The sequence below is a fragment of the Enterobacter sp. 03-F-07-AD-ECC genome (assembly GCF_047530935.1).
Lineage (GTDB): Bacteria > Pseudomonadota > Gammaproteobacteria > Enterobacterales > Enterobacteriaceae > Enterobacter > Enterobacter cloacae.
In genome coordinates, this window is record NZ_JBLKBZ010000027.1 from 1 (window position 1) to 44844 (window position 44844).

General features: G+C 55.3%; 44 protein-coding genes. 24 read left to right on the forward strand and 20 right to left on the reverse strand.

Going from position 1 to position 44844, the window contains the following annotated elements:
• Window positions 1-96: 96 nt before the first annotated feature.
• From ACMWKA_RS22825 to ACMWKA_RS22835, 3 genes are all read right to left on the reverse strand, one after another.
• On the reverse strand, window positions 97-3177 hold the full coding sequence (locus ACMWKA_RS22825; protein ID WP_414760628.1) for an efflux RND transporter permease subunit: 3081 nt from the start codon (window positions 3175-3177) through the stop codon (window positions 97-99).
• On the reverse strand, window positions 3177-4298 hold the full coding sequence (locus tag ACMWKA_RS22830; RefSeq protein WP_414760629.1) for an efflux RND transporter periplasmic adaptor subunit: 1122 nt from the start codon (window positions 4296-4298) through the stop codon (window positions 3177-3179). Before ACMWKA_RS22830 ends, ACMWKA_RS22825 begins: the two co-directional genes overlap by 1 nt.
• Window positions 4299-4446: 148 nt before the next feature.
• Window positions 4447-5016, reverse strand: coding sequence for a TetR/AcrR family transcriptional regulator (locus ACMWKA_RS22835; RefSeq protein ID WP_013094828.1), 570 nt, complete (start codon window positions 5014-5016; stop codon window positions 4447-4449).
• Between the two features lie 187 nt (window positions 5017-5203).
• Here ACMWKA_RS22835 and ACMWKA_RS22840 point away from each other — a divergent pair, with 187 nt between their 5' ends.
• The 4 genes from ACMWKA_RS22840 (at window position 5204) to nlpA (ending at window position 7354) form a co-directional block, all read left to right on the forward strand.
• On the forward strand, window positions 5204-5623 hold the full coding sequence (locus tag ACMWKA_RS22840) for a GNAT family N-acetyltransferase (RefSeq protein ID WP_020686446.1): 420 nt from the start codon (window positions 5204-5206) through the stop codon (window positions 5621-5623).
• A gap of 127 nt (window positions 5624-5750) precedes the next feature.
• Window positions 5751-6011 (forward strand): antitoxin, encoded by a 261-nt coding sequence (locus tag ACMWKA_RS22845; RefSeq protein WP_020686447.1) that lies wholly within the window; start codon window positions 5751-5753, stop codon window positions 6009-6011.
• A gap of 3 nt (window positions 6012-6014) precedes the next feature.
• Complete coding sequence (locus ACMWKA_RS22850) at window positions 6015-6413, forward strand: type II toxin-antitoxin system VapC family toxin (RefSeq protein WP_020686448.1); 399 nt, start codon at window positions 6015-6017, stop codon at window positions 6411-6413.
• 140 nt (window positions 6414-6553) lie between these two features.
• Entirely contained in the window at window positions 6554-7354 is an 801-nt protein-coding gene (gene nlpA / locus ACMWKA_RS22855) for a lipoprotein NlpA (protein ID WP_029881865.1), read from the forward strand.
• A gap of 12 nt (window positions 7355-7366) precedes the next feature.
• On the opposite strand, the gene ACMWKA_RS22860 is transcribed toward nlpA, so the two are convergent.
• Together ACMWKA_RS22860 and ACMWKA_RS22865 are read right to left on the reverse strand one after the other, a co-directional pair.
• Window positions 7367-8047: an EAL domain-containing protein gene (locus tag ACMWKA_RS22860; protein WP_414760630.1), complete on the reverse strand. Its 681-nt coding sequence runs from the start codon at window positions 8045-8047 to the stop codon at window positions 7367-7369.
• A 69-nt stretch (window positions 8048-8116) separates the two neighbouring features.
• Window positions 8117-8728 (reverse strand): helix-turn-helix transcriptional regulator, encoded by a 612-nt coding sequence (locus ACMWKA_RS22865; protein ID WP_013094832.1) that lies wholly within the window; start codon window positions 8726-8728, stop codon window positions 8117-8119.
• Between the two features lie 447 nt (window positions 8729-9175).
• Between ACMWKA_RS22865 and ACMWKA_RS22870 the strand changes: the two genes are divergently transcribed.
• Window positions 9176-9841 carry a LuxR C-terminal-related transcriptional regulator gene (locus tag ACMWKA_RS22870; RefSeq protein WP_414760631.1) on the forward strand — a complete coding sequence of 222 codons (666 nt, stop codon included), beginning with the start codon at window positions 9176-9178 and terminating at the stop codon, window positions 9839-9841.
• Between the two features lie 41 nt (window positions 9842-9882).
• Here ACMWKA_RS22870 and ACMWKA_RS22875 read toward each other — a convergent pair whose 3' ends face one another.
• The 4 genes from ACMWKA_RS22875 to ACMWKA_RS22890 are packed head-to-tail and all read right to left on the reverse strand — an operon-like array spanning window position 9883 to window position 14800.
• The gene (locus ACMWKA_RS22875; protein WP_414760632.1) at window positions 9883-10947 is read right to left on the reverse strand and encodes a fimbrial protein; all 1065 of its coding nucleotides are present in this window, start codon (window positions 10945-10947) and stop codon (window positions 9883-9885) included.
• Between the two features lie 12 nt (window positions 10948-10959).
• Complete coding sequence (locus ACMWKA_RS22880) at window positions 10960-13455, reverse strand: fimbria/pilus outer membrane usher protein (protein ID WP_414760633.1); 2496 nt, start codon at window positions 13453-13455, stop codon at window positions 10960-10962.
• 15 nt (window positions 13456-13470) lie between these two features.
• Window positions 13471-14163 carry a molecular chaperone gene (locus tag ACMWKA_RS22885; protein WP_058681580.1) on the reverse strand — a complete coding sequence of 231 codons (693 nt, stop codon included), beginning with the start codon at window positions 14161-14163 and terminating at the stop codon, window positions 13471-13473.
• 52 nt (window positions 14164-14215) lie between these two features.
• A complete protein-coding gene (locus ACMWKA_RS22890; RefSeq protein WP_013094838.1) occupies window positions 14216-14800 on the reverse strand; it encodes a fimbrial protein in 585 nt (194 codons plus the stop codon).
• Window positions 14801-15174: 374 nt separating this feature from the next.
• Between ACMWKA_RS22890 and ACMWKA_RS22895 the strand changes: the two genes are divergently transcribed.
• From ACMWKA_RS22895 to ACMWKA_RS22960, 14 genes are all read left to right on the forward strand, one after another.
• Window positions 15175-15975, forward strand: a complete 801-nt coding sequence (locus ACMWKA_RS22895; protein ID WP_023620608.1) for a winged helix-turn-helix domain-containing protein — start codon at window positions 15175-15177, stop codon at window positions 15973-15975.
• A gap of 4 nt (window positions 15976-15979) precedes the next feature.
• Window positions 15980-16465 (forward strand): hypothetical protein, encoded by a 486-nt coding sequence (locus ACMWKA_RS22900; RefSeq protein ID WP_013094840.1) that lies wholly within the window; start codon window positions 15980-15982, stop codon window positions 16463-16465.
• Window positions 16466-16694: 229 nt separating this feature from the next.
• Window positions 16695-17318, forward strand: a complete 624-nt coding sequence (locus ACMWKA_RS22905) for a common pilus major fimbrillin subunit EcpA (RefSeq protein WP_013094841.1) — start codon at window positions 16695-16697, stop codon at window positions 17316-17318.
• A 45-nt stretch (window positions 17319-17363) separates the two neighbouring features.
• Window positions 17364-18041, forward strand: coding sequence for a fimbria/pilus periplasmic chaperone (locus tag ACMWKA_RS22910; protein WP_161657552.1), 678 nt, complete (start codon window positions 17364-17366; stop codon window positions 18039-18041).
• Window positions 18042-18047: 6 nt separating this feature from the next.
• Window positions 18048-20645: a CS1-pili formation C-terminal domain-containing protein gene (locus ACMWKA_RS22915; protein ID WP_414760634.1), complete on the forward strand. Its 2598-nt coding sequence runs from the start codon at window positions 18048-18050 to the stop codon at window positions 20643-20645.
• Window positions 20623-22221, forward strand: a complete 1599-nt coding sequence (locus ACMWKA_RS22920; RefSeq protein ID WP_414760635.1) for a receptor — start codon at window positions 20623-20625, stop codon at window positions 22219-22221. The genes ACMWKA_RS22915 and ACMWKA_RS22920 overlap by 23 nt, the downstream gene beginning before the upstream one ends.
• A 6-nt stretch (window positions 22222-22227) precedes the next feature.
• Window positions 22228-22881 carry a hypothetical protein gene (locus ACMWKA_RS22925; protein ID WP_013094845.1) on the forward strand — a complete coding sequence of 218 codons (654 nt, stop codon included), beginning with the start codon at window positions 22228-22230 and terminating at the stop codon, window positions 22879-22881.
• A 72-nt stretch (window positions 22882-22953) separates the two neighbouring features.
• On the forward strand, window positions 22954-23148 hold the full coding sequence (locus ACMWKA_RS22930) for a hypothetical protein (RefSeq protein WP_013094846.1): 195 nt from the start codon (window positions 22954-22956) through the stop codon (window positions 23146-23148).
• A gap of 22 nt (window positions 23149-23170) precedes the next feature.
• The gene (locus ACMWKA_RS22935; protein ID WP_013094847.1) at window positions 23171-23356 is read left to right on the forward strand and encodes a hypothetical protein; all 186 of its coding nucleotides are present in this window, start codon (window positions 23171-23173) and stop codon (window positions 23354-23356) included.
• Between the two features lie 64 nt (window positions 23357-23420).
• Entirely contained in the window at window positions 23421-25517 is a 2097-nt protein-coding gene (locus ACMWKA_RS22940) for a peptidase domain-containing ABC transporter (RefSeq protein ID WP_414760636.1), read from the forward strand.
• A complete protein-coding gene (locus ACMWKA_RS22945; RefSeq protein WP_414760637.1) occupies window positions 25514-26263 on the forward strand; it encodes a hypothetical protein in 750 nt (249 codons plus the stop codon). Before ACMWKA_RS22940 ends, ACMWKA_RS22945 begins: the two co-directional genes overlap by 4 nt.
• Before the next feature lie 6 nt (window positions 26264-26269).
• Complete coding sequence (locus ACMWKA_RS22950; protein WP_013094850.1) at window positions 26270-27520, forward strand: HlyD family secretion protein; 1251 nt, start codon at window positions 26270-26272, stop codon at window positions 27518-27520.
• Window positions 27521-27609: 89 nt separating this feature from the next.
• Window positions 27610-28389, forward strand: coding sequence for an MBL fold metallo-hydrolase (locus ACMWKA_RS22955; RefSeq protein ID WP_013094851.1), 780 nt, complete (start codon window positions 27610-27612; stop codon window positions 28387-28389).
• Window positions 28390-28414: 25 nt separating this feature from the next.
• Window positions 28415-29392 (forward strand): GlxA family transcriptional regulator, encoded by a 978-nt coding sequence (locus ACMWKA_RS22960; RefSeq protein ID WP_414760638.1) that lies wholly within the window; start codon window positions 28415-28417, stop codon window positions 29390-29392.
• Window positions 29393-29452: 60 nt separating this feature from the next.
• On the opposite strand, the gene ACMWKA_RS22965 is transcribed toward ACMWKA_RS22960, so the two are convergent.
• From ACMWKA_RS22965 to ACMWKA_RS22985, 5 genes are all read right to left on the reverse strand, one after another.
• On the reverse strand, window positions 29453-30184 hold the full coding sequence (locus ACMWKA_RS22965; RefSeq protein WP_262812586.1) for a carbonic anhydrase: 732 nt from the start codon (window positions 30182-30184) through the stop codon (window positions 29453-29455).
• 115 nt (window positions 30185-30299) lie between these two features.
• A complete protein-coding gene (locus tag ACMWKA_RS22970; RefSeq protein WP_062935128.1) occupies window positions 30300-31388 on the reverse strand; it encodes an AAA family ATPase in 1089 nt (362 codons plus the stop codon).
• A gap of 145 nt (window positions 31389-31533) precedes the next feature.
• Entirely contained in the window at window positions 31534-32493 is a 960-nt protein-coding gene (locus ACMWKA_RS22975; protein ID WP_029881877.1) for a YbgA family protein, read from the reverse strand.
• 102 nt (window positions 32494-32595) lie between these two features.
• A complete protein-coding gene (gene uraH, locus ACMWKA_RS22980) occupies window positions 32596-33006 on the reverse strand; it encodes a hydroxyisourate hydrolase (RefSeq protein ID WP_013094857.1) in 411 nt (136 codons plus the stop codon).
• Window positions 33007-33105: 99 nt separating this feature from the next.
• The gene (locus tag ACMWKA_RS22985; RefSeq protein ID WP_020686466.1) at window positions 33106-33831 is read right to left on the reverse strand and encodes a MerR family transcriptional regulator; all 726 of its coding nucleotides are present in this window, start codon (window positions 33829-33831) and stop codon (window positions 33106-33108) included.
• Between the two features lie 117 nt (window positions 33832-33948).
• Between ACMWKA_RS22985 and ACMWKA_RS22990 the strand changes: the two genes are divergently transcribed.
• Window positions 33949-34473: a lipocalin family protein gene (locus tag ACMWKA_RS22990; RefSeq protein ID WP_029881878.1), complete on the forward strand. Its 525-nt coding sequence runs from the start codon at window positions 33949-33951 to the stop codon at window positions 34471-34473.
• A gap of 3 nt (window positions 34474-34476) precedes the next feature.
• Here ACMWKA_RS22990 and ACMWKA_RS22995 read toward each other — a convergent pair whose 3' ends face one another.
• From ACMWKA_RS22995 to ACMWKA_RS23020, 6 genes are read right to left on the reverse strand one after another with little or no spacing between them, the layout of a single operon-like run.
• Window positions 34477-35487, reverse strand: a complete 1011-nt coding sequence (locus tag ACMWKA_RS22995) for a fimbrial protein (RefSeq protein WP_414760642.1) — start codon at window positions 35485-35487, stop codon at window positions 34477-34479.
• Window positions 35487-36002 (reverse strand): fimbrial protein, encoded by a 516-nt coding sequence (locus ACMWKA_RS23000; protein ID WP_023621018.1) that lies wholly within the window; start codon window positions 36000-36002, stop codon window positions 35487-35489. Before ACMWKA_RS23000 ends, ACMWKA_RS22995 begins: the two co-directional genes overlap by 1 nt.
• Complete coding sequence (locus ACMWKA_RS23005; RefSeq protein WP_414760639.1) at window positions 35993-38515, reverse strand: fimbria/pilus outer membrane usher protein; 2523 nt, start codon at window positions 38513-38515, stop codon at window positions 35993-35995. Before ACMWKA_RS23005 ends, ACMWKA_RS23000 begins: the two co-directional genes overlap by 10 nt.
• A gap of 23 nt (window positions 38516-38538) precedes the next feature.
• Entirely contained in the window at window positions 38539-39216 is a 678-nt protein-coding gene (locus tag ACMWKA_RS23010; RefSeq protein ID WP_023621016.1) for a molecular chaperone, read from the reverse strand.
• A 53-nt stretch (window positions 39217-39269) separates the two neighbouring features.
• Window positions 39270-39854 (reverse strand): fimbrial protein, encoded by a 585-nt coding sequence (locus ACMWKA_RS23015; RefSeq protein ID WP_013094864.1) that lies wholly within the window; start codon window positions 39852-39854, stop codon window positions 39270-39272.
• A 52-nt stretch (window positions 39855-39906) separates the two neighbouring features.
• Window positions 39907-40509 carry a LuxR C-terminal-related transcriptional regulator gene (locus ACMWKA_RS23020; RefSeq protein WP_013094865.1) on the reverse strand — a complete coding sequence of 201 codons (603 nt, stop codon included), beginning with the start codon at window positions 40507-40509 and terminating at the stop codon, window positions 39907-39909.
• Between the two features lie 710 nt (window positions 40510-41219).
• Between ACMWKA_RS23020 and ACMWKA_RS23025 the strand changes: the two genes are divergently transcribed.
• The 4 genes from ACMWKA_RS23025 to ACMWKA_RS23040 all read left to right on the forward strand — a co-directional run bounded on the left by ACMWKA_RS23025 (window position 41220) and on the right by ACMWKA_RS23040 (window position 44704).
• Window positions 41220-42011 carry a winged helix-turn-helix domain-containing protein gene (locus tag ACMWKA_RS23025; RefSeq protein ID WP_038418315.1) on the forward strand — a complete coding sequence of 264 codons (792 nt, stop codon included), beginning with the start codon at window positions 41220-41222 and terminating at the stop codon, window positions 42009-42011.
• Between the two features lies 1 nt (window position 42012).
• Window positions 42013-42495 (forward strand): hypothetical protein, encoded by a 483-nt coding sequence (locus tag ACMWKA_RS23030; protein ID WP_013094867.1) that lies wholly within the window; start codon window positions 42013-42015, stop codon window positions 42493-42495.
• A 238-nt stretch (window positions 42496-42733) separates the two neighbouring features.
• Window positions 42734-43621, forward strand: a complete 888-nt coding sequence (locus ACMWKA_RS23035) for a GlxA family transcriptional regulator (RefSeq protein ID WP_414760640.1) — start codon at window positions 42734-42736, stop codon at window positions 43619-43621.
• A gap of 84 nt (window positions 43622-43705) precedes the next feature.
• Complete coding sequence (locus ACMWKA_RS23040; RefSeq protein ID WP_414760641.1) at window positions 43706-44704, forward strand: class I SAM-dependent methyltransferase; 999 nt, start codon at window positions 43706-43708, stop codon at window positions 44702-44704.
• Window positions 44705-44844: the final 140 nt, after the last annotated feature.

Here is a 44844-nt window from a genome sequence, read left to right on the forward strand (position 1 = left end):
TCAATCATTCGGACTCCAACGACTAGTCTAAAAACTAGTATTAAGACTATCACTAACTTAAGTGATACCAACTGTCTGGAGATTCAGGGGGCCAGTCTACAGACGTTTCACCAGTACAAAGAATAACGGAACGAAGAAGATCGCCAGCAGCGTGGCGGCCAGCGTCCCACCAATAATGCCGGTACCGATCGCCACCCGGCTGTTGGCCCCTGCACCGGTGGCAATCGCCAGCGGCGTCACGCCTGCAATAAACGCCAGCGAGGTCATGATGATGGGGCGCAGACGCGTCTGGGCAGCACGCAGCGCCGCACGTGTCAGGGAGTAGCCTTCGGCGACTTTCGCCTCGGCAAATTCAACAATCAGAATGGCGTTCTTCGACGACAGGCCGATGGTGGTCAGCAGTGCCACCTGGAAGTAGACGTCATTGTTCAGGCCGCGCAGGGAGGCGGCAATCGCCGCGCCCAGCACCCCAAGCGGGATCACCAGGATGACGGAAATCGGTACTGACCAGCTCTCATACAGCGCCGCCAGACACAGGAACACCACCAGGATCGAGAGGGCATACAGGCTCATGGCCTGGCCGCTCGCCAGTTTTTCCTGTAAGGACAACCCGCTCCACGCCCAGGTGCTGCCGGACGGCAAATTATTTGCCAGCTGCTCCATTTTGCTCATCGCCGTACCGGAACTGGCACCACTGGCGTTCTCGCCCTGAATTTCATACGCCGCCGATCCGTTGTAGCGCACCAGGCTTTCCGGGCCATACTCCCAGCGGGTGGTGGCAAAGGCGGAGAACGGGGTCATGGTGCTGTCGCTACCGCGTACATACCATTTGTTGAGATCGGACGGCACGGCGCGATAGTCGCTGTCACCCTGGATATAGACCTTCTTCACGCGGCCGCGATCGATAAAATCATTCACGTAGGTGCCGCCCCATGCGCTGGAGAGGGTGTCGGTGACGTCGCTCAGGGAGAGCCCCAGCGACACGGCTTTATTGTTGTCGATATCCACCTGAAGCTGCGGCATCTGCGGCAGATCGTTGGCGCGCACCGCGTGCAGGGAGGCATCCTGATTCGCCTCGCCAATCAGCTGGTTACGCAGCTTGAGCAGCGTGTCGCGGTCGGTGCCGCCGCTCGCCATCAGCTCAAAGGTAAAGCCGTTGCTCTGGCCCAGGCCGTCCACCGCCGGTGGCGTCATGGCAAAGATGGTCGCATCGCGGATGGTGCTCAGCTCCTGCGTGGCGCGCAGGGCAATGGCCTGAGCGGTGTTTTCATCCCCCTTACGTTCGGACCAGTTTTTCAGGGAGACAAACGCCATCCCGGCGTTCTGGCCGCTGCCGCTAAAGCTGAAGCCCTCAATGGTGAAGATAACGTTGGTGTTGGCTTTCTCTTTGGTGAGGAACCACTCGCGCACCTGGCGGCTGACTTCGGCGGTACGTGTCGATGTTGCGCCGGCTGGCAGGGTGTACTGCACCATGATTTCGCCCTGGTCTTCCGTCGGCAGGAAGCTGCCCGGCAGTTTCAGCATCGCGAACCCCATCGCGCCGCAGAGCAGGACGTAGATGACCAGCATGCCGCCGGAGCGGCGCAGCGCGCGCAATACCTTGTTCTGGTAACCCTGCTCGGTCTTGCTGTAGAAGCGGTTAAACGCGCCGAAAAAGCCCTTCTTATGTGGGGCGGTGTGACTCAGAATCGAGCCGCACAGCGCAGGCGTCAGGGTTAATGCCACCACCACGGAAAGGAGCATCGCCGAGATAATGGTGACCGAGAACTGACGGTAAATCACCCCGGTGGACCCGCCAAAGAAGGCCATCGGCAGGAACACCGCAGAGAGCACCAGCGCAATGGCGATCAGCGCACCAGAGATTTCGCCCATCGATTTTTCCGTGGCTTCCCGGGCGGGCAGCCCTTCGTCACGCATAATACGTTCGACGTTTTCCACCACCACGATGGCATCATCCACCAGCAGCCCTATCGCCAGCACCATCGCAAACAGGGTCAGGGTGTTGATGGAGTAGCCGAACAGCGCCAGTACGCCAAAGGTGCCCAGCAGAACCACCGGAACGGCCAGCGCCGGGATCAGCGTGGCGCGGATGTTTTGCAGGAACAGGTACATCACCACAACCACGAGGATAATGGCTTCGAACAGAGTCTGAATGACATCCTCAACGGAGATTTTGATGAACTCGGTGCTGTCTTTCGGGTAGGCCACGTCGTAGCCTTCCGGCATCGACTTTTTGAACTCGGCGATTTTCTCTTTCACCGCCGTGGCGGTATCGAGCGCGTTAGCGCCCGGTGAAAGCATCACCGCCATCCCCGCGGCCGGGTGGCCGTTCAGCTTCGCGGTGGAGGTGTAATCTTCGCTGCCCATCTCCACGCGTGCAACATCGCTGATGTGTACCACCGCGCCGTTAGACTGGCTCTTGACGATGATATTTTTGAACTGATCCACCGTCTGCAGACGCGACTGGGCGCGCACGGTGGCGGTCAGCTGCTGGGCGTTCGACGAGGGCAGCGCGCCGATTTTACCGGCGGAAACCTGCACGTTCTGCGCTTCAATCGCGCTCTGTACATCTGAAGGCATCAGCGAGTAGGACGCCAGCTTCGCCGGGTCGAGCCAGATACGCATCGCGTATTCCGCACCAAACACCTGCAGACTCCCGACGCCATCCACACGCGCCAGCGGATCCTGCATATTACTGACCAGCCAGTCGGCGATATCCGAGCTGCTGGCGGTGTCGGTTTTGTCGTACACCCCCATGATCAGCAGGAAGTTGCTCTGCGATTTCTCGACGGTGATCCCGGACTGCTGTACTTCAGTCGGCAGGCGTGATTCCGCCTGCTGGACTTTGTTCTGCACCTGGACCTGCGCGGTGTCCGGGTCGGTCCCCTGTTCAAAGGTGACGGTAATGCTCACCGAGCCGTCCGAACTGCTGGTGGAGGTGAAGTAGAGCAGGTTATCCAGCCCGGTGAGCTGCTGCTCGATCACCTGCGTCACGCTGTTTTCCAGCGTCTGCGCGGAGGCACCGGTGTAGGTGGCGGAGATCTTGATCGACGGCGGGGCGACGTCCGGGTACTGCGCAACCGGCAGCGTGCGGATCGCCAGTATCCCGGCGAGCATAATAAGAATGGCGATCACCCAGGCAAAGACCGGGCGACGCACGAAGAAACGGGAAAACATCAGGCATTTCCTCCGCTGGATTTCATCTCTTCGGCCTTCACCTGTTGGTCGGCGGTGACTTTGTCGGTGCCTTCCACAATCAGCCTGTCACCCGCCTTCAGACCGCTCAGCACCAGCCATTTATCGCCGTAGGTGTCACCCGTTTCCAGCTGGCGTTGCTCCACCTTGTTGCTGGCGTTCACCACCAGCGCAGTGGCTTTGCCTTTGGCATCGCGGGTAATGCCCTGCTGAGGAGCCAGGATCGCGTCATCCATGATGCCCTCGTCCACTCTGGCGCGGACAAACATTCCCGGCAAAAGCTGATGCTGTGGGTTCGGGAAGACGGCGCGCAGGGTGACCGAGCCGGTCGATTCATCCACCGCCACTTCGGTCAGCGCCAGACGACCCTTTTCGCTGTAGGTGCTGCCGTCTTCTAGCTGCAACGTGACGCTCAGCGTATCGCTGTTCGAGGCGAGGGTTTGTTTGCGTAATCGCAGCAGATCGGCACTCGAACGCGTTAAGTCGACATACATGGTGTCCAGCCCGCGAATGGTGGCCAGCGCGGTGTCCTGCTGAGCGGTCACCAGCGCGCCGGGCGTGACGGAGGAGATGCCGATGCGTCCGGCAATCGGCGCGGTGACGGTAGTCCAGTTGAGGTTAATGCGTGCGCTCTCCTGCGCGGCTTTCTTTGACTCGACGCTGGCCTTGTCCTGCGCGCAGGTGGATTTCGCGTCTTCCGCGTCCTGGCGCGACACACCGTCGTCTTTCACCAGCTGCGCATAGCGCCGGGCTTTCTGGCAGTCGGCCTGCACCAGCGCTTGCGCCTGTTTCAGCGCCGCGGCGGCTTCATCAAACGCGGCGCGGTAGCTGGAGGGATCGATCTGATACAGCGCTTGTCCGGCTTTCACGGTATCGCCTTCGGTGAACAGCCGCTTCTGAATAATGCCGCCCACCTGTGGGCGAACCTCGGCGCTCATTGCGGCGGTGGTACGCCCGGTCAGTTCACTGACGACGGACACCGGCTGGCTCATGAGTGTGACAATCCCCACTTCCGGAAGAGGACGTTGGGGAGCAGATGTTTGCGCATTATCACACCCTGTCAGGAGGAGTAATGCGGCGATGGAGGTTGTTATCTTTTTCATCATCTTTTTCCAGGGTGAACGATGCCCGCCCTGTTAATGGCTTAACAAGGAGGAGGGCGTTTTAAAGGCACAGCGATACCGTATCTCTGGCAGAACCAGAAATGGTAAACCGGGAAATTACCTGTTCCCGTTAATTATTCACATGCGATTACTTCGCAGTGAAAAGCATATTTAAAATATTCTGATAAATCGGCTCTAATTGTTCTGACGGCACGTTTAAAGGCGTAAGCCGACGGTAAATTGTGCCTTCGATCATCACGGCGGTAATCTCCACGCAGCAGCGAATATGTTCATCACTTAAATGAGGAAACTGCTTTTTCAGGTGCGCACAGGCGTTGCTAAACATACGGGCCTCGGCTGCGGTTAACATGGCGGCCACCTGCGGATTACGCGTCGCCTCGGCGGACATTTCGAGCATCAGCGCATCGTCGTCTTCGTTAATCGTCTGACGCCAGGCGAGCGCCTGCGGCATGCCTTCCACCACCGTTTTGTCCTGCATTCCCTCGATACGGGAATCGATAATACGGCGGATCATCTCTTCAATAATCGCGTCTTTGTTACTGAAATAACGGTAAATTTGCCCGACGCTGAGTTTCGCCTCGCTGGCGATTTGCGACATACTGGCCGCATGAAATCCACTGGCGCGAAAGCAGCGGCGCGCGGCGGTGATGATCTCGTCCTGACGTTGTTTCTGCCGTTCTTCCAGTTTTGTGCTCATCGTCGATTACCGGGTAAAAAGTGAGAATGATCGTTCTCATTATACGTTTTGGGTGCGTATTGGAAAGGCTTTTTTTATTTACATATTGAATGAATATTTCAGGATTTAAAAAATGGAGGAAATAAGGAGTTTTTATGAAGGTTAACCTGTGAGATATTCAGATTGCGTGGAAAATAAGGAGAAAAATATGCACCTGAGCATAACAGAAAAAGTCACACCCGCAGAAAAAGAAGAGTTATTTGTGGGATTAAGAGCTTACAACGCCCAGTTTTTAGATATGACGAACTTTAGTGGTGATATTGGCGTTTACATGCGAGACGAAAAGGGCGTCATGCTGGGTGGATTAATCGGCGTACGAAAAGGTGAATGGCTGAATATTGATTATCTCTGGGTGAGCGATACCGTACGGGGAACAGGCGTGGGCAGCCAGCTTATCAAAACGGCGGAAGAAGAAGCCAGACGTAAAGGCTGTACACATGCCCTGGTCGACACGGTCAGCTTCCAGGCGCGTCCGTTTTATGAAAAACAGGGGTACCAGCTGCAGATGTCTTTGCAGGATTACCCGTACCCAGGCATGCAGCGTCATTATCTGACGAAAGCGCTTTAGGCCCGGTTCTGCATTAGTCATTCCGCTATTTATTGCGAGTCGCTTTCTGAAATTGACGAGTCTCGCTTGCCTCCCTTGAGGGCGATGGCACATGCTTCGGCCTGGTCATTCAACCAGGGAGATAGCAATGAAACGTACAGCAAAACTCTTCAAAAAGGGGCGACGTCAGGCAGTGATGTTGCCTGCTGACTTCATGTTTGATACGGAGAGTGTTTACATCCGACGAGATGAGGAAGGGAATGTCATCTTGACTGCGAGATCGGAAAAGGAGCGTCACAGAGATAATTTTTTACGTTTATTGAAGCAGACTGATGTTCCTGATTCTTTCCTGAGTAAAGAGGAACGCAATCAGAGCTATACAACAAGAGATCCATTTGAAGGGTTCTAGAAAATGCTGCATATGTTGGATACAAACATAGTAAGCCACCTCGTCAGGCAACATCCCGGGGTGATAAAGCACTATTCTCGCACCCCAATAGAAAAAATGTGTATTTCAAGCGTGACGGAGGCTGAACTGCTTTATGGAATAGCCAAAAAGCAAAGTGACAGATTACAAAAAACAATACTTGAGTTCCTTAAAACCATCACTATTTGCGACTGGGACAGTGAAGCCGCAGCAACGTACGGTGAACTCCGCGCAGAAATGGAGAAGAGAGGGAGAGTGATGGGCGATCTCGATCAACTGATCGCTGCGCATGCTCTTAGTCGGGGTACAACAATAGTGACCAACGATCATGCATTCAGAATGGTGCAGGCGCTTGCCGTTGAGGACTGGACAACAGCGTCGTGATCGCCGATGCCTGGTGGCGCAGCGTCACCCGGCAATAGACCGCATATAACCTATCCTTCTTATTGATTCCTTTTCGGTTTTTATTTCACCGCCTCGTTGCCGATATAGTCACTGAAACGTTCATCAAAAGGATAGGTCTTGTGAAACTTCGATTGGGTGCTCTGGTTCTCGCGGGTCTGCTGCTGGCAGGTTGCGATCAAAGTGGCAGCGATGCCAAACACATTAAAGTCGGCGTAATCAACGGCGCGGAGCAGGATGTGGCTGAAGTCGCCAAAAAAGTGGCAAAAGAGAAATACGGTCTGGATGTGGAGCTGGTCGGGTTTAGCGGTTCGCTGCTGCCCAACGATGCTACCAACCAGGGAGAACTGGATGCTAACGTCTTCCAGCATCGTCCGTTCCTTGCAGAAGATAACAAGGCGCATAACTACAAACTGGTTGCCGTAGCGAATACCTTCGTCTTCCCGATGGCCGGTTATTCCCGCAAAATCAAATCCGTGTCTGACCTGAAAGACGGGGCGACCATTGCCATCCCTAATGACCCCACCAACCTCGGTCGCGCGCTGCTCCTGCTGCAAAAAGAGAAACTGATTACCCTGAAACCGGACGTGGGCCTGCTGCCAACCGCGCTGGATATCACCGCTAACCCGAAAAAACTGAACATTATGGAGCTGGAAGGGGCGCAACTGCCGCGCGTGCTGGATGACCCGAAAGTGGATGTTGCCATCATCAGCACCACCTATATCCAGCAAACCGGGCTTTCCCCGGTGCATGACAGCGTCTTTATCGAAGATAAAAACTCGCCGTACGTGAACATCGTGGTGACGCGCGAAGACAATAAAGACGCAGAGAACGTAAAGGAATTTATCCAGTCCTATCAGTCACCGGAGGTAGCGAAGGCGGCGGAGACCATTTTTAACGGCGGAGCGGTGCCGGGCTGGTAATGCCCACGGAATTTACACCGTCACGCTGGCATCTATCCGGCTTTCCGGCCAGAGGAAACCCTGGCCAAACCGTGCCCCTGAGGCGCAGGCTCGCTGAAAGTCCTGCGCGGTTTCAATGCCTTCGACGACAACAGCCCGGGCAATCTTCTCTCTGACGAAGTGAACCAGTGAGTCAAAGCGGGCGGGAGAGCTCAGCTCTGAGCGGTCCAGCTTGATGCCATCTACCGGCAGAGCAAGACGCGCATAGTCGTCTGCCAGTTCCTGAGTCAGATCATCCAGCCAGACTTTCCAGCCCGCCGCCTTAAGCTGAAGCAGGGCGTGATGGATGCCGCGTTGCTCTGCGGCACTCATGCGGGTCACGGTTAACGGATCCTGAATTTCTATCGTTAAGCGCTGCTGGTGACGTAGCGCAAGCAACAGGTCGATGGCTTTAGCATCAAGCAGCTGGTCTGCCGGGAGATTAAGCCAGTACTGGCCTTTGTCCGGCATCTGCAGCAGCGTATTGGCCTGCCAGAAAAAAATTTGCAGCGCGCTACGGGTGGGCAGTGAAGCGAAGAGTGCGTCAAGATTCACGTTGTGGATCTCCACCAGAACCTCATGCGCCACCGCCTGGCCGGAATGCAAATCGACTAAAGGCTGAAACCGCAATCCAGTGATGGCATGCAGCAGGGGAGAGGGAAGCACGGTGTACATGACAAGACCTGCAGAAAAAAAGGTTCCCGCGGACACGGGAACAAAGGCAAACGACACACGGTCGGGAAGTTAATTCAGGATCCAGCGAATGCTCTGATAGAACGAGGGGCCCCGCACGGCCTTCAGCTTATTCATGGCATTGTTTTTGTAGAAATAAACCAGCCTGACGTTGCAGCCGAGCTGACGGGCAATTTGCTTGGTTTTCAGGTTACATGAGTAGCCCCGCAGCACGCTCGCTTCCTCGTTGGAGAGCCTTGCAGGGCGCTGCCGCGTCGTAATGCTCACGTTGTAATGGTTTAACGCTTTTGGCGTCTGGCTCATCAGGATTTGCCACATCGCCTTGATATCCCCCAGCGACACGCGCTTATTGATGACCCCATCCACATGCTTAAATTTCAGAAAACCGACGGATAACGAATAGATATAGATCCTCGCCGCTGGCTGTTTTTCTTTAATGCGCAGAATATCTTCATTGGGCGTAATCATAAAACTGCCGATATTCAGTGGATCATAAATGACGATGTCCCAGGTTCGTTCGCTGAGGAGAAAATCTTCAATATTGCTGAACCCATGGAAAATAACATCCCGATGCGCGTCAGGTTCACGGTTGCCAAGATATTGCAGGCCAATCATTGTGAACTCACAACTATCAATAACGGCCACATGTATTGTTTCTTTCATGGTCATTCTCCTTTAGTTGGGCACCCGGTCCGTGTAAGAGAAACAGTAATTTGAATCGTGCGGTCACCCATGCCTTTGTCGCGAGACATGGCATAAAATGTATGCCAGGAGAATGTATTGCGTAAAGCCAATCCCTTTTATTATCGAAAGATAAAATTCAAAAAATATTTTAAGGTGAGATCTAATGTTTTTAATCTTCTTATAATATTAGAGATAGATTTTTATCCTGAGAAATGGCGTTTGTTAAGGTTTGATATGGATAACACGCTCTTTTTATGGGGTTTTTAGGCGGGGTTTTAGCACGTTTTGGGTGTTGGTTCGCCACTTGTGTTGCTTCGCCAGGAATTTTAGCCACCCGGGCGTTAAAATCCTGGTGGGAATAAGTTGTGAGCATGGGCTTATTACACTACTATCAGTCTCCTTTTATCGTGTTAATAATGAAATAATATGATTTTTTCTGAATTCACTCTCAGGATTATTGTGTTTTATCGGGTCAATATTCTGCAGGAGATTATAAGCGATGCGCTGCGTAAATTACTGCCTGAATATTCTCTGCAAATATCAATAGTGGAATCAACAGAACAGCTCTTTGATGCCATTAGCGACAGTCAGGTCGATATTGTTATGGCCGAGTTCAGTTATCTGTTTAACCATAAATCGTGGAGCGTACAGACCAGTAACCGGCTCAATATGTTATGTCATACGCACCACGTTAAGCGTGTACTTTTTGTGCCTGAATTACAGTACGGATTATTAAAAAGGGTGCTGGAGATGAAATACGAGCTGACCCTTTCCCTGCAGGACGAGCCCGGCGAGCTGAAAAGAGAATTACAGGCGCTGCTCAGAGCAGAAGAGGCCAGGCCGCGTGTCTCATCGTATCTGAAGGGAATGATGCGCGCCGGCGCGCGCTCGCGTTCGGTGCTTTCTGCCCGGGAGTGGGAGGTGCTGCATCTTCTGGTGGAAGGCTACACCGTGACCGAAATTGCCCAGCTGCGAAGCCGCTCGGCCAGTACCATCGCCACCCAAAAGCACAATGCGATGAAAAAACTCAACCTCACCAACCACAGCGAACTCATCAAATACCTGCAGATGGCGGGCCGGATCGGGAGTTAAGCATCGATTCGCCGGAACGACAGCGTCCCGGCAGATGCGCATCAGGGGTAGATAATATTCAGCGTCGCCGTCGTATTGAGTTTGCCCTGACTGACCTTCGCCGGTGCCCAGACATAATAGGACGCCGCCATGGGCAGGGTGAACGTCTTGCTCAGTGCCCCGCCCGCCGCCACGTTGAACAGCAGCGTGGCATTTCCGCGGCTGGTGGTAGAGGTCGAGAAGATGACCGGCTGTTGCGGGTTATTCCGCTGAATCAGCCGCAGCCCCACGCCCTGTGCGGCACCGCTGCTGGTATCAACCAGTACGGAACTGTCGGTCGACAGCAGTTGCGTGCTGGAGAGGAACATCTCAATCGCCCGGTCAGACGTCCCGTTTGTCCCCAGATTCTGACAGCTCATATTGAGCGTAAAGGGCGTCAGCCCTGGCTGGGCAGAGGCACTCAACTGTGGGATACCCAACGTAGGTAAATGAACCGTCAGCCCCGCGTTGTCGAAAGAGCAGGTGGTCAGCTTCGGCGCATATTTGATGGTCATCGGCTGGCCAAACATATCCCGGTTATCGTATGGCCACTTAAAGCCGTTAAACAGCCACTGCACGATTTTCACCAGCTGATTGATCGGCCAGGTAATGATCTCCCAGAACGACATGCCGCTCATATCGCTGACGAACAAGACATCGCTCATGGTCGCCGTGTCCCCCGAGAGGGTCGTACCACTCTGATCAACCAGCGTAAAGCGCACGGTAAACGGCGTATTCAGTTCTGAAGCCGTATGGTTACCGCTCGCGCTCAGCGTCTTGTTGGGATGCGTGCTGATGATCTCCGCCCGCACCCTGTATTTGTCATTGCTGAAGCCCAGAATGGTGGCGTACTTACTGTCGGTCGAGAGGATCGGCGTGTAAGAAAACTCGCTGTTGCCGGTTGAGCAGTTAAACGAGCCGCTGTACTGGGTGCTGAAGCTCCCGGTCCAGGTCGGCGTGGCGGGCGTCAGCTTATCCGACAGATCGACGCTGATCGGCGGGCCATAGGAAATACTGCCCCCGGAACAGGTGGCATAGCTTGCCCCGCTGACGCAGGCGAGAAACAGAAAGGTCAGTAACCGTATCATGTTGATGTTCCGTTAGTAATGGCAAACAGAGGACGGGCTTTCCAGCCCCCACGCCGGTGCGGCGATAGTGCAATTTCCGCCACGCAAATGAACGCTAAGCTCACGTGGTGGTTGTTCCGCGCGAATGTAGAGCACGCTGGCCTGGCCGACATAACCCACCGACTCGCTGCGCTCGTTCAGCACTTCGGTACCAAACGGCAACGGTGCCCCGTCCGGGCGGGTGGCGCGCAGCATCCAGGACTGGCGCTGGTCGGTATCGAAGCGGATATAGTTCACCGCGCCATCGTAAGGGGCGACGTTAGCGATGTTGCCCAGCACTTCTGCCCCGCGGCTGTTCGCCGTTTCGGACAGGGTGATGGCATTTTTACGGTACGGCGTGGCGTAAGGCACCAGCGCCACGCCATCACGGTTGGTCACGATACTTTCGTCGCCGTTAACCATCAGCCCTTCCGCCTGCGGCGCATCGACAATGGTCATGGTGGAGCCGGTTTCGTTGGAGGCAAGCAGATGCCACGGCACGGCCACCAGGCTGCCGCGCCCGTTCAGCCCCATCTGGCGGTAGTCGGAGGATTCACTGTAGGAGCCGCCAAGCGTCGCGAAGTTTGCCCGGTATGCGGTGTTCACGCTGGCGGTGTTGTTCCCGCCCCGCGCATTGCTGCCGGAGAGCGTATAGCTCAGGCGGTTCGACGCCAGCGCGTTGCCGCTCATGCTGATATTGCTCTGTTCATAATGCGAGTCGCTGGCCGTCAGGCTGGAGGTGACCCACGCGTTGTTATCAAACAGCGAGAAGGGCAGGCTGAGGGAGAGGTAAAAACGCGTCTCTTCTTCACGCTCGCTGTTGCGCACCCGGCTGGCGGAGACGGTATAGCTGGCCCGGCCGATGGCGTTGGAGTAGCCGGCCTGATATTCGCGCGAGGTTTGGCGGGAATTCCAGTAGTCGCGCTGTGTACCCGAGATAAACACCGTGCCCCAGTTGTCGGGCAGACGCTGGTTCAGGTTAAGCGTGAAGGTGTTTTTAGGCTGTGCGGCGCGCAGGGCATCCCAGGTGCTCATCGTCATCTCCGGGGCGACCCCGAAGCGATCTTCATACTCGTCATACTGTGCTTTCAGGCGTTGATACCCTTCCCGGGAGTAAAGCGCGTCGCTAAAGCTGTAATACCCTTTCGTGGAGTAGCGGTAGGCCGCCAGCGTGAAGTTGGTGGCTGTGGTATCGATAAATTTACTGTACGACACGCGAAAGCTTTGGCCGCTGTCGGTTCTGTCCTGCAGCGTGGTTTTGGCGTGGGTGACATCCACGGATACCGCGCCAAAGGGCAAATTCCAGCCGGTGCCGATAAGCCCCGCCTGATAATTATCGCTCACGATCGTGCCCGTATAGCCGGTCATCAGGTTATTAAAGCCATAGCGCAGCGTGGCCTGCAGGAACGCCGGGTCCGCCTCAAGGGTGTTTTGATGAACCTTTCCCGCCACCACGCTGTACTCGCTCACACCCTCTTTGAGCATGCCGGGCACGGCAGAGAAAGGCACCGTGAATGATTGCTGGGAACCGTCCGCTTCGCGCACGACCACCAGCAGGTCGCCCGCTGAACCGGTCGGCTGAATGCTGTCGAGGGTGAACTGGCCCGGCGGAACGTTCTCCTGATAGATGACGTTACCGTTCTGCATTACCTTCACCAGGGCGTTAGTGCGCGCCACGCCATGTACCACCGGTGAAAAGCCCTGCTGCGAGTTAGGGCGCATTTTCATATCGGAGGCCAGCGACACGCCGCGTACACGAAGGGAATCAAACAGATCGCCGGGAATATAAAAGTCGCCCAGCGTCAGGTTGGATTTCAGCGCCGCCAGCGGGCGGCGAAGGTAGCGGGTGTTATTCTGCCAGCTGCTGTCACCGCTGGCGGATTTGCGCCAGGTACTGCTGTCGCGAAACTGCCAGCCGAGCAGGTTGGCCCCGGAATCCAGCCCGGCGTAAAAATCATCGTTGGTCTCTTTGGCGGAGCCTTTTGTTCGCGTGTTGTACCAGGTGGTGTTCCAGGAGAGCATCAGCGCCGGGATCCCTTCGTCCCAGAACTGAGGGGCAACATAGCCCTCTTCGGTACGTAAGACGGCCGCCTGTGGCACGGTGAGTCCCAGACTAAGCGTGCTGGTGTCCGTTTTTACCTCGCCGCCCTGAACCAGATCGTGCAGCTGCACCTGGCCGTCAGTAATGGCGGGGGCCGGAATCGCTTTGGTGTTGATCCCCAGCATAAGCGCGTCTTTCCAGGCAAGGCGAACGTCATCCTGTTGCTCGCCGTAGGTCACCGTATAGCGCCCCTTCCAGTCTCCGTTGACGTAAATATCCATCTCCTGGGGACCGGCTGGCATGGCGTTGTTTTCGTAAAAGCGTGACAGATCGGACTCACCGGATGCGCCAGCAAGCAGGGAGGTATCAAACGTTACCGCACCTGATTTATGCGAAAGCAGAAGCGAGCAGACAGCCAGCATGCAGAGCCTGTTTTGTTTCATTTTCATGGTGAGTCTTTCCGATCACTGGCTGGTGAGCGTGCGGGTTTTATACGCACCCAAATCATCCACATACATCAGCTGGTAGGTTTGGCCGCGTTTCACCGCGTTTTTTGTTGCGACGGTGAGTTGACCAAATGGCGCGACCATCGGTGATTCCTGCAGTAATTTGGTTTTGCCCTGGGAAATATTGGCAACCGTAATATGGAAAGGGCTGTCATTAACGATGCGGAACTGTTTACCGCTGGCAATCAGCGTCAGTTTCCCCGTTGCGTTATCCAGCGTGCCGGTTAACGAGGCCGGGCGATAAAACATTTTGATGCGTGATTTAATCGCCAGCTGAACGGTATTCTGGTTTTGTATATTTTCCGGCTTTGGCGGAATGTCGAGCACGTTCAGGAAAAAGACCGATTCGCGATCGCCCGGTAAATTCGCAGGCAACTTTTTTATCCGCAATTGCTGACCATTATGTTCGCTGACCTTCACCACCGGTGGCGATAACAGAAAAGGAACGTTTGCCGTTTCCGGGGTGGAGTTAATATCGCCGTCATCAATCCAGGATTGCACCAGCGCAGGGGCATCACCCGTATTGATTAACTGAACAATGACCTCTTTGTTATTCTCAGGATAAAGAACACGCGTGCCATTAATCACAATATTGGCCCATGCGTTGCCCGCGCTGAGCAGCAGAGATGCCAGCATAATAATCTTACGCATATTGGTAACCTTAAATACAGGCTTCGCCGGGACGAAGCCTGATTAACTGAAATTACAGGTAGGAAATGGTGTAGGTCACGTTAGAGCTCAACGCACCGACCGTTGCAGCAGCGGCGTTGGTTTTATAGTAATAAACGTCCAGCGTCAGCGTTTCTGAATCTGGCGCCGCTGAGGTACCCATAATGCTGGTGGTGTAAGCCTGGTTCAGCGTAACCGGTGTAGATTTACCTGGTTCCACTAAGGCGAAACCGACATTACGCGCCACGCTGGCGTCGTTTTCATTAACGCTGTTATTCAGCAGGTATTTGCCGTCGGTAGAAATATTATCGGCGCTGGAGAAATACACTTTCAGCGGCGTACCGGTCGTACCTGCTGCTGGCGTACAGCCAGAGAAGGTTAACGAAATGGATTTTTTATTTTTTGTAATCAGGCCAACCGTTGTTCCGGCATCCTTAACCGAAATGGGGGAGAGGGCGACGGTCATATCCGCGCTTTTCCCGCCATTAATCGTACAGGTGGTATCGGTAATAGCACCGGTAAAGTTAATTACGCCACCTGCTGAGTTATCTGCGGCAATGGCGTGAGTAGAGGCAATGGCTGCGCCAAGCACAGATACGGTCATGATCGTTTTGAACATGATAAACTCCATAATATTTTGTTTTATCTAAGAAAGAATGTTTCCCGGCTGCGCAACACACTGTGACAGGCTTACGCGCATCGCGACCTGAGTACGAGCCTTGACGATATTATGTTGCATCAAAAAGATACATAACAAAACATTATTCCGTTAAGATTAAAATAATGAGATTATAATCTTACTATAACGTTCTTTTAAGGATCATAACCTAAATGCCTTCATTCGAAGGTCTTAATTAATGAATTAATAATTGTTAATTTATGAAGTTTTCTATGCGGCGTGCTCAAATAATATTTGATGACTTGACCACACCCTCTTTAGACCTATTATTGCGAGGGAAATACAGTAGTTTATAACAGTGGTGTAACAATCATATGAAGTATCTTATTGATCTCGCAATGCTTTATGAAGTGGACTCCGGTGTGATCATGATAAATGGAGAAGAGGAATCTTCCATTAAGTTATCAAATCAGGCGGCACGTTTGTTATATGAACTCATCATTAATAATGGTAAAACCCTCGACAGGGACGACCTGATTAAGAAAGTCTGGGAAGACCGGGGTTTTTCCGGCTCCTCGGTCAGTCTTAATGTTGCCATAAGTGAAATTAGAAAAGCTTTTCGGAGTTTAGGACGTGACCCGCTACTGATTAAGACCATTCGTGGAAAAGGTTTTAGTCTGGCCGCGCATATTGAACATCACACTGTCAGGCCGCCCGTGGCCGCTCCGGAAAAAATGGTGGCGGAAACCGTCGATATTGTGACGCAGCAGCGAGACCCGCCTGAAGGTTTGCGTCGTCGGGACAGCGGCTTTACCACCCTGTTCGTGATGGCACTGGTGGCAATAATGGGTATTGCCGCGCTGCTGTTCTACCAAAATATGCGCGTTGCCGATCGTCCGAAGGAGTCCGATATCTATCGGCTGGGCAAAATTGACCGCTGTACGGTTTATCTTATCGATAAGAACATGTATCAGCCGCTGCAGGTCTATCTTAACCGCGCTAAAGAGGCGATCGCCCGTCAACATATCGACTGCGAACATCAGGCTGCTGATGCCTATTATTCAAAGTTTAAAAAATCACAGCTGGAAAATGATTTTTTGGCCGTCTGTTATCTGCAGGATGGCGCCGATAGCTATAAAAATTGTATCTCTTACAGAAGCCTGACAGGGAGTTAAAATCATGTCGAAGAGACAGATGGGTATATTATTGGGCGTGGTACTGCTGCTTTCCGTTATCGTCATTGCCGTGCTTTACCCGAAAAGAACTCAGGAAGTGGGATTTGGCTGTCAGTCTGATACGGTTTCCAGGAAAAACTATTCAACGGGAGAGTCGACCGCCCTGTCGTTAACCACGCTGTTTCTTTTTAATGGCAGCGATATTGTCACGGTGATCCATAAAGGGGTATTCACCCGCGGCGACAAACGTTATTTGATTGACCGAAACTATGTCCTTAACGTTGAGAAAGTTGCTGGCAGTGATATTTACTATATTAAAGGAAAAAAACTGCAGAAATCTGATGATGACATTGCCCCTGATGGAATTGTCAATGAGCTGCTAATGGACAGTATCGACTTCTTTTATGTTACCCGGGTTAAAGGTCATGCCTGGCTAATTAAAGGGCTGGTATTACCAATAATGATGTGCGTGGCTGTACCCACATCCTGATATTCTGCAGAATAACCAGAATAGATGTTTATCTATTCATCAAAAAGTCTCAATTTTATTCATTATGTAACAACAAGATGCAAAAGCAGGCGGATATTTTTCATCTTTTGCTTTAAAGGGAATGAAATTTTCTGTATTGCCTCGTTATTTTTCGGGTGACTATACTTCGCCCCGAAAAAGGGGCTCCCCTTTTTTAAACATCTGGATTCTTTTTTGAAGGACTAAATAAATGAATAAACTGAACGCTATCGTTCTGGGCTCACTGCTGTCTCTTTCTGCCCTGAGCGTTGCTCATGCAGCGGAAACTACTGCTTCTGCAACCTGGCAAGCTTCTGCAACGAAAGACAGCGATTCCGATCTGGTTGTCACCCCAACACGCGCACTGAACTTCGTTTATAGCGCAAACACGAAAGCCTTTAACACCGACACCGGTCTGTTTGATGTGGCTATTCGTGGCGATCACTCTTCTGCAACCAGCTTCAAACTGGAAGCTATCGTTGATGACTCTGACAACACCCTGTTCAGCGTTGGCGGCGAAGCAACCAAACTGAAAGTGGGCGCGCGCTTTGGCGGGACCGATCTGGGCTCCATCGGTGGCACAGTGGGTACGAAGTCAACGGCATGGACTACCCTGGTTGACTCTTCAAACAACACCGGCGTCTCTTCTGGCCTGTGGAACCTGACCACCAGCGCAGGCGCGACGGCAAACACCGAAGTGACCGGCCAGGACAAGTTTGTGTTCTACGTCGATTCTGCACAGGACAGCACCGGTGCGGCGAAAGAGTTCAAAGACCTGACCAACAGCCTGTGGGAAGGTACTGTCTCCGTTGCGTTCCGCGCAACCTGGGGCTAAGAGCTGACAGTTACAGGGGCGTAAGCCCCTGTTTAGGGAAATATCATGTTTAGCCTCAAACCCATCTTCTTCTCTTTATTATTTATTTCCTCCTCCGCGCTGGCGATTAATGTTGGCAAAGTCACCACCATTATTCCTGCCGATGCGGATTCCACCGCCAAGGAATTAAAAAACGAAGCGGACAGCGTGCGCATTATTTCCATCAGCGCCCAGCGTATCAGCAGCCCGATGGATGAAGGCGTGGTGATTAATCCAGAGCAAACCGACGAGCTGCTGCTGACGCCCACGCGCATGGTCATGCCCGCCGGAACCAGCAATATCGTCAAATTTTACTATCACGGTAAGGCCGACGATCGGGAGCGCTATTACCGCATTACCTTCATTGATGAAGGGGTCAGCGAAGATCTCGACAACGGCACGCAAAAGAATGGCAAAGGGATGACCCGCGCCGTGGTGAGCACCATTCTGGTGGTCCAGCCCCGGAAGAAGAACGTCGATTTCGTCTACGTGGCCGGGAAGATCACCAATAAGGGCAATACCGCGTTTCGCGTGAACGCGAGCGGAACTTGCCTGAAACCCAACCCGGAATCGCCGACCACGCCGTGCGTCAAAAACTTTTACCTGATGCCGGGCACCTCCCGCACGATCGACGATATCAACGTAACGGACAGCCATTTTCATCTCGGAATTTGGGACCTGAAACAGTTCATTCCTGTTAAGTAAGGATGCATGGTGAAAAATAAATTAGTGTTGCCGGTGATGATGGCGTGCACATCCGGCCTCTTGCCCGCGTATGCGCATGCGGCCTCCAGCAGCTCCGTGGTTATCGCTAATTACCGTTTTCCCGACTCGCTCTATGCCCTGCTGGAGCAGGGGATCAAAATCCCCGTTTATCTGGTCAATACCCGCCCGGGTGCAGCGCAACAGGCGGGTAGCGCCGGTGACGTGAGCGAGTATGTCCGTATTGGCGACGTAACGATCTACGCAGAAGACCAGCAGCTCGGGCTGCGCGATGTCCAGGTCCAGGAGTCAGACAACGGTATTCGCCTGTCAAAAGAGATGCGGACGCTGCTGCAAAGCATCAACGGCAAGCAGTTTGACGACCATATGCGTATTCCGGTGAGCGCCGGGTCGGCGTTCGAGCTGGATCAGAAAAAAATGCGCCTGCTGCTGAACCTCTCCCAACGTGACTACGGGGTCAATATTCGTCCGCGTGAGGTGGATATCGATGCCCCTGAATCAGACGATCTGAGCGGCACGCTCTCCTATAACCTGGGGGCGTATCACACCGAGAGCGGCTACGGCGACAGCTGGTCCTCCGGCTATCTCAACGCCAAAAGCTGGGTCTCGATGGGGGTCGATCACCTGCTGGTCGATGGCTCGGGCTACGTTAACGAGAACAGCAGCGACACCCAGATGAACGCGGTGATGTGGGAACGTGACTATCAGGGCATGCGCTACGCCGCCGGGATGTTGAACGGCTGGGCGATGCAGTCTCTCGCCAGCGTCAGCGGGATCTCCGGCGGAGAGGTGTACGGCGTCTCCGTGGGGAACCAGGCCAACTCGCGTAAGCGGGACAATACCCTCTCCCTGACGCCGATCGTGGTCTATTTCCCGACCGCCGGAGAAGCCCGCATTCGTCGTGACGGCCAGCTTATTGGTATTCAGCGCTTTGACGTGGGTAACCACGAAATCGACACCAGCGCGCTGCCCTACGGGATTTACAGCGTGGAAGTTGAGGTGGTCAGCGGCAGCCGCACCGTGTCACGGAGCATGTACACCGTGAACAAACCTTTCACTAACAACGTGTCGGAATCGCTGCGCTGGCAGACGTGGGGCGGGATTTATAGCCGCGACAAATCCGTCGTCAACTATAAGAAGTACGCCAAACGGAAAAACGAGCAGGACAACAGCTACTACTACGATTACGACACCAAACATAAAGACACCATGTCGCTGGTCGGCGCCTCCTTCAGCAAGCGCAGCGGGATGGTCGACTGGAACGCCTCCGGCTATATGATGCGCGAACACGTGGTCAGTGAACTGTGGGCCTCCCTGAACCTGACCGGGTACTTCTCGGTGAATACCCAGACGATGGCCGCCTCTGACGGAACGTACCGCGCCAACTACGGGGCTAACGTCAGCCTGCCGTGGAATATCGGTTCGGTCTGGTACTCGCATGAGCAGCTCTCCAGCGGCAAGTTCCTTGATATCTATGAAAACAAAGGCAACACGTGGGGGGCATCGTTCAGCCTGCCGTCGTTTGGCCTGCCGTCCGCCGGCAACCTGAGCCTGATGCGACAGGAAGACGACGTATACCGCTATAAACGCTATCAGGTTGACTACTCCCAGGGGCTGTATGCCGGTCGTTATGGTACGGCGCGCCTGCGGGTGGGGATGTCGCGCAATAAATACGAAGGCTATTACGAAGAGAAAGACCGCTACGTGATGCTCGATTTCTCGATCCCGCTGGGTAACACCGTCTCGGTGGGCGTTTCCCATAACCGCGATACCGGCACGGCGCTTAACGTCAGCGCCAGCCGCCAGTTCGAAGGAGATTACCTGAAGTCGGTTACCGCCAACGTTTCACGAGCTTTCAGCAGCAACCAGGATCGCACCGTGAGCGGCGGGGGCAGCGTGAGCTTCGACACGCCGTGGAACAGCAACATTCTGAGCGTGCAGAGCGGCACCAGCAAAGGCTGGAACTCCACGCTGACCAGCGACGGCAGCGTGGGCTGGTCGAAAGAGGCGGTTGCGGCCGGTAAAGGCACCCACAGCGCAGGGGTGATCGTCAGTACCGGGCTTAAGTCCGACGAGTCGCTCACGCTGAAGCTCAACGGCCGCACGGAGCGCATCAAGGGCGATAAAACCTGGCTGTCGTTACCGGCCTATCAGGCCTATGACCTGGAGGTCATGAACAGTGAAACCGGCACCGAAAGCTATGACATTGGCGCAAACGCTCGTCGTCATATCACGGTTTACCCGGGGAACACGGTGGTGATGAAGCCGCAGGTGAAAAAAATCGTCACCCTGTTTGGCCGCCTTGTTGATGCCAACGGTAATCCGGTGAGCGCCACGCAAATCAAAAACCACGTGGGTCTGACCCGCACCGAAAACGACGGTCGCTTCGTGATTGACGTGGACAAGAACAATCCGGTGCTCAGCATTGCCACGCCGGACGACAGCGTCTGCGAGGTGCGTCTGGATATTGCGTCCAACCGTGGCGCGCTGTGGCTTGGGGACATCTCCTGCGATAAAGGCGATTTCGTCTGGCAGGAAGCAAAAGGAACACGGGAACGTGACGATGAAAAAGATATTCGCTCTTAATCTGCTGCTGATAAGCGCGGCGGCGCAGGCGCAGCAGATGCCCTATTTCGCGATCAACAATCCGGACAACAACGGGACGGGCAACACGGCGGCGCTGTTCAGTCTGAACAGCACCTCCACCGCGTTTTTACACGGCTCGCGGGAGTGGCCCACCCTGAGTGCGAAAACCAACAACGGGATTGCCACCTATATTCCGGACAACAGCTTTAACGGCCCGGCAGGCAGCCCGCTGACCATCAACTTCAGCGTCACTGGCTCCAGCGCCTCGCCGTTCTTTAAGGGCACCGCGTGTTCGTCAAGCTGTGGTACCACGGGCTATACCGCGACGACCAGCTATACCGACACGTCCATGGTGGTGAAACCGCCGGTCATTGAGCCGGGTACCGCTTATGGCCGCTGGGTGCTGGGGGATCCGTTCTTTGATTATCTGCTCAATGCTGCACCTGGCAACGAGGTGACGATTACCTCCACGCCGCAGATCTCCTCTATCGGCAAGGTCACCACCACCAACACGCTGCATAAGGTCGGCACATTGACCATGACCAACTCGCGGGCGCTGGATCTGGGCATTGACCCGATCAGCGGCGAGGTGACCATTGTGGATGGTTCAACCGGGGCGACGTGTACTAAATACACCCGCAATACGGTGTCGGGTGTGCTTTGCGAACTGCTGGAATACACCTTTGTCGGGGAAGATATCACCGGCTACAACCCGGGGCTGGCGCTGACCTCGTCCCGCGTGAACGGCGTGCTGCAATCGCACATGAACGGGGGGACGGGGCTGGCGGCGGAAATCACCTTCGATGAGAGCAACTGGTACAGCATCTCCGGCGGCATCCTGAGCGACACTCGCGTGCTGGCGAATACCTTCCTCGCGGCGCCGCAAAAAAACGGCGGCAAGGCGTACCTGAAAATCTTCCTCCCGAAGGCGCTGATTTTGAGCGTGGCGCAGGCGGGGGATGGCAACAACATCGGCAATATCGTCAGCCTGTGCCTGACGCCGGGTAACAGCTCGCTGGCGGCGGATTTCTGCTTCCAGCCGGGGGGCGGGCTGGTGATTGACCCTATCCAGCCAGGCCTTGCGATCGTGCCGGATAACCCGGATTACGCGCTCGACCCTAACGGCCTGGGCGGTTCCGGGAAAGGCACGATTGGCGAGGGGCCGATAGAGATCCCCTACACCATTACCTACAGCGGCGCGCAAAAAGATGCCGCGATTGCGGTCACGGTGAAGGTCACCGGGCCGACGCAGAGTCTGAACGGCGTGGACTACTGTGCCTTTAGCGGTAACGGCTTCACGGTGCCTGTCCCCGGTAACGTGCTGCTGGGCAAAAGCCAAACGCTGAAGGCGCATAACTGCAAAGGCGAGGCGCTGTCCATTCCCGCACCCGCCACCCATGCGGAAGAGTGGGACAAGATAAGCTCAGGCGTGACGGACATGTGGCTGTGGAAAACCCCGCTGGTATTGCAGTTTGTGATGAACAACCCGGTATCGAAAACCACCTATGACGGTAATACGTGGTTTGGTGAAGTGACGGCTCAGGGTCGAATTGATGTCAGTGCATCCTGGAATTAAACGTGTATGACTGGAAAATTCCTGGCTATTTTCGCAATAAATTGCTTCATTTCCGCAAGCGCAAATGCTTTAATTATTGAAAATCTAAATATTGATTTTCTACCTGAAAAAGAAGTTGTTTTTCAGCCAATAAAAAACGATACCAGCGTACGACAGAATTATACTGTTTCGCTTATTCAGGTTGATGTCCCAAAAGAACACGGGAAAGAGACTGAAATAAAAGATGGCGAGGTGATGTTCTCGCCAAAACAGTTAACTCTGGAGAGCGGCGAGCGGGCCGGATTTAAGTTTTATTATACCGGCCCGCACGACAGCAAAGAACGCTATTATCGCGTTAAATTCACCGAGACGCCGCTTCAGGCGCGGGTTGTGATGAGCAAAGGCCAACGCATTCAGTCGGATGTGGTGGTTTCGCTTGAGGCTATTTTAATTGTCCGACCATGGACAAGGCATTTTGATTATACGTTTAGTAACGGGGTGGTGAGTAATACCGGGAATACCTGGTTTAAATATGTCTCTTCTCAGGGATGTAGCTCACAATATAATGACTCAAAATATCTTCCACCGGGTCAACGGCTGGAAATAGATAATTACGCGCAGCCCGCAAGGCGGATGATTATTTATGGAAATAAAATCATCCCGCTTACGCGCTGCCCGTAACAACCGCTTTCCTTCATAAAAGGAAATTATCCTTTGGCGCAAGCTGAAGATTTACAACTACAGGAGAATAAAATGAAAGCGATTTCATTCGTAGAAGCGAAAGATATTATCGGTGGTGCATTAAACCCATTCGCTGGCCTCGTTAAAGGTGCACAGCTGGGTTATGACACCGGTGCAAGCATCATGGGCATGGTAGGCGGCGTGGTTGGCGGAATTCTGGGTGGCGCAATGGGCTTCCTGGGTGCGCTGGTTGGCAGCTACAACTAATTCAACGAACAGGAAGACAATCATGCAAGTTATCGATTTCAAAAAAGCACAGGCCATCATCGGTGGCTGGGATCCGTTTGCTGCTGCCCTTCAGGGCGCGAGCGCAGGCTATAACGCAGGCAGCCAGATGTTAGGCGCGCTGGGCGGCACCATCGGTGGTGTGTTTGGCCTGGTGGGCGGCTTCATCGGCGGCTTCTTCAGCGCATAAGTTATCGACCTATGCTTATGGCCCGCTTTGCCGGGCCATTTTTTTATTTCAGCCACGGATAATTATGTTTTCGCTTTTTCAGTATAAAAAAAAGGGTAAGACACCCGTTATTCGCCAGCATGAATATACCGAATGTGGGCTGGCCTGCCTGGCGATGGTGCTGGGGCACTATGAACACCACGTCTCCGTCAGCCAGCTGCGCAGGGAGCTTACCGTCTCTGCCGACGCGGGCACTTCGATGGCGGAACTCATGACCCTCGCCAGCGATAAAAATATGACGGGCCGGGTGCTCAAGGGCGAAATCACTGAAATTGAAAGTGCCGAACTGCCGCTCATCGCCTTCTGGCGCGGCAATCACTTCGTGGTGATCGTGAAGGTTGACGGGCGCAGCGTAACGGTCCACGACCCGGCCAGCGGCGTGCGTCGCTACAGCCTCAAGGAGGCGCAAAAACTCTTTTCCGGCTACGTGCTGGAGCTGAAGCCGACGCCGCGCTTCGACAAAAAATCCCCTGACGAGACGCTCACGCTGGGGCGGCTGGCCAATAAATCCCCGAGCTTGTTTCAGCGGCAGGTGCTGCTGTTTGTGCTCTCGATTTTTACCCTCATCACCATGCTGGCCAGCCCCACTTACGTGCAGCTGATCATGGACGAGGCCATCTCGCGCAACGACAACGATCTGGTGATCTTACTCACCGCCATTTTCGCTATCGTCTTTATTTTTGAAGTCATAGGTAAGTTCCTCAAGCAACTGCTTGAGATCCTGATGCGTAACATCGCCTATGACGACCTCAGCCAGTCGGTTCGCCGCTATATGCTGCGTACCCAGACCGGCTGGTTCCGCAGCCGTCCGCCGGGCATTGTGCTGGCGATTGAAAAATCGCTGCATGCCTGTGCGGAGTTCATCAGCAATGGCTATGTGCAGATCCTCTTTTCCAGCCTGATCGCCTTCACCAGCCTGCTATTTATGCTGATGTATAACGTGAAAATCGCCGTGCTGACGATGCTGCTGATGGGGGTGTTCTTCCTGATCCGCTTTTCGCTGATCGGCCCTTACCAGCGCGCGGTGGACGACTCCATCGAGCGCACCGCAAAGTATGAATCGCTGCTGGTGGAGACGCAGAAGGGGATCATCACCCTGAAGGCTAACAACATGGAGCAGGCCCGGGACGCGGTGATGGATAAATCCCAGCGTGAGCACATAGCCGGGCTGATGCGTAAAGAGCGCCTGCTGGCCCGCTTTGATGTTGCCTCGCTGCTGGTGATCAACGCCGAGCAGCTGCTGGTGGTCTGCTTCGGCGCGTGGCTTATCCTGGAAGGGCAGATGAGTATCGGGATGCTCTACGCCTACATCAGCTACAAACGCTATTTCTCCGACGCGATGGTACAGGTGGCGCAAAAACTGCTGGACAAAAATGCGCTGAAAGGGCCGCTGGATCGCGTGGGCGACCTGCTGTTTGCCCCCTCTGAAGCCAGCCAGTTTGGCCGGAAGATTGTGACTTCACCCGTCAGTCTGGCCTTTGAGGATGTCTCTTTTGCTTATCCGGGACGTGAGGCGACCCTGCAGCACATCAACATGACGCTCAAGCAGGGCGAAGAGGCGGTGATTGTCGGCCAGAGCGGCTCCGGGAAAACCACGCTGCTGCGTCTGATTTCCGGGATGTTGCTCTCCACATCGGGCAGTTTGCGGATCAATGCGATCCCGATCACCGAGTGCGATCTCTCCTCTTTGCGCCAGCATATTCGCATTGTGCATGCGGACGATATTCTCTTTACCGGCTCCATTCTGGATAACCTCTCCTGCTTTGATAGCGCGCCGGACAAAGAGCGGGTGATTGCTGCCTGCCGGCTGGCGGAGATTGACCACGTGGTTGCGCGTCTGCCGCACGGATACGAAACGGAGCTGCTGCCGGGAAATACCTTTTTCTCCGCCGGCGAGATGCAGCGTCTGGTGCTGGCGCGCGCCCTGTACAGCCAGCCGAAGCTGCTGCTGTGCGATGAAGTGACGGCAAACCTCGATAAAACCACGGCGCAGAAGGTGCTGGCGAACCTGCGTGGTCTGGGGATTGGCCTGGTGTTTGTCACCCACTCGCCGGAGGTGGTGGGCTGTCACGGACGGCTCTACACCATGGAAAACGGCACGCTGAGGGAGAGTGAGCAATGATGTTTCTGCCCCGTCTCTACGCCCGACTTTGCGCCCGGCAGGCCGGACGTACGCTGCTCGCAAGCCGGATCACGCAAAACTACAGCCAGTTTATGCGCTGCCCGGAGGCTGACGTCCCACCCGATTTTCTGCGCCAGAACGCCCTGGAGATGAGCGGCTTTCATTTTGTCGAGCAGATCTTCCCGCCCGCGCTGTGGCGGCGCAACGTGCGTTTCGATCTCCACGCCCGGGTGGCGGCATTTACCCGCGAGCAGGATTTCTATTCTCAGCCCCGCACCCTGCTGCTGGGCATGCGCTGGGCCGGATTTGGCCTGATCGCGGATGCGCTGCTCGCCACCGCGCCAGACGACGTGCGCTTTCAGTTTGTTACCCGCCTTCCCGCGCTGCACAAGCTGATGGCGGCACACGAGGAGCGGCGGGCAGGGGCGTTTTTCGCCCCGCACCGGCTGGTGACCGTGCTGCTGGTGGATGAGCGCCTCCCGGATGCGCCGCTGTTCATGACCCAGGCGGGCGACCAGAAAGCGTGGTTAACGGACGTGTCGACGCGCTTTTTAACGCGCTACGGATACGTGATTCGTACGCTACTGCCCGGCTGTTCGCTGCACTCGGCGGAATTTGCGCTGGAGAGCCAGACCTATCCCCCTGCGGAGTACCGTCAGGCCGCCACCGCCACGCTGAACGCGTTGCGTAAAACCCCCACGCTCTGGAGTGCATGGGACGATCTTTCAGTGATTTATCATGGATGACATGTCGTGAAATTAAGAAACCGAAACCGACAACGTCGGGCGCTGATCCCGCACCATTTTTCAAAGAGCTACGAGATCAACGCCCCGCGGCTGAAAGGCGTGTTAACGCTGTTTATCTCCTTTTTTCTCTGTCTGCTGGTCTTTTCGATCGTCTTTAACTTTTCGGAAACCACGCTGGCGCGCGGGGTGCTGATCCCGGCCCAGGGGGATGTGGAAGTGCGTGCCAGAGAGTCCGGCACCATCGTGGATTTTGCCGTACGTCCAGGCCAGTACGTGAAAGAGAATGACCCGCTTTTTACCGTGTCGCAGGACTACGGCGGCAAGCAGGGCTCGGTGGTGCAGTTCGATCGCCAGCAGATGGAGGCGGAGAAAAAGCGCAGCGAGCAGCGCGTGCAGACCATTGAAGATTCTATCGCTACGTACCGGAAAAACCTGGCGCAGCAGCTGGATATTGCCGACCGGCAGATTGTGGTATCCCGCGACAAAGTGAAAAAGCTGCGTGCGTTGCTCAAAAACAGCACCGATACCTATGAGGCGTGGAAAGCGATATCCGGGAAAGGCTATGTGTCGAAGGTCGATCTGGATAAAAGCCACAATGACGTGCTCAACGCGCAGCTTAACCTGACGCTGGAGGAGAGCAGTATCCTCGATCTGGAGGCGCGCAAAACCAGCCTGACCGACAGCACTCAGTCGCAAATCGACTCCCTGAGCCAGGAGCTGCTGTACGTGAAAAACCGGATCAGCGAAATTGACCGCAACCTTTCCAGCCGGGGCAGCTCTACGATGGCCATGCTGGCCCCTGCCGATGGCTACGTGGTAGCGATCAACTTCCCGCCGGGCCGGGCCATTACACAAAACAGCGAGGTGGTGGTGGTGATCCGTAAAAACACCGCCGCGTCGATGGAGGGGTACCTCTATGTGCCAGCCACGGGCGTGGGCCGGGTGGCGAAAGGGGATAAGGTGAAGCTGCGCTTTGACTCCTGGCCAGTGGATAAATATGGCTCGGTGGAGGCCACCCTGTCTGATTTTTACGAGGTGAATATTGATGCGCATTCGGCGCTTATCCCGCTCCAGGAGGGGCAGAACTACTATCTTGCCAAGGTGCGGGTGCCTTCCTGGTTTACCGATCCGGACAACAAAAAGCGTCTGCTGATGGGCGGGATGACGGTTAACGCCGATATCGTTATCGATCGCAAACCGCTTATCAATCTGCTGATTGCGCCGCTGGAGCGGGTGCGTAAACGGTTTATCGATTGACCCGATTTCATCGTTCATCGCCCATTAGCCCACAGGCTAACGCCGGGTCGCGGGCTATTCTCCTTATCACACGCACAGGAGAATAGCCCATGAACATCACTCATATTCGCAATGCCACCCAACTGATCACGTATGCCGGTAAACGCTTTTTGATCGACCCGATGCTGGCCGCAAAAGACGCTTATCCCGGTTTCCCCGGCACGGCGCGGGCCGAGATCCGTAACCCAATGGTTGAACTGCCCGTTGACGTCAGCACGCTGCTGGACGCTGATGCGGTGATCGTCACCCACACCCATGACGATCACTGGGATCGCGCGGCGGTGGAACTGATCGCCAAAGACAAACCGATCTATGTGCAAAACGATCGTGATGCCGCGCTGCTGCGAAGCCAGGGTTTTCATAACCTGACGGTCATGACCGACGAGACCACCTTCGGTGATATCCGCATCGCGAAAACCCACGGCGGCCAGCATGGTACCGATCGCGCGTACGCGGTGCCGGAGCTGGCAGAGCGTCTGGGCGAAGCCTGCGGTGTGGTTCTGCGCCACCCCGACGAGAAAACGCTCTACATCGCGGGCGATACCGTCTGGCGTGATGCGGTGGCGGCCGATCTGCAAAAACACCAGCCGGATGTGGTGGTGCTTAATGCCGGATACGCGCATGTGATCGGTTTCGGGCCCATCATTATGGGGGAACAGGATCTGCTCAACGTTCACTTCCTGCTGCCGCAGGCAAAAATTGTGGCGGTCCACATGGAAGCCATTAACCACTGCCTGCTGAGCCGCCGCGCGCTGCGGGAATACGTGGAAGCAAACCAGATCGGTGATGCGGTGAGCATTCCCCAGGACGGCGAAACCGTTATATTCTGAGCACCAAAAAGGGAAGGAGAGACAGATGCCACTTATCAACGTCGCGATTGTCGCGGTGGACGGGTTTAGCCCGTTCCACTACTCCGTTCCCTGTATTCTGTTTGGCGACGCGGTCTCCGGCGAAAAGCGCTTTAACGTGACGATCTGCGCCGAAAAACCCGGTGTTCTCACCTCAAAAGAGGGCTTTGCCCTTAACGCGACGCAGGATTTTTCAGCCATCGCGCAGGCGGATATTGTGGTGGCGCCCTACTGGCAGCACGTGCTGGATCGCCCGCCTCAGGCGCTGCTCGACAGCCTGGTGCAGGCAAGAGACAACGGCGCGGAAATCGTCGGGCTGTGTCTGGGGTCGTTTGTGCTGGCGTATGCGGGCATTCTCGACGGCAAGCGCGCGGCCACCCACTGGGAGTTTGAACATCACTTCCAGTCGCTTTTTCCGCGCGTCCAGCTTGATATCAACGCCCTCTATGTGGATGACGACAATATTATTACCTCCGCCGGGACCGCCGCCGCGCTGGACTGCTGCCTGTATATCATCCGTCAGCGCTTTGGCAGCGTGGTTGCCAACCAGATCGCCCGTCGGATGATTGTGCCGCCGCACCGCGAAGGCGGTCAGGCGCAGTTTATTGCCCAGCCGGTGCCGAAGGACACCCGCGACGCGCGGATTAACTGCCTGATCGACTACCTGCAGCAACACATTACCGAGCCGCATAATCTCGACTCGCTGGCGAAGGTGGTCTCGATGAGCCGCCGCACGCTGACCCGCCATTTTGTCAACGCCACCGGCATGACCGTGGCCGACTGGCTCACCGCCGAGCGCCTGCGGCGCAGCCAGATCTTACTGGAAGCCGGCAATATGCCGGTTGAACGCGTGGCCGAGCTGGTGGGGTTTAACTCTGCGGTGACCTGGCGACAACAGTTTAAGGCGCGTTTTGGCATCAGCCCGACGGAGTGGCGCAAGACGTTTCGTATTCAGCCGTCTGTAGCCAGGCATGATGCGACATGAAGTAACACCGTCTTTTAGGCCGGGAGACCCGGCCTGCGGATGCTTTTAACTCACAACACCTTACTGAACAATCACGCGGCCGTTCAGAGGCTGAAGCGGACGGTTATTGCTGTGCTCAAGCGCTTGCTTAAACATCTCCAGCTGCTTTTCTGACAGGGTGACGGTGTTTTTCATCACCAGCCAGCGCAGCCCTTCGGTGCACGGTGGGGTGGTCAGCGAGCCGCTGAAGCGATAATAGTGCAGGTCAGCCGGGAACAGCGGACGAAGATCGAGGTGTTTATCAATCGAGATTTCGTGGTCCTTTTCCTTCGGAAGGCGCGCCAGCAGCGGGTTGAGTGCGCTGTTTTCCGGGCCGACCTCAAACATAACGGCAAGCACTGCGACATCGCCCTCTTTGCTGGCATGAACAAAGTGCGCTTCCAGCGGGAAGGATTTGCCGTTGATCCGGTTTTCGCTCGGGGTGTGGAAATGGTACTGGCGCAGGGTAAAGATCTGATCGTCCAGACGGAATTCATCTTCGTCGCTGGCGGTCACCTGCAGGGTATGGCCGTTGTTCACCAGCTTTTCGGCGGCGGTATGGAAATTCATCTCCAGCGGCGGCAGCGTGGCGTTATAGGCGTTACGGATATCGATGGGTGACTGGAATTTCCCGGTCTTGCAGGTGGCAAACTCGTCGCTGAGCTCGCCCCAGTTTTCCGGACCACTCTTGCCTTCATACGTCCAGTGTGGGGCAGACCCCGCAAAGACAGAGGCAGATAAGGCGAATACGGATGCGGTCAGAATGTGTTTCATGTTGTGTCTCTCAGAATAAGAAATGCGCGTTAAGATACTGATGGCATTGTACTCTTTTCCAAAAGACCCGTCTTATATTGTGGTTATTTGCGTTAAAGAAAATGAAAGCCCCTTCTTACTCCAGCTTCTCCATCTTCGTCTCTCCTTCCGTCATTGACAGCTGATACAGCGAAAACGATCGGTGCTTCTCAATCAATGTCGCCAGCTCCGGCGAGTGGCTGGTGAGCCAGATCTGCGAGTAGCGGCTGGCCTCGGCAATCAGGCTTGCCAGCGCGGGCAGCATCTGCGGATGCAGGCTGTTTTCCGGTTCGTTGAGGGCGATAAACGCCGGTGGGCGCGGGCTTAACAGTGCCACTGCCAGGCACAAAAAGCGCAGCGTGCCGTCAGAGAACTCCGCCGGTTCCAGCGGGCGGCTTAAGCCCTCACGCTGCATCATCATGCGAAAACGTCCGCCGGTGTTGTCGCTGTAAAACACGCAGCCGGGGAAAGCCTGATCAAGAATGCGCATCAGCAGCAGTTCATCGCCAATCTCGACAATGGTCTGGAATGCCGCCGCGAGGTTGGCGCCGTCGCTCGCTAGCACCGGAGAGCGGAAACCCACCTGCGGGGCACGCATCATGGAGCCGCTTGCAACGGAAAACTCATGATAAAATCGCCAGTTACGCAGGGACTCGCGCATCTGCGACACTTCCGGGTAAAGGTGCGGTTCGCCGAGCTGTCCGAATACCGATTCGTTCTCGTACAGCGTGCCGCTGTGGGTCACTTTCTCGTGATGGACGTTATTCAGGAAAACCGCCTGATTTCTGCGCTTCATCAGCTGTGCCGACGGGCGGCGGTGCTGGCCGCTCAGCCAGAGCGACTCTTCCTTGATCACCGGATCGAGCTGAAACTGCGAGGGATAGGGCAGCTTCTCAACAAAGCCTACCTGCAGCTCGTATTCGTAGGTTTCGGTTTCTACCGCCAGGTTCATCCGTCGCAGCTGGTCGCTGCGGGTTTTACCCGCCCAGAACACTTTCAAAATCCCGCCTTCATTCGCCAGAGCCTGAGAAAACTGCCCCTGCGCGGCGCTGTGCATCAGGTGTATCGCCTTGTAAATATTTGATTTCCCGGTGCCATTCGGGCCGAAGACAATGTTGAGTTGTTCCAGCTCCAGCGACATATCGCGAATTGAGCGGTAGTTTTGAATGTGCAGGGTGTTAATCACAGGCCGATCCCTTTTTTGCGTTATAACCTGTATATATTTACAGCCTTTCAGGCGAAATGCAAAAAAGAGACGACAGTGAGGATGTCGTCTAAACGGGCTACTGCTTCGGGCCCCTGAGGGTCAATGGGGGCCTTCGCCTTATTGATTATTTAACGGCCAGACGCAGACCCAAATCATCAGGATAGGGATCAAAGTAGTTTTGCGTCATCAGATACTGATCCGGGTATTCGGCAAGGTAATGTTTTAGCAGCGTGATCGGCGCAAGAATGGGCAGAAGCCCTTCTCGGTAATGCAGGATCACGTCACGAAGCTCACCCCGCTGGCGGCTGTTAAGCTGGTTACGGAAATAGCCCTGAATATGCATCAGCACGTTGGTGTGATTTTTCCGCGAGGCGGGCTTTTTCAGGATGGTCATCAGTTTTTCGCGGTACGCCTCGAAGAACGCGTCCAGATCGTCCCATTCATGCAGCGAGGCGACAAACGGGCCAATCTCACGGTAACCCGCCTGATGGTGTGCCAGCAGCTGCAGTTTGTAGCGGCTGTGAAAATCCAGCAGCGCGCGGCGCGTCAGGCCGTTTTTACGCAGCGTGTTCAGTTCGTGCAGCGCAAAAACGCGCTCGACGAAGTTTTCCCGCAGCACCGGGTCGTGCAGACGGCCATCCTCTTCTACGGGCAGCCACGGCCAGGTTTCAAGGAGCGCGGCGGTGAACAGCCCGACGCCCTCCTTGCGGCCCCGGTTGCCGTTTTCATCGTACACGCGCACGCGTTCCATGCCACAGCTGGGGGATTTTGCACAGACGATAAACCCGGCGAGATCGCCGATCTTAGGCAGATAGCTGGCCGTAAAGTCGGCCATTTTCTGCGTGACGTCATCATGCGGCGGATGGCTAAAACGCATCTGCGTGTCGCCGCCGGTCGTCATGATCAAACGCAGCGCAGGGCGTGGTGTAGGCAGGCCGATGGCCATTTCGGGGCAAACGGGTCGGAAATTCACCCACTGGGCCAGCTCATCCATGACGAAACCCATACGCTTATGCCCGCCGTCAAAGCGAACGGCGGACCCGGTCAAGCAGCCGCTAATACCCAGCACAGGTTTCGTTGTCATGGTATGTTCCTCCAGAGCCAATACTTAAAACTTACACAATCTTGCTTATTTGTCCAAGTATTGGCGGAGGTATTTTTTATTGCCGTTTAAAATCAACAGGTTTTAACTGCCCTTGTAGGTTGAATAACCGTACTGACTCAGCAGAAGTGGAATGTGCAGTTTCTCGTTGGTCCGGGTGACGGTAAACAGCACCGGCACTTCCGGGAAGAATGTCTCCAGCTTTTTAGCGTGGAAATAGTCTGCGGTTTTGAAGGTCACTTTATACACGCCAGGCTGCATGTCCTGTTCCTGGGGATAGAGCGATTTGATACGTCCGTCATGGTCGGTTTTGCCGCTGGCAACCGGGATCCATTTGTCCTGCTGCTGCTTTTCCAGGGTAACGGTGACATCCGATGGCGGCATGCCGGTTTGCTGGTCGAGAACGTGTACGCTCAGCGTGCCGGCAGGGGCACTGAAGGCGGCAGGGGCAAAAGCCATGGAGGCCAGGATCAGCAGAGGGGCAGTTTTTTTCATGTTGTTTTCCTGTGAAGTTGTCAGTCACAGGAAAACGTTAGCATCTGCGGCGCGGAAAAATATTCAACTTTTCGTGAAGATTCCCGCAGGAGAAAATCATTAGAGGATAATGACCTCAAGGGAAAGCTGCTGCTGCCACTGCGCCACCTGTTTTTTCCGCGCGGCGGTCAGTTTACCGCTGGTGACCAGCAACCATTTGCGATCGGGAAATATCTCCGGTGCCAGCGTGGCAGGGGGCGTGGGTAATACGTCGATGCGGTGACCCTGACCGGTCCGCGACAAGGCTTCGAGCCAGATTTCACACGGGTCGTTCAGGTACCAGCCGCTGAGCAGAATGTTATCGCCCGGCGCTTTTTTATCGCCTTCGAGGCAAAACGAGGTGTAGGCGATGAGGATGCCGTCGAGGATCGCGCGCAGGGTCATGGCGGCGGCGACGTTGGCGGACACCTGGCTGCGCAGCGGACGTAGCACGTTGGTCACCAGCTCAGGTCTGGGGTATTCGCGGCCCGCGTCGTAAATCATCTGGCGCAGGGACTCGATTTTGCCCCCCTGCAGGCGTTCCAGCATGTTCTGCTGGAGCGTTTGCCAGTTGTTGGTCCGGCGGGGTACAGGGCGCTCAAGCAGGGGTTTTACCTGGCCAATGGGCACGCCTTTTTTCACCCAGTCGAGGATTTTCAGCGCCTGCTGAACGTCTTCATCGCTGTACTGGCGGTGGCCGCCCTCCGTGCGCTGTGGCTTGAGTAAACCATAACGACGCTGCCACGCCCGCAGCGTGGTGGCGGTGATGCCGCTAAGTCTGGCGAATTCGCCGATGGAGTAAGCCATGTCCATGTCCAGAGTGGAGGAATACTCTCAATATACTACGAATTTTTCAGAACGGGATGAAGCGCCGAAAGGGTGCACTACACTTAACATCCAACCGTGCAAATGAAAGGAATTCTCATGAAGCTATGGCCTGTTGTCACCGGGGTTGCCATTGCGCTGACCCTTGTAGCCTGTAAATCCCCCACGCCGCCGAAAGGCGTGCAGCCTATTTCCGGTTTTGATGCCAGCCGCTATCTCGGCAAGTGGTATGAAGTCGCCCGCCTGGAGAACCGCTTTGAACGCGGGCTGGAGCAGGTGACGGCCACCTACGGCCAACGGAGCGATGGCGGAATCAGCGTGCTTAACCGGGGTTACGACCCGGTGAAGAACAAATGGAACGAGAGTGAAGGCAAAGCGTACTTTACCGGCGCGCCAACCACCGCCGCGCTGAAGGTTTCGTTCTTCGGCCCGTTCTACGGCGGCTATAACGTCATCAAGCTGGACGATAAGTACCAGTACGCGCTGGTCAGCGGCCCGAACCGCGACTACCTGTGGATTTTGTCGCGCACGCCAACCGTGCCGGACGCGGTGAAGCAGGATTACCTGAACACCGCGCGCAGTCTGGGCTTCCGGGTCGATCAGCTGGTGTGGGTAAAACATTAACCCCTACTGGTACGAGAACGTAATGCTTGCCAGCGCGTTCGCCGAGCCGGGGACAAGTTCGCCGGTTCGGATGTATTGCGCCTGGAACGGCAGCGACAGGGTTTGTGCCACAGTGGTGCTCTGGATAAAGAACTGATTGGTTGTGCCCGCCGCCGAGCTGTCCGGCCCCATCATCAGCGGGCCGGTACCGTTATAGAAAAACTGCACCCCTACGCCGGACGCGGTGGAGTCGCCGGTCAGCGTCACCACCGACGAGGTGTTCGACGGCGTGGTCTGATCGGTCATCACCGCGCTCACCGCGACGTTCGCGTCACAGGTCAGGCTGACGTTAAACGCACCCGAAGGCGATGTACTGCCCACAGTTGTCAACGTGCGGATATCGATCGTACCCAGATCGACGTTCGCGCTTTTGGTGCCCACCGTACAGCCGCTCGCCGTCACGGTGATGGTGGTGGGGTTAATGATGACCTTTGCCGTTTTGACCTCGTTGTTATAGGCGGTCACCACCGCAGCGTCGAGGGAGGGGATCTGGTAAACCCCTGACTTCAGTGCTGTCGCGGTCTTAATAAAGGTCACCTTGGCAGACCAGCCTAAACTGGTCGCATAACCATTGGTGCCCTCTGCAGGATAGCTTTGGGTAATACCGCTTTGCAGGGGTATCCAGGCCGAGCCGTTAAAATCTTTTAGCCCGATGATATACCCCACCCCCGGCACGCCGGTTTCAAAAATGGTGTAGTTCACCCCGTCGACGGTGACCGTTGTGCCGCTGGAGATCGCGCTGCTGCTCGGTTGCAGCGTGCCTTTGGAGCAGGTAAAGACCCAGCCGCACCAGAACACTTCCTGTACGCTGACGGAGGCGCTCCAGGTGGAGCCGATAATGCTCCCCGGCATAACTGAATCTGCCGGGCCGCTGTAGGTCATCGGCTGCGGGGAGAGGGTGATATCTGATTTCCATTCCATCGCCTGTGCGCTGGCGCAGAGCAGTAATCCGCTAATAAACAAGAATAAACGCATCATTGATACTCCGTGGTCCAGGTGGCAAAAGCGGAGACGTCTCCGGCATTCACCGGCGCGCCCGTGGCGGCCAGCCGAGCGTAGAAGGTCATCTCTACGCTGTCATCGCCCGGCGTGCCCCGGGCGGTGGTTTGCGTGTCGAGGGGGATCAGCCCGCCGTCTTTATCGAGGATCTGCACCGCCACGCCGGTGGCGCCGCCGTCGGCAATTTTCACCAGCTGCGGGTTGTCGTTATCCGGCGTGCCGCTGAAGCGGATTTTGACCCCGGCAAAGGTTGGCCCGCACGCTTCAAGCCTGATTGTGAAGGGCGTTTTGATATTGCTGACCGCGCCTGCACGGGGGAATTGTTTAATCCCGATGGTACCCAGCGGAACGTCCTGCTCTTTAGAGTCCGCCGCCACAACGCAGGTGTTGCCGATCAAATTCCCGGTGACGGAAACCAGCACGTCATAGCCGCGAACCGGGAACGTGAAGATCAGCAAAGCGATGCTGAACGTCCGAAGCGTTACTGACATACCACCTCCTGTGAATAGAGCCCGGTGCGGGCGTTATAGCTCTGCTTGTTCAACGCGTAGTTGATGGTGCAGCGCTGGTCGCTGTTGCGCCCCCATACGGCACTCAACGTGCCTCGCTCGGTTAACCCCGACAAATACAGGCTGCCGCCGTCGCCGACGATGCCGCTGGTTTTGTCATCGTTCAATGAGACCAGCGTGCCGAAGGGCAGCACGTCGTTGCCGCGGCGTACGACAAACATCGCTTTTTTCCCCTGGCGTGTGACAAGGGTGGCGCGAACCAGCGCGCCGTCGGTCGGCGTTTTGTTGACGATGGCATTCTCCAGCTCCACGTCATTACCTGCGGTTGTGACATCCAGCGCGACCTGGTTCACGCGGTACGGCGTGGCGTAGGGGATCACCGCGTAGCCCCGGCTGTCGGTTTTGATACCCTTGTGGTTAAGCACGGCAACGTCGCTGGCGCCCGGGGCTTTCACCAGAATGTTGGTGTTGCCGAGCGGCTGGCTCAGCGTCAGACCATCTTCATGCAGCACCGCGCCGCCGCTCATCCCGTAGCTGAGGTTGCGGGAATCACGGGTATAGCTGTAGCCCAGGTTGTAGTCTCCTTTTGCGCCTTCGTATTGCAGCGTGGCGTCGCCGCCGTAGTGCTGTTGCGCGCTATAGCGCTGGTTGACGCTGTAAAACAGGTTCTCCTGGCCCGGCAGATAACCGCTCACGCCGGTACTGGCCGTAGTGCCGGTTGAATCCGCATGGGTGGTGGTAAAGCGGGCGCGGGTCGACAGCGCCGGGTTGCCCAGCGGCACCGAAAGTGACATCGCCAGCACGTTATCTTTTTTGTCGTCATACAGGCTAGAGCTGCGCTGAACGCTGACGCCAAGCGACACGTTACGAAACGTGGCATTCCACGCGAACTGCAAACTTTGCGTGGTTTTCGACGTGTTCCAGTAGGTTTGCTGATCCCACGACAGCGACAGCGAACCGTATTGCCCCATCGGCTGTGACAGCAGCAGCTGGTTTTTGGCCTTACGCGACATGCGCAGGTTATATACCGTGTCGTAGTGGGTGGTGACGGTGCCATCGTCTTCCACAATCTGCTTTGGGGATCCGCCCGCCATGCCCTTGTACGTGGTATCGCTCAGGGTATAAAACCCTTTCGTTGAGTAGCGCAGCGAGAAAAAATTAACCCGCGTGCCGATATCATTCAGCAGCTTGCTGTAACGCAGGCGCACGGAATCGCCGGTGTAGTGCTGGTCGTCCGCCAGCTGGCTGCGGGCGTGGGTCAGGTCGATGGAATACGCGCCAAAGCGCCCCAGGTTCTGCCCAATCCCGAAGGCCAGACCGTTATAGCGATCGGCAAACTGCGCCCCACCGTAAAATGTCAGGCCATAACGCCAGCCGTAGAACAGCTCGCCCTGCGCGAAAGAGGGTGCATCCTGATGGCCCATCGGACGATATTTCCCTGCTCCCAGGGCATATTTCAGCTGTCCGTTACGCACCAGGTTTGGCACGCTGGCATACGGAAGCGTGTACTGCGTCTGGCTGCCGTCGTTCTCCTGGATCGTGACCGCGAGATCGCCCCCGGAAGAGGTCGGGTAGAGATCTTTCAGCACAAACGCCCCCGGCGGCACTGAGGTTTGATAAATGATGTTGCCGTTCTGGCGAACCGTCACCGTGGCGTTGCTGCGGGCGATGCCGCGCACTTCCGGCGCATAGCCGCTCAGGCTGGCAGGCAGCATATTGTCATCGGTTTTCAGGGCAATGCCGCGCAGGCCCACGGCGTCGAACACCTGGGCGGAGGTATACGTTTCCCCGGCGTAAACCTGCGCGTTCAGGGCGGGAATATCCCGCTGCAGCCAGGTCTGCACGTGGGTGAGTTCGTTAGTATCTTTGGTCCACGTGGTGAAATCACGCAGCCGCCACGCGCCGAGATTGATGCCGCTGTTCAGGCTCGCAAACAGCTGCTGGTCGCGCGTGCGCGTCTCGCCCTGATAGTCATTGTTCGAGCCGTTTACCACATAGTTCAGCCACGCGGCAGGAATGCCCGCTTCCCAGCTTTCCGGGCTGACATACCCGCGCGGCAAATTGCGCATCGCGCTCTGCGGTACGGTGAAGCTGAGGGAGAGCGTCTGCTGGTCAAAATCAAACCGGGTATCGGCAAACGCCTCCGTCAGAAAAATGCAGCGCTGCGCGAGCGGCAGTGCGCCGCCTTTCGCCTGCTGGCTGTCGATGCCCAGCGCCGCGATCTGTTCAGGCGTGAGGCATGGCAGGGCTTCCCCTGTATTTTCAGCGGTGCGGAACGTGACATTGCCGGTGAACGCATAGTTGTTATTGATATACACGTTGAGGTTGTGATCGCCCGGCGGCAATGCGCTCCCGGCGTTGACCCAGGCGAGATCGGCGCTGTTGGCGCTCTCACCGTTGAGGAACGCAGGGTTAAATTGCAACGCGCTTTCAGCCGCCATGGCCTGCCGAATTACCAGGGAGATCACCGTGGCACACAGGATTTTTCTTTTCACGTGGTCACGCCTCACAGTCGGGATTATTGGGACAATGCCGCGCGTGTCGCGGGCGTCCATGCGCCGTAATCGTTAATGGTCTGGTAGCTCACGCTGCTGGCGTGGCTGAAGGTTTCGCCCAGCGTTACGCTGGATTTCGGCGGCACCATCACCGGCTGTACCGGCATGCCATCGATTTTCAGGTTGATGGTGGTGAGGTAGTACGGCGTTGGGTTGCTGAGCGTGACCTTTCCGCCGCGATAGGCTCCGGTCAGGCTTTTCCAGGCGTCCCCTGCGCCTTGCCCAAGGCTCTCCGGGCGATAAAACACCTTGATGCGGTTTGCCGAAGCAAACTGCAGCGAATTGCCGGAACCGCTTTTGGTCTGCTGCGGGATGGCTTTCACCGTCATCCAGTAGAGCGTTTCGCGATCCTCTGGCAGGGCTTTACCGTTAAACATGATTTTCACCGCGCTTTCGCTGGCCGGTTTCATGACGAACAGTGGCGGCGTAATAACGAAGTCGTTGGTTTTTTGCCCTTTTTCGTTTTCCATCCATGACTGGATCAGGAACGTGGCGTCGGGATGCGTGTTCCTGACCTGCAGCATGGACTGGTTAGTAGTGCTGGAGTAGACCATTCGCGTGGCGCCCAGCCCTACGCCGCCTGCATATGCGGCGGATGAACATAATGAAATAGCCAGACAGATCCCTGCTTTTGCGCGCATGGTGCGTCTCCTTAAAGCTGAGTCAGGCCCGGCCAGCGAACCGGGCCTGAAAATTACGAGTAGGTAACGGTGTAGGTTGCAACCGCGCTGGCATCACCCGCCGTGGCGTTGCCCTGCGGTGAGTAATATTTCGCGCTGAAGTTCAGGGTGTTGGCCCCCGCACGCAGAGGAATGGCGGCGGCAGGTTCACCCAGCTTTACCACCTTGCCCTGTTCGTCGTACAGGCGAATCGCAACGTGCTGCGCCGAGTTAGCGCCGCCGTTTGCGCCAACGGCCAGGCTGTTGGCATCGGCCGCATCCGGCGTACCGGTGAAGGTCACGGCCACGGTGGTGGCGGCAATCGGATTGTCTTCCGTTGAGGCGGAGGTATCGGCGATTTCGCAATCTTCCAGGGTGATGGAGAAGGCTTTCGCGGTGCTGGCTTCACTGCCTGCCGCGGCCAGCGTGGCGGTACGCACTTCGCCCATGTCGACATCAATGTTGGCGCTGCCAGCACTGATGGCGCAGGCTGAGGTCACCACCTTGCCGCTGAAGTTCACCGTACCGCCGCTGGTGGTTGCAGCGAACGCCGACCCTGCTGGCAGTACTGCCGCAACGGCGACGGCAAGCAGTGTTTTCGTTTTAAATTGAGCTTTCATTGTCCTGATTCCATGTTGTCGTTATGTCGGGTTGTGCTCTTGGTCGACAGATCTAACTGGTTAAAAAGACCAGCAAATCTGTCTTATTTCTGAGCCCAAGTTTTCTTATCGCTGAGCTTTTTAACGCGCTGACGCGGCGGTAAGAAAGCTGCTCTGTTTCGGCGATATAACGCATATCCAGACCTTTTCGCAGATCCTTCAATACTCGCCATTCGCCCGGCGTCAGCGATAACGCCGTGGGTTTCTTTTTTGGGCGATATCGGCTATCGACCATTTTTAATAAGCTGGCTCGCCAGTGATAAAGTGGCTCCTGCAGCGAGATATAGGCATCTATATCGCCGCGTATCCACAGCCAGGAATTGGCTGGCGCGGAATACATACAAATAAGGACGTCAGGCTGGCGGGATTTGATGTTTTTTATATATTTCAGGCAATCAAATCCCGCGTGATACTTTTCCGTGCCGGATAAAAAAATGACATCAACGGGGGTGGTTAAAAACACGGTTTCCATTAATGAATAATCATCGCTTGATGCTATTACCTGCATTTCAGGAACCATGTTTTTTAATACCGCGGCGATCCCCTGACGTGAAAAGTGATCGCCTCCCAACAGTGCGGTTGTTAAATGACGTTTATTTCCGGTTTTATTCGCCATGTTATTCCCTCGATTTATAATTGTAATGAGGCTCGCCCGTCTGGCAGAACGATGCCTGTATTTTCGAAGCAATTAAGCATTGCACGGTATGGAGTCACTATACGGATAGTGCGAAACAGGTAATCTGAATTAATCTTAATTTGTATTAAGTTGAGCTAAACGGATTTCTTCATTATCTCCCTGCCGTACCGGCTGCCTCATATTTGCCTGTAATTAATCATACCGACACTTTTTAATGAAAAGTTGGCTTTACTAAATGTTTTGTAAGGAAATTGTCTGGTGGTGTCAGGTATTCCGCCTTGTTACTTACTTCTGCTAACAATTTCAGGGTGAAACTGTTAATTATGACGGGGCTTTTAGACGAGTTTGAGATGACTAAAATTGCCGACAGACCGCGTCTTGTCTGGTTTCCTCGGAAAAAGTGAATAAAGGTCTCTGAATAATTCAGACACGGATGGCCGAAGCGTTCAATTCGCCGTTTTGTCGAGTTTTGTCAGTGTCAAGTCCGCGTGGGGAAAGGTAGCATGAGGCATTTTCAGGTGCTTTGCCAGATCTCATATGGCCAAAAAGGCGGTTAAGAGAACTTCAGATAAGCGGTTAAGAAAAAATAAAAATAAGATTTTTCGCCAGGCGCCAGGATATACAGACGCGGGTTTATCGGTCACATTAATCCTTAAACCGGCGTTTACAGGAGGTATTTAACGAGTCTTATGCATAAGTATTATATCATTAATGGCATCGTCGAGTTTCATCCTGCGGCCAGCACATTACGCGACCTCAATAATCCTGAACAGGTGGTGGTATTAAACTCGCCTGCCGGACGTTGTTTGCTGTTATTGATTGAAAGAGCCGGGAGTATTGTCACTCAACAGGAGTGTATGGACATTGTCTGGCAACGTCGGGGAATGATGGTGTCGCCGAATACCTATTACCAGAATATCTCTATTCTGCGTAAGGGGCTGAAAAAAGCCGGGTTTGAAACCGATCCAATCGTCACGATCCCTCGTATTGGCCTGACGCTGGCAAGCGATACGCAAATTACGATTAAAGAGGCGCAGTTGCCCTCGGCAGAGCCAGAAGCACCGGTCCAGACCGTTCAGGAAGAGGCTGGCGTACCGCAGCCCGTGGCTCCTGTCACTCCCGTTGCTCCGGTTGCGAAACGTCGCTTCTGGCTGGGGGGCGCACTGCTGGCGCTGCTGTTAATCATTAGCGTGAGCGTCATCAGCTATAGCCGGCCGCATGACAACTATTTTGTGGACGGTTACCGCTTCACGACAATGATGGGAGAGTGTCGGCTCTATTTTGCCCGCGATATCGAGACGCCGCAGGACAGGGAAAAAGCGCTGGCCTATGCTGCGCCATTTAAAGATGAATGCAGCAGTTATCCTTGGATCTATATCAGTGGATATAGCCTGTTGCCGCGTGCTTCGGTGATCCGCTGCGACCGGGCAATGACGGAACCAAACCGTTGTATGTCAGATTACTTTATTCAGGATCATTAATATGGCTCGTTACCGTCAAACGCTGTTAACGCTCTGTCTGTGCCTGCTGGTGGGGGCGTTAGCCGCTGGCTATTATCTGTGGCAGCGTTATTACATTCACCCTTTTGCCTGTCAGGTGAACTTTATTCAGCACCATCCTGAAGAGACACTGACCTTGTGGCTAAATTATACGGTGGACGGTAACAACGGTACGCTCAGCATGAACGGTCGGGTGAAGAGCGATCCGGGTAAGACCTTTAATCGTAAAATATTCTTTCAGGTAGAGCGCAAAGATAATGTCTATTACATGCGATCTGTCCGCAATATCAAATTCCCCGATGATGACGTGAGCGACAGCTGGCTGGAGAAGTACGAACCGTTATTTTTCATCTACCCCAACGAGAGTATTTATATGCGAATTAAGAAACAGCAGAATGATAATTATTTATTCATTCTGGGGACGTTACCGACCTATGTGTGCCACCCCTCAAAAACGGAGGGCTGAACGGGAAAAGCGTTGCTGTTTTGTGGTCATCATTTATACTTTATTGAACCGCTAAGAAATATCTTAGAGTAATATAAGAGCAACACAATATGTTGCGATAATGTAATTAATATTTTTTGGCAAGGTAATGAAAACTTTAATTGATGACTCATGCAGGCGTGGTTCTGCACGAAATAAACCCCTGCATATCGGTTTATTTCTGTGGCCCCATTTTTCGTTATTAGCCCTATCGGGGTTAATGGAGGCGTTACGTACTGCGTCCTGTGTACAAAAAACCAGACAGAAAATCGCGTTCAAACTCAGTCTGATAAGCACCCGGGCGGAATTGCCCATCACCAGCAGCGCCGGTATTAGCGTGCAGCCTGAAGCCGCGCATCTTACTCCGGGGGAATACGACTATATTGCCGTGATTGGCGGAAGTCTGGAGGATCTGGATAAGGGGCTCCCGGACGACCGGGCATTTCTTGCAGAGGCGCATCACAACGCAATTCCGCTGATCGGTATTGGCACCGGGAGCTTTATCCTGGCGGAAGAGGGGATCCTCAATGAACGGCGCGCCTCGATCCATCCTTATCATCATGACGTCTTCACGCAACGGTTTCCGCAGGTTTATGCCGAGCAGGGGCTGGATTTTATCGATGAAGGCGATGTGCTGACCTGCCCGGGCGGGATCTCGACGCTGACGCTAACCACGGCGCTGATTCGCGCCCATGCGGGCGACGATATTGCCGCCACCACGTCACGGCGTTTATCGCTCTCACCGCACGCTGTTACTACCCCGCGGCCTGCCAATATTGCGCTGATCCCGGACTCGCGGCTGCGCAGAGCGGTCATGATCATCGAACAGTACCTGACACGCCCGCTTAGCGCCGCCGGGCTGGCCAAGGACGTCAAGCTGAGCGAGCGTCAGCTTAATCGCCTGTTTCACGCTGAGTTTGGTAAAACGGCACGTGAATTTATCCGCAGCGCCAGACTGCGCTATGCCTGCTGGCTGTTGAAGAACTCGCAGCAAAGCGTCACGGACATTGCGCGGCGGATGGGCTTTAGCGACTGCGCCCATTTTATCCGTCATTTCCAGCTTGAGTACGGCTGTACGCCTGGGGTGTGGCGCACGTCGCAGAGCTAATGCCCCGATTTCGTGCTTTCTTCGTAGGGTATTACTGGTTTGCCTGGATACACTTCCGTTAAAAGCCCAACGGGGGACGATGACATGAACTGGCAGCCTTTTCGCGGCAGCGCACCGGGAAATATGACTATTTTCAGCGCCTCATTTCCTGATGTCAGCGACCAGTGGCCGATGAAAGACGAGACTGCCCGGGAGATCAACGCGCTTAACCAGGCGCTGAAAGCCGACCCGGCGCTTCGCCCTCCGCTGATTGAATACGAAGAGGGCGGGCAGGCGGTGCTTGTCCCGCAGAACCGTTACTCCGAACAGGCTTTTCGCAACCGGCCTGCGCTTCTCGCGTGGCGCGCCCGGCTGGTTCCCACCGCGCTGGCGCTGTTTGTGGTGCAAAATCCGCTGGAGGACCGCCTCCCCGAAGGCACGAAAATGGACAGCGACAGCCGCCAGTGGTTTATTCACGCTAACGACGCCATCGGCGTGCGCTCCCGCGCAAAAGTGCTGGCTGCGATGGTAGAGAAGTACATCCATAACGAGAGCGAGAACAACTGGGTGAGCCTGGCCAGCGGAGCGGCCATTCCCGTGCTGGAGGCGCTGCGCAACGCAAAGCTCGACGGCCAACAGGTGTACCTGACGCTGGTAGATAAAGACCCCGTCGCGCTGAGCTGGGCCGAGACCATGGCCGCGCAGGAGGGGCTGGTTGTGGGCGAACAGCTGACGCTGCTCAGGCGCAACCTGCTGCATACGCTGGTGCGTAACGACGATTTACTGCTGGAGCTGGGCGAGCATCAGGCCGAACTGGTCGACGCGCTGGGCATATTTGAGTACTTCAGCGATACCGATGCGGTGACTTTCCTGCAGCGCGCGCTGCGGCTGGTGAAGCCCGGCGGGGCGGTGATTGTGTCGAATATGCTGACCAGCAGCCCGCAGATCGACTTTGTGCTGCGCGGTATTGGCTGGGAGGACATTCACCCCAGGTCGTTGCAGCAATTGCAGGATATCCACCTCGCGGCGGGCGTGCCGGTGGAGAATGTCACCGTGGTGGTGCCAAAGGATGGGGTGTACGCGGTGATGGAGGTGAAGGGTTAGCGCGATCGGTTCTCTCTCCCTGTGGGTTGAGGGATCCCCATAAAATAATGCCTGCACGGAGGACCCCCTCTCCCTTGAGGGAGAGGGTTGGGGTGAGGGGGAACATATGGCTGTAGAGGTCATTCCGTTCACTTTATGTT

What these genes read in the sequence shown, in the direction of transcription:
- uraH (WP_013094857.1), bottom strand. Translation starts at nt 33,006, where the DNA reads ATGAAAAAAACTGCCCCTCTGCTGATCCTGGCCTCCATGGCTTTTGCC.
- ACMWKA_RS22850 (WP_020686448.1), top strand. Translation starts at nt 6,015, where the DNA reads ATGCTGCATATGTTGGATACAAACATAGTAAGCCACCTCGTCAGGCAA.
- ACMWKA_RS23000 (WP_023621018.1), bottom strand. Translation starts at nt 36,002, where the DNA reads ATGTCAGTAACGCTTCGGACGTTCAGCATCGCTTTGCTGATCTTCACG.
- ACMWKA_RS22945 (WP_414760637.1), top strand. Translation starts at nt 25,514, where the DNA reads ATGATGTTTCTGCCCCGTCTCTACGCCCGACTTTGCGCCCGGCAGGCC.
- ACMWKA_RS22865 (WP_013094832.1), bottom strand. Translation starts at nt 8,728, where the DNA reads ATGAAAGAAACAATACATGTGGCCGTTATTGATAGTTGTGAGTTCACA.
- ACMWKA_RS22985 (WP_020686466.1), bottom strand. Translation starts at nt 33,831, where the DNA reads ATGGCTTACTCCATCGGCGAATTCGCCAGACTTAGCGGCATCACCGCC.
- ACMWKA_RS22915 (WP_414760634.1), top strand. Translation starts at nt 18,048, where the DNA reads ATGGTGAAAAATAAATTAGTGTTGCCGGTGATGATGGCGTGCACATCC.
- ACMWKA_RS22975 (WP_029881877.1), bottom strand. Translation starts at nt 32,493, where the DNA reads ATGACAACGAAACCTGTGCTGGGTATTAGCGGCTGCTTGACCGGGTCC.
- ACMWKA_RS22835 (WP_013094828.1), bottom strand. Translation starts at nt 5,016, where the DNA reads ATGAGCACAAAACTGGAAGAACGGCAGAAACAACGTCAGGACGAGATC.
- ACMWKA_RS23030 (WP_013094867.1), top strand. Translation starts at nt 42,013, where the DNA reads ATGGCTCGTTACCGTCAAACGCTGTTAACGCTCTGTCTGTGCCTGCTG.
- ACMWKA_RS22890 (WP_013094838.1), bottom strand. Translation starts at nt 14,800, where the DNA reads ATGTTCAAAACGATCATGACCGTATCTGTGCTTGGCGCAGCCATTGCC.
- ACMWKA_RS22935 (WP_013094847.1), top strand. Translation starts at nt 23,171, where the DNA reads ATGCAAGTTATCGATTTCAAAAAAGCACAGGCCATCATCGGTGGCTGG.
- ACMWKA_RS23025 (WP_038418315.1), top strand. Translation starts at nt 41,220, where the DNA reads ATGCATAAGTATTATATCATTAATGGCATCGTCGAGTTTCATCCTGCG.
- ACMWKA_RS22925 (WP_013094845.1), top strand. Translation starts at nt 22,228, where the DNA reads ATGACTGGAAAATTCCTGGCTATTTTCGCAATAAATTGCTTCATTTCC.
- ACMWKA_RS22930 (WP_013094846.1), top strand. Translation starts at nt 22,954, where the DNA reads ATGAAAGCGATTTCATTCGTAGAAGCGAAAGATATTATCGGTGGTGCA.
- ACMWKA_RS22965 (WP_262812586.1), bottom strand. Translation starts at nt 30,184, where the DNA reads ATGAAACACATTCTGACCGCATCCGTATTCGCCTTATCTGCCTCTGTC.
- ACMWKA_RS23015 (WP_013094864.1), bottom strand. Translation starts at nt 39,854, where the DNA reads ATGAAAGCTCAATTTAAAACGAAAACACTGCTTGCCGTCGCCGTTGCG.
- ACMWKA_RS22960 (WP_414760638.1), top strand. Translation starts at nt 28,415, where the DNA reads ATGCCACTTATCAACGTCGCGATTGTCGCGGTGGACGGGTTTAGCCCG.
- ACMWKA_RS22895 (WP_023620608.1), top strand. Translation starts at nt 15,175, where the DNA reads ATGAAGTATCTTATTGATCTCGCAATGCTTTATGAAGTGGACTCCGGT.
- ACMWKA_RS22880 (WP_414760633.1), bottom strand. Translation starts at nt 13,455, where the DNA reads ATGAAAATGAAACAAAACAGGCTCTGCATGCTGGCTGTCTGCTCGCTT.
- ACMWKA_RS22990 (WP_029881878.1), top strand. Translation starts at nt 33,949, where the DNA reads ATGAAGCTATGGCCTGTTGTCACCGGGGTTGCCATTGCGCTGACCCTT.
- ACMWKA_RS22830 (WP_414760629.1), bottom strand. Translation starts at nt 4,298, where the DNA reads ATGAAAAAGATAACAACCTCCATCGCCGCATTACTCCTCCTGACAGGG.
- ACMWKA_RS22955 (WP_013094851.1), top strand. Translation starts at nt 27,610, where the DNA reads ATGAACATCACTCATATTCGCAATGCCACCCAACTGATCACGTATGCC.
- ACMWKA_RS22900 (WP_013094840.1), top strand. Translation starts at nt 15,980, where the DNA reads ATGTCGAAGAGACAGATGGGTATATTATTGGGCGTGGTACTGCTGCTT.
- ACMWKA_RS22910 (WP_161657552.1), top strand. Translation starts at nt 17,364, where the DNA reads ATGTTTAGCCTCAAACCCATCTTCTTCTCTTTATTATTTATTTCCTCC.
- ACMWKA_RS23035 (WP_414760640.1), top strand. Translation starts at nt 42,734, where the DNA reads ATGGAGGCGTTACGTACTGCGTCCTGTGTACAAAAAACCAGACAGAAA.
- ACMWKA_RS23010 (WP_023621016.1), bottom strand. Translation starts at nt 39,216, where the DNA reads ATGCGCGCAAAAGCAGGGATCTGTCTGGCTATTTCATTATGTTCATCC.
- ACMWKA_RS22825 (WP_414760628.1), bottom strand. Translation starts at nt 3,177, where the DNA reads ATGTTTTCCCGTTTCTTCGTGCGTCGCCCGGTCTTTGCCTGGGTGATC.
- ACMWKA_RS22885 (WP_058681580.1), bottom strand. Translation starts at nt 14,163, where the DNA reads ATGCGTAAGATTATTATGCTGGCATCTCTGCTGCTCAGCGCGGGCAAC.
- ACMWKA_RS23040 (WP_414760641.1), top strand. Translation starts at nt 43,706, where the DNA reads ATGAACTGGCAGCCTTTTCGCGGCAGCGCACCGGGAAATATGACTATT.
- ACMWKA_RS22840 (WP_020686446.1), top strand. Translation starts at nt 5,204, where the DNA reads ATGCACCTGAGCATAACAGAAAAAGTCACACCCGCAGAAAAAGAAGAG.
- ACMWKA_RS22995 (WP_414760642.1), bottom strand. Translation starts at nt 35,487, where the DNA reads ATGCGTTTATTCTTGTTTATTAGCGGATTACTGCTCTGCGCCAGCGCA.
- ACMWKA_RS22860 (WP_414760630.1), bottom strand. Translation starts at nt 8,047, where the DNA reads ATGTACACCGTGCTTCCCTCTCCCCTGCTGCATGCCATCACTGGATTG.
- ACMWKA_RS22875 (WP_414760632.1), bottom strand. Translation starts at nt 10,947, where the DNA reads ATGATACGGTTACTGACCTTTCTGTTTCTCGCCTGCGTCAGCGGGGCA.
- ACMWKA_RS22920 (WP_414760635.1), top strand. Translation starts at nt 20,623, where the DNA reads ATGAAAAAGATATTCGCTCTTAATCTGCTGCTGATAAGCGCGGCGGCG.
- ACMWKA_RS22905 (WP_013094841.1), top strand. Translation starts at nt 16,695, where the DNA reads ATGAATAAACTGAACGCTATCGTTCTGGGCTCACTGCTGTCTCTTTCT.
- ACMWKA_RS22940 (WP_414760636.1), top strand. Translation starts at nt 23,421, where the DNA reads ATGTTTTCGCTTTTTCAGTATAAAAAAAAGGGTAAGACACCCGTTATT.
- ACMWKA_RS23020 (WP_013094865.1), bottom strand. Translation starts at nt 40,509, where the DNA reads ATGGCGAATAAAACCGGAAATAAACGTCATTTAACAACCGCACTGTTG.
- ACMWKA_RS22845 (WP_020686447.1), top strand. Translation starts at nt 5,751, where the DNA reads ATGAAACGTACAGCAAAACTCTTCAAAAAGGGGCGACGTCAGGCAGTG.
- ACMWKA_RS22870 (WP_414760631.1), top strand. Translation starts at nt 9,176, where the DNA reads ATGATTTTTTCTGAATTCACTCTCAGGATTATTGTGTTTTATCGGGTC.